The sequence below is a fragment of the Dactylosporangium sp. NPDC005555 genome (genome assembly GCF_040605635.1).
Lineage (GTDB): Bacteria > Actinomycetota > Actinomycetes > Mycobacteriales > Micromonosporaceae > Dactylosporangium.
In genome coordinates this window covers 1-57,671 of record NZ_JBEXDG010000059.1, presented here as the reverse complement: position 1 = coordinate 57,671, position 57,671 = coordinate 1, and the positions used below count along the sequence as shown (strand labels likewise).

Here is a 57,671-nt window from a genome sequence, read left to right as displayed (position 1 = left end):
CGTTAGCCGTGCTCGATGGACACCGCGGTGCCGGCCGGTTCTCCGCCGGCCGGCACCGCGCCGCACGACCGCGCCGCACGACCGCGCCGCTGGTGGAGCTGAGAGATGCCGAGTAGAGCTGAGCTCTACGGGGTTGAGCCGCACCGCAATCGTCCGCGCGGTGCCGAGCCGGACCGGCCGCGGACAGCAGCCGGTCCGGCCGAGCGGCCGGGTTGTTGTGTCAGGACGCGGACTTGGCCGGGGCCGGTTCGGCGGGGGTGGCGGCAGACGCCGGGGTTGCCTCCGGGGCCGTGGCGGGTGCCGGGGCCGGGCCGGGGGCCGCGATCGACGTGAGCGCGCCGACCACCGCGAACGCCGCCCCGACCAGAAACGCGAGGCGGTAGCCGGAGACGACCGCGTCGGCCTGCGCGGTGCCCGCGTCGAGCAGGTGCTGCGCGCGGGTGGCGCCGATCGTGGCGAGGACCGCGAGGCCGAGCGAGCCGCCGACCTGCCGGGTGGTGTTGATGACGCCGGAGGCGAGGCCCGCCTCGTGCCGGGGGATGCCCGACGTGGCGGTGATGGCCAGGGGCGTCATCGCGATGCCGGCGCCGAGGGTCACCAGGATCATCGGCACGAGCAGGTCGGCGGCGTAGGAGCCGCGGACCGGGATCACCGACAGCCAGGCGAGGCCGGCGCCGGACAGCAGCGGCCCGCCGATGAGCAGCGGCCGGACGCCGACGCGCTTGAGCAGGACCGGGCCCGCGTAGGCACCGGCGGTCATCGCGATCGCGCCCGGCAGGAAGGCGAGCCCCGCGGCGAGGGCGTCGTAGGCCAGGACGTTCTGCATGTACAGCGACAGGAAGAAGAAGTGCGCGATGACGGCGCAGCCGAGCCAGAACATGACGAGGTTGGCCACGGTGATGCCGCGTGCGGCGAACAGGCGCAGCGGCACGACCGGCGCCTGGGCGACCTTCGCCTCGTGCAGGACGAACCACGCGAGCAGCACCACGCCGGCGGCGAGCGGACCGTAGGTGACCGGGTCTGCCCAGCCGTGCGCCTGGCTGTTGACGGTGCCGTACACGACGGCGACAAGACCGACCGTGACCAGCAGCGATCCGAGCAGGTCGAGACGGCGTGGACCGGCGGCCGGCTCGGGGCGGCCCAGGGGCAGCACGCGCAGCGCGGCGACGACCGCGGCCAGGCCGATCGGGATGTTGACGAAGAGGATCCAGCGCCAGTTGATGAGATCGGTGAGCACGCCGCCGAGCAGGGATCCGATCGCGGCGCCGCCGCCGGAGACGGCGCTCCAGGCGGCCATCGCCCTGGCCCGCTTCGGCGCCTCCACGAAGGTGGTGGTGAGCAGGGTGAGGGTGGCCGGGGACAGGATGGCCCCGCCGAGGCCCTGCGCGCCGCGGGCGACGATGAGGGTGAGCTCGTCCTGGGCGAGGCCGCCGACGAGGCTCGCGGCGGTGAAGAGGACCAGGCCGGTGATGAACATGCGGCGCCGGCCGAAGAGGTCGGCGGCCCGGCCGCCGAGCAGCAGGAAGCCGGCGAAGGTCAGCGTGTAGGCGTTGACGACCCATTGCAGGCCGGAGTCGCTGAAGCCGAGGTCGGCCCGGATGGCGGGCAGCGCCACGTTGACGATCGACACGTCCAGCACCACCATCACCTGCCCGAGGCAGAGCAGCGACAGCACGGCCCAGTCGGGTCCCCGGCGCCCGGTCTCCCCCGTTGGAGCCTCGGTGCTTGCCATGATCACTCCCTGTGTTCCAGTTTTGGACTTACGAGTCTATTACGTTAGACCTACGGGTCTAGTAGGGCAAGCGCGGGTACAGCGCGGCTCCAGGACACCTGGAGCGGGGCGGTCCAACCTCGGGGCATGACCACCGTCGTGTTCGTCAACACGTTGCGGCTCACCGGCCCGGCCGAGGACCTCGAACGGATCTACGCCGACGTCGCCACGTTCTTCCGCGCCCAGCCGGGCCTGGTCCGCTACCAGCTCGTGCGCTCCACCACCGACCCGGGCGTCTACGTCAACATCGCCGAGTGGCGCGACCTCGCCGCCTTCCGCACCGCGACGTCGCAGGAGGCCTTCCGCACCGCGCTGCGCGTCTCCACCGTCTCGACCGGCGACCCGCACGTCTGCGAGGTCGTGTCCGCCGGCACCGGACCGTCGTGAGCCTGCGTGAGGTCGCGGACGGTGTTCACGCGTACGTGCAGGCAGACGGCGGCTGGTGCGTCAACAACGCCGGGGTCGTCCACGACGGCGGCGCCGCGCTGCTCGTCGACACCGCCGCCACCGAGTCCCGGGCCCTGGCACTGCGCGACGCGGTCCGGCGGCTCACCCCGACGCCGCCGGGCGTCGTCGTCAACACCCACCACCACGGCGACCACACCCTCGGCAACGCCGTCTTCGCCCCGCCCGCCACGGTCGTCGCCCACACCACCACCCGCCACGACATGGCCGCCCGGGGCACCGCGCTACGCCAGGTCTGGCCCGGCGTCGACTGGGGCGGACAACCCCTCGTGCTGCCGGAGCTCACGTTCACCGACCGGCTCACCATCCACATCGGACGGACCGAGGTGCGGCTGTGGCATCCCGGCCCGGCACACACCACCGGCGACGTCGTGGCGTGGCTGCCCGCGCAACGGGTCCTGTTCACCGGCGACGTGGTCATGCCGGGACACACCCCGTTCGTCCTGATGGGCTCCGTGCACGGCAGCCTGCACGCCGTCGCCGCCCTCGCCGCACTGGAGCCCGCGGTGGTCGTCGGCGGGCACGGCCCGGTCGCCGGCCCCGAGGCCCTCCACGCGACCACGGCGTACCTGCGCTGGCTCGACGACCTCGCCGGCCGTGGCCTCGCCGCCGGGCTGACCCCGCTGGAAGCGGCCCTGGAGACCGACCTCGGCGACCACGCCGGGTGGGGCGAGCCGGAGCGCCTCGTCGCCAACCTGCACCGCGCCTACGCCGAGCGGACCGGCGCACCGCCCGGCACCTACCTGCCGTCCGCCCCGGTGTTCACCGAGATGGAGCGCTGGCTGGGCGGCCCGCTGCCCTGCTCCGCCTAGCCAGCAGGATCCACCCGGTCGGCCGTTGACTTGGCGGCGCCGGGGCACAGACAGTCATCTCCTCCACTGTCTGGTGGGTCTCACGGGGGGACACAGCGCCATGACGACGCCTGTTCGCACGGCGATGGCAGCCGCGCTCGCCGGGCTGCTGCTCGCGGTGTCCGGGTGCGCCCTGCGACCCGCCGGCACCGACGCCGACCTGGTCGACGACTGGCGGCCGCTCGCGGCGCCGAAGGTCGAACTGCCCGCCGCCGGCGCATGCTTGACCGCCACGCCGCAGGGGCCGTTCGACCCGGGCTACACCGTGGCCACGCCGATCAGCTGCGACCGGTCCCACACCCTCGAGGTGGTGCTGATCGGCACCGTCGAGGGCAACGCCGCGCAGGCGTCCCAGCCGCCGGCCCCCGGCAGCGAAGCGTTCCAGGCGGCGTACACGGCCTGCGGCAAGGCGGTCACCGAATACGTCGGCGCCGACTGGCACACCGGCATGCTCACCATCGACGTGCGGCAGCCCAACGTCCGGGCGTGGCAGGGCGGACTGCGCTCCTACGTCTGCTCGGTGCTCTCGCTCAGCGACGCCTACGGTGAGACGCAGTACACCACCGGCACCCTGAGGGGAGCGCTCGCCGGCGCCGCGCCGCACGCCATGCGCTGCTTCAAGCTCACCGGCACCGCGGGGGCGGACGGCTGGTGGGACCGGCTCGACGCGCTGCGACCGGCCGACTGCGCCACCCCGCACGAGGGCGAGTTCGCCGGGACCACGCGGATCGATGCCGGCGCCGGCGGCAAACTGCCCGCCGTGGCACTGCTGGACAAGTGGGCCGGCGACCGCTGCTGGACGGTCGTGGCGAAGTTCGTCGGCCTCACCGAGGCCGCGCTCAACCGACGCGACGACATCGCCATGTCCTGGGACATCATGGACACGTTCCAGTGGGACGCCGGCGACCGGCACCTGCGCTGCTTCGCCCTGGTCCGCCCCGGCAAGCAGGTCCGCGCCTCGATGCGCGGCCTCGGCGCGAAGGGACTGCCGGTATGACATCGACCGCCCGGGTGGCGACCACCGCCGTGCTCGCCACCGTGCTCACCGGGGTGCTGCTCGCGGTTTCCGGCTGCACCCTGCGCCCCACCGACACCGACGGCGACCTGGTCGACGACTGGCGGCCGCTCGCGGCACCGGTGTTCGACCTGCCGGCGGTGGGCACCTGCCTGGACGGCACCGCGGCGACGACGACGTTCAACCCGCTGTCGGTGCGTGGCGGCGCCGTCCCGTGCGACCGCGAGCACACGTTCGAGGTGGTCCTGGTCGGCACCGTCGAAGGCAGCGCCGCGCAGCGGCCCGTCGCGCCGGAGGCGGACACCGAGGCGGGCCGCGAGGCGCTCCAGGCCGCGTACAAGACGTGCAGCACCGCCGTCGACGCGTACGTCGGCGCCGACTGGCACACCGGCCTGCTCGGCATCGAGGTGCGGATGCCGGCACGGGGATCGTGGGAGGGCGGCCTGCGCTCCTATCTGTGCACGGTCAACGGGCTCAGCGACCTCTACGGCCGGATCTCGATGACCACCGGGTCGCTCAAGGACTCGCTGGCCGGCGCCGCGCCGAAGGCGATCCGCTGCCTCGACGTCAACGGCGACAAGGGCTCCGACGGCTGGTGGAGCAACCTCAACGCGATGACCGCGATCGACTGCGCACAGCCGCACGAGGCCGAGTTCGTCGGCACCGTCCAGGTCGGCGTGGGCGTCGGCGGCGCCCTTCCCGACGAGGAACAGCTGAGGAAGTGGACGAGCGAGCGCTGCTGGCCCGTGGTGGCGAAGTTCATGGGCCTCACCGACGCCCAGCTGGACTCCCGCAGCGACATCGGCATCGGCTGGGACGGCTTCGACAAGGCGCAGTGGGACACCGGCGACCGCACCCAGCGCTGCGTCGCCCTGTTCTACCCGGGCAAGAAGGTCCGTGCCTCGATCAAGGGCTTGGGCAAGAAGGCCCTGCCGGTCTGATCACAGCCGCCGCGTGAACACCTCGACGGCGGCGAACGTCGTCGCCCACTCGGGCCACAGGCCCGCGGTGCCGTCCGGTTCCGCCCGCCGGCCGCGCAGGAGCTCGGCAAGGACGGCGGCGCGGAGTCCGGCGAGCAGGTCGAGCTGGTGGCGGTCCGTGGTCAGGCCGGCCAGCCGGTCGAGCTCCAACAGCAGCCGGGGTGTGCTGTCGGCGGTCACCCACAAGGGCGGGTCCTCGTCGAGCTCGCCTTCGACGGTGTAGGACACGGCCCGGTCGCCCTGCTCGGTGACCTCGCGCAGGGCCGCGATCCCCAGGCCGACGTCGCCGTCACGTTTCGTGATCGCGATGACAGCGAGCCGGTCGTGCTCCGGATCGACGGCGCCATCGCGGGTGCCGACCGTCGTCCAATACGTGGCGGTCAGTTCGTACCGGAGCCGCAGCGACCGGAGCATTCGCAGTTGTTCGTCGTCGAGCAGGCGCTCGCTCGTCAACGCCTCGATCGTGGTCATCGCGAGCATCGTGCACCACAGATCGGGCCACAGCGTTGCCCTGCCTTGTCGCTGACCGCCGACGTAGCCGTTGGTTTCGATCGGCGGCGCGTCCCGCACCACTCCCCAGGACCAGCCGCACGAATACAGCATGTCAGGGCGCCTGAGATCGTCCCCTGATGTGTTGCCGGAACCGATCGTCAGCTCGTCGAAGCGCTCGACGCCGCGCTGCAGCACCCTCACGATCTCAGGACCGTGCCGCTGACGCATGCGGTGTCCGGGTTCGGAGTCGATGGTGAACGTGTGCACGGTGAAGCTCCGGAGCAGGCCGACGAGCGCGGCGCTGAGCCGATCAGCGGCGAGGCGCTCGACCTGCTCGCACTCCATCTTCAGATCCGGGCGGGTCAGCTGACCGTAGAACACCCGGACGAAGCCGATCGCGGCAACCGCGAGACGGGCCGAGATGGCGAATGCCTCGCTCAGATCAAGGGTGCCCTGCCGACCCGTGAACAGGGGTGTGTCGTCCTCGGACCGGTACGCCAGCAGGTAATCCCGGAGCACCCTCATGAGTAGCTTCGCGGTCTCGACGGAGTCACCGAGGGCGACGAGCGCGTCTTCGGCCTCGCTGGAGGTCGCGCTGGGCCGGCCGAGTGCCAGGTCGGGGATCTCCTCGGCCGGTAGCAGGAGGCAGAGCAGCTGCTGGGCGTCGCTGATCGAGCTGCGCTCCTCCCCCGGACTCCACCGCCACGTACCGTCGCGGAACGATGCCTCGGCCACGGCCCGCCAGGTGCCGAGCAGGTGCTGCCGGGCGGTGCGGCCCAGCTCCGAGGAAGGCCCGTCGGTAACGCCGAGGACAGCGCCGAGGCCGGTGATCGTGTCGAGGACGGCGCGGGCGGTCCCGCCGGTCGGCGAGTCCTCGCCGACGTGCTCGGCCAAGGCGCCGGCGATCGCCTCGACGTCGGCACCGGGGATCAACGCGAGCTCACCGAGGCGGTGCACGGCCGCGGTGCGGGCGTCACCGGCGCCGGACCGCAGGGCATCGAGCGCGTCGTGCACGTCGTCGTCGGCCGCGCGGTCCGCGGGTGCGTGGTCGCCGACACTGCGGCGGACGGCGACGAGCCACTCCCTCGCCAGCAGCGCCGTCCCGGCGGCGATCGAGGCCTCGGCACGGGCGAGCCACCGAGCGGCCTGCGGCGGGTCGATGACGGCGACGGCGGTGAGCCGCTGCGCGTGCAGCAGCTCCGGGCGGTCCTGCCAGGCCGACGCGCGCACCGTGTACTGCTCCAGCAGCGCCGCGACCTGCTGCGGACGGGCCGGGCCGAACCGGCGGGACAGACCCGTCAGCAGCAGCGGACGGAGCGTCGGGTCGATGTCGTACAGGCCGTCGCCGAGCTCCCGGACGAGGGGCGACAGCAGCAGGTCGGCCTCCGCCTCGAACGGCACCGCGGCCGGCGGGTCGAGCAGGAAGTTGACCCGGATGAGGTGCAGCAGCCCGACGTCGACCGCGACCGGCACCGCGGCGTGGCAGGCGAGGTCGATCACCTCCCGGGGCAGGCTTCCGTACGCGGCGACGAGCCTGCGCGCGGCTGGCGGCGAGCCGCGCCACGCCCTCACAGCGGACGCTCCACGACGGGCGGGTGGCCGCGGAGCACGTCAACGGTCTGGTGCATGCCGGCGGCCGTCAGCGGCGCCATCGGTACGTGCCGGGCGACCTGCTCGGCGGTGGTGCCGCCCCACCGGTGCCGCTGGGCGGGGTTGAGCCACGCGACCGTCGCGGCCCGGCGCGTCAGGGTCTTCAGCAGCGCGACCGTGTCGAGGATCCGGGCCGGGCTGAGCGCGCCCCGGACCGCGCCCGCGTCGCTGACGACGGCGACGGCGGTCCGCGGGGTCATCGCCTCGAGGAACTCGGCGTACGGCAGCGGGACGGTGAGGTCCGCGTCGCTGTAGAGGCGGCCGTCGTGCAGCGGCGCGACCCGGTCGAGGACGGCGTCGACGGAAGCGTCGAACGGGTCGGGCAGCTCGGCCAGCAGTCCCGCCGCCCCGGCGTCGCCGGCCGTGTCGTGGAAGTACCCGACGAGCAGCGAGTCGAGGCGGCCTGCCCGGCGGATCGCCGCGACTATGTGGTCGACGTAGTCGTGGAACGGCGCCATCGAGCCACCCCGGTCCAGCAGCAGCACCAGGCTCGCCGTGTTGCGGCGCGGCGGCACCAGCACCGGCGGGGCCGCCAGCCCGGTCGCGGCGTACCGGGCGAGCGTCGCATCCGCGTCGAGCTCGGTCGCGGGGCCTTCGCGGCGGGCCCGGCGCAGCCGCCGCCAGGTCTGCGCGACCTGTCGCTCGGTGACCGGGAACTGCGGCAGCAGCACCAGCGTCGGGTCCCGGCCGGTCAGCAGCGGCAACGGCGGTAGGCCACCACCGCCGGGAGGCGCCGGCGCGGCCGGGCCGGGCAGCGGCTCCAGCCGCAACTCGCCGGGCTCACCCGGGACGCCTGCCTCGCGAGGAAGCGCGGCGGGCGCCGGCACGGCAGCCGGCACGGGCGTGGGGACGGCCGGCGCGAGCGGGACCTCCCACGTCGGCGCGCCGACGCCGGCGAACACGGCCCGGATCACGGTGGCCTCGTCCCGCGACGTGGCCCACAACGCCACACACAGCTCGCGCAGGCTGTCCTGCGACGCCCAGCCGATGCCCGCCGCGAGCGCGTCCCGCAGCGCGTCGCAGTCGTCGACGCCGATCGCCAGCCCGCGCCGCCGCAGCGCGGACAGCAGGTCGTGGACGAAGGCCGGAATCACCGTCGCGCCAGCCAGTCGGCGGCCCTCACCTGGTCGCCGCGTTGCTTGAACAGCGCGCCGCGGTGTGGCAGGTCCGCCACCTCCCGCGCCGTGGTGCCTTCCAGGTGCAGGTAGCCGACCCAGTCCAGCAGCTCGCTCAGCCCCGGCTTCCTGGCCAGGTCGAGCTGGTGCAGCTCGCGCAGCACGCGGATGCTCTCGGCGCGCAGGCTCGCGTCGGCGACGCCGTGCAGCGCCAGGATCTCGTCCAGTTCGCCGGCCGTGCGAGGGAATTCGACGTAATGGAAGATGCAGCGCCGCAGGAACGCCCCGGGCAGCGCCTTCTCCTCGTTGTTGGTGACGATGATGACCGGGCGCAGGTCGGGGCGCTCCGGCGGCACCTCGAAGTGCAGTCCCGGCACCTCGGGCACGTCGAAGGCGAGCTGGTCGAGCTCGCGCAGCAGGTCGTTGGGGAAGTCGAGGTCCGCCTTGTCGATCTCGTCGATGAGCACGACGGACCGGCGGCCCCGCATCGCGCGGGCGACCGCCAGTCCGAGCGGCGCCAGGGTGACGTAGCCGCCCGGCGGGGACGGTTGACTCAGCTGCGCGTCGTACAGGCGGCGGACCGCGTCGTACGTGTAGAGCAGGTCCGTGCCGCGGCTCGTCGACTTCACGTACGCGGCCTCCAGCGGCAGCCCGAGCGCGTAGGCGACGGCGTGCGCGAGGCGGGTCTTGCCGGAGCCCGGGTCGCCCTGCAGGAGCAGCGGCCGGCCGAGGGTGATCGCCAGGTTCACGGCGTCCTGCAGGTCCGCCGACGCCACGTACGGCTCCCGCCGCACCTCGACCGTCAGCGGCGGCGCGGCGTCCGGCGGCACGACTCCGGCCCGTTCGATGATGCGGGTCGCCGGCAGGTCGGCGTGCCGGTCGAAGCGCAGCGACGTGTCCAGGTGGCGGCGGCTCATCGTTCGGACTCCTCCTCGAGGTCGCGGCGCAACGCCGCCGGATCCTGGCGCAGCAGGCGGATCGCGTCCTGCAGCGCCTCGTACGTGAAACGGACGCTCAGCTCGGTCCCGTCGCTGGCCTCGTCGAGCAGCCGGTCGGTCCACACCGCGGCGAGCCGCGCCGGCCACCGCCGTGACGCGCACACGTCCCTGGCCCATGCGGCGATGTCCGCGGGCACGAACCGAGGGGGCGGCAGCGGCACCACGCCGGTCGGGTGCGGCACCTCGCCGGCGTACAGCAGCACCAGCCAGTGCTCGGGGCGCGGATACGCCGCGAGCACCTGCTCGTGGAACCGGGCGACGTGCATCGCCGGCGCGCCGTCGACCCGCACCGGGCACACGACCCCGACCCGGCGCAGCGTCGCCTCGTAGCGGCACGCGGACTTGACCGCCGCGTCGACGGCCGCGCTGACCGGGTCGAGGTTGATCCACTCCTTGCGTTCCAGCTCGCCGAGGTACGGCGGCAGCCAGTCGCACAAGCGGTGCACGACGACGGGGTCGGCGGTGCCCATCGCGAACGCCAGCACCCGGCGCTGGGAAGCGGCGGCTTTCGCCGCGAGGATCCCCGACTTGACCTCGTCGAGGTCGAAGTGCGCGGGATCGAGCAGTTGCCGCGCCGCGGGCGGTCCGGCGGTCGCGGAGTGGACCGGCACGGCGAGCCGGAACCTCCGCACCGCGTGCGCGATCGGCACCGCGTACAGCACGTTCGCCGACCGTGGCGGCCCACCGTTGCCGGCGCCCCGCTCCGGCACCTGTTCGACGAGGATTCCGACGACCGCGCCGTCGACGGTGACCGCGCTGCCGGAGTAGCCGCCGTACTGGCCGGCGTCCTCCCGCACGTGCAGCTGCAGCACCGACATCTCGTGCCCGCCGCTGTTGTCGATGAGGTGGTCCACGGCGGTCACGGTGCCGGTCAGCCGCGGGTCGTTGCCGCGCGGCCGGGCGGTCACGCACCACTCGCTGCTGGGCAGCACCTCGGCGAGCGGGGCGACCACGGGGAGCGACGAGACCAGCCACATCATCGCCACGTCGATCGTCGCGTCGACGTCGATGCGTTCGACCGCGACCGCGTGACCGGCCGCGGTCTCGAACGCGACGTCCTGCGCCGTCCGGCCCCGCACCACGTGCGCGGCGGTCGCCACGATCCGATCGGTGACGCAGAACCCGGCCCCGGCCATACGCCCGCGGACGACGACCCGGCCGTCGCTCATGACACGGAGATCCCTTTCGAAGACTCCGCTCAGCGTAGCCGTTCGATGCCTTTCGGTTGAGCCGACGTTCGGCGGTCCACCCCCTGCCCGTGCGGCCGATGCCGGCCGGGCTCAGGCCGCGTCGTGGGTGATGCGGCGGGTCGCGACGAGCCAGCCACCGTCCGGCGCGGGCACGAGCAGGTCCTCGCCGGTGGTGCTGTTGTGGATGACGGGCCGGCCGCCGAGCGGGGTCTCGACGTTGAACGCGGCGAACCGGGTCCGCAGCCTTTCCGGCACCGGGTCGGCGGTGAGCATGCCCAGCCAGTACCGGCGGACGACGGCGGAACCGGCGCGCTTCGCCACGGCGGCCCGCAGCGCCCCGGCGATCGCGGCCCGGCCGCGGCGCTGCGCCGGTGCCCCGCCCGCGAACGTCCGCCCGGACGGGGCCACCTGGGTGAAGACCGCGTCGCCGGTGAAGGTGGCCGCCCACGCGTCCACCTCACCGGCGTCCAGCAGGTGCAGCTGCCGCACGTAGAAGGACTCCAGCGTCACGGGGTCCAGCCGTCGTGGACGACGTACCGGCGGCGGACCAGGAACGCGTCGCCGGACGGGACGAGGACGTCGTCGACGGCGGTGCTCAGGTGCAGCGCCGACGGGCCGCCCGCGGGCGTCTCGATGACGAGCGCGTAGTACCGCGTCACCACCGTGCCATCGGGCCGCGGGTCGACGGCGAGCATGCCGAGCCAGTGCCGGCGGACCACGCCGCGGGCGGCGAGCGCGTCCGCTGCCTTGCGCAGGCGGCCGCCGATCTCGGCCCGGCCCCGGCGCGGCTCGGGGCGGCGGTCCTGGCCGAACTCGCCGTCCTCGGTGAACGTCGCCGCCCACTCCTGCGCCCGGCCCTCGTCGAGCAGCCGCATCTGCACCGCGTAGAACTGCTGAACCCGCTGGTAGAGCCCGGTGTCGACGGCGGTCGTCACGCGACCACCCCGCCGACGTGGCGAAGGGTCGCGAGGCTGTTGGCGCCGAGGGCCTCGCGCACGAAGGTCCGCGCGTCGGCGACCGTCTTCCCGGCGCCGAGGACCCGCTCGACGGCCTCGGGGCGCAGCACGACCCGGTGCTGGGACGTGGCCTTCACGACGCCGTCGCGCTCCTCGAAGGTCCACCGTCCCGTGTGGACACTCAACAGCGCGGGCGGCTGGGTCTGCTTGTACACGATGCGCAGGTCCGGCAGGCCGACCCGGATCGACTCGGTGGTGTGGCTGGACCCGTCCTTGGCGAGGGTTTCCATCTTGAGACGCTGCACCCCGGCGGGCTCCTCGGACAGCTCGACGCCGACCACGTGCGGCAGCCGCGACGGCCACTCCCGCGCGGCCCAGATGAAGGCGTGCGCGTCCGCGGCGGTACCGGCGAACTCCACGGCATCCTCGAAGGTGAAGTCGAGGTCGGGGTCGGTGCGTTCGGCCCCGGCGCGCAGCGCGGCGAGCTCGGCGCCGCTGTTGCGTTCGATCGCCTCCTCGATCCAGGCCAGCCCCGCCGGGTCGTCGCCGATCGCACTGTACGTGTGGGTGAGCCGCACCCTGCTGTGCCCGACGGCGGTCTCCGAGACGTGCCATTCGCCGCCCATCCCGGCGACCGGCGGCGTCGACACCTCCTGCCGGAACGTGATCCTGCGGGTCTGCGGGTCCAGGGTGCGCAGCGACGTCCACGCCTTCACCGCGCCGTTCGCGGTCGCCCACAGCTGCAGCCGCTCACGATGCGGCGCGACGGCGGAAACCACGGCGTGCACGGTCGGCGGGAAGAGCGCCGGCCACCCGGCGGCGTCGGCGAGCAGCGCGTAGACCCGGTCGGGCGGCGCGGCGACGGTGATCTCGTGTACCGCTTCCTGCGAAGCCATCGTCAGTCCTCGAATCCTAGTAGTTGCCGAGCCCGCCGCAGACATTCAGTGCCTGGGCGGTGATGGGGGCGGCGGCGGGCGTGACGAGGTAGCCGACGAGCGCGGCGACCTCCTCGGGCGTGGAGTACCGGCCGAGCGGGATCTTCGCCTGGAAGCGGTCGAGTACGTCGTCCTCGGTGGTCTGCCACGCGGCGGCGTAGCCGGCCCGGACCCGTTGCGCCATCGGGGTTTCGACGTAGCCGGGGCAGACCGCGTTGACGGTGACGCCGGTGCGGGCCAGCTCCAGGCCGAGGGCCTTGGTGAAGCCGATGACGCCGTGCTTGGACGCGGAGTACGGCGCGCCGAGCACCACGCCCTGCTTCCCACCGGTCGAGGCGATGTTGATGATCCGCCCGCCGGGACGCCCGTCGAGGCCGCCGCCGGTGAGCACCTCCCGGGTCACGTGGAACACGGCGGTGAGGTTGGTGGCGATGACGTCGTCCCACAGCTCGTCGCCGATGGTCGAGGTGACCCCGCCGCCGCTGCGGCCGGCGTTGTTGACGAGCACGTCGAGCGGGCCGAAGCGTTGCACGGCGCCGGCGACCAGGGTGCGGATCTGGCCGGTGTCGCGGACGTCGGCGGCCTGCCCGTCGACCTCCAGGCCCTCGTCGCGCAGCTCCTTCACGGTCAGGGCGACGGCGTCGGCGTCCCTGGCGCACAGGTAGACGGCCAGGCCGGCGCCGGCGAGCGTGCGGGCGACGGCCAGGCCGATCCCGCTGGTGGCCCCGGTGACCAGCGCGTGCCGGGGTGTTTCGGTCATTGCTCCTCCTTCAAGGCTTGCAGTCGGGCGACGAGCCCGGTGTCGTGGGTGCCGGCGCGGAACGACGCGTCGGCAAGGACGTCGCGCAGGAAGCCGGCGGTGGTGTGCACACCCGGCCCGGCGACCCGGAAGTCGGCCAGGGCCCGGCGGCTGCGGGCGATTGCGGTGGCGCGGTCCGGCGCCCACACGATGAGCTTCGCCAGCAGCGAGTCGTACGCCGACGGGACGCTGTAGCCGGGGTAGGCGTGCGTGTCGACCCGCACGAACGGGCCGCCGGGCGCGACGAACTCCTCCAGGCGGCCGGGTGCGGGCGCGAAGTCGCGGGCCGGGTCCTCGGCGTTGACCCGGCACTCGATCGCCACACCGCGCGCGGTGACGTCGGCCTGGGTGTAGCCGAGCGGCTCCCCCACGGCGATCCGCAGCTGCTCGGCGACCAGGTCGAGGCCGGTGACCGCCTCGGTGACCGGGTGCTCGACCTGGATGCGGCAGTTCCGGGCGGGCGCCCGCGTCGGTGGCGAGCAGCAGCACCGTCCGGCGGACCGCTTCCAGTACATCGGCGGACCCCTCGACGATCGTCATGCCGCCACCTGGTCCACGGGTGCGCCGAAGCGGCGGAAGCGGGCGTGCCGGCCGACGATGAGCCGTGGCGCGTTGAGGGGCAGCAGTGCGCGCAGTTCGGCGACGAGCGCGGCGCGCAGCAGCCGGGCCGCCTCGACGTGGTCGGTCGCCGCGCCGCCGGGCGGCTCGGGCACGATCCCGTCGACGACGCCGAGGCGCAGCAGGTCGGCGGCGCGCAGCCGCAGCGACCGGGCCGCCCGCGGCGCCTGGGCCGGGTCGTTCCACAGGATCGCCGCGCACCCCTCGGGGCTGATGACGGAGTAGACGCCGTTGGCCAGGACCAGGACCCGGTTCGCGAGGGCCAGGGCGAGCGCCCCGCCGCTGCCGCCCTCGCCGGTGACGACGGTGACGACGGGCACGGGCAGGCCGGCCATGAGCCGCAGGTTCTCGGCGATCGCGACCGCCTGCCCCTGCTCCTCCGCCTCCGGTCCCGGGTAGGCGCCGGGCGTGTCGACGAGGGTGATCACCGGCAGGCCGAGCTTCGCCGCGAGCCGCATCAGCCGGGCCGCCTTGCGGTATCCGGCGGGCGTCGGCATCCCGTACCGGCTGCGGGCGAGCTCCTTGGCGGTGTGTCCCTTCTGGTGGCCGATGACGACGACGGGGATCCCGTCGAGCCGGGCGAGGGCGCCGACGACGGCCGGGCACTCGCCGGAGATCCGGTCGCCGTGCAGCCGCTCGACGTCGGTGAAGATACGGTCGAGGTAGTCGGCGGTGCTGGGCCGGCCGATGTCGCGGGCGAGGCGCACCGTCTCCCACGCGTCGCGGTCCTCCAGACCGTCGGCGTCGCGGATGATGACGTCCTCGGCGGGCACCGGATGCGGAGCCGCCTCGCGACGGCTGCCGACGGCGACGACCCGGCCGAGCGTGTCCCGCAGCGCCGCCCTGGGCCGGACCGCGTCGACGAGGCCGTGCTCCAGGAGGAACTCGGCGGTCTGGAAGTCGGCGGGCAGCCGCCGCCCGATGGTCTGCTCGATGACCCGCGGCCCGGCGAACCCGAGCCTGGCGCCGGGTTCGGCGATCGTCACGTCGCACAGGGAGGCATAGGAGGCCGCGACGCCGCCGTACGTGGGGTCGGTGATGAGCGCGACGGTGAGGATGCCTGCCTCGTCGAGCTGGCCGATCGCCTGGCTGGTCTTCGCCATCTGCATGAGCGCGACGGCGCCCTCCTGCATCCGCGCCCCGCCGGACGCCGGGACGAGCAGCAGCGGGCAGCGCTGCGCGAGCGCGGCCTCCGCGGCGCGGGTCACGAGCTCACCGACGGCGGAGCCGAGGCTGCCGCCGAGGAACCGGAAGTCCATGACGGCCGCGACGACGGCGACACCGCCGATGCTGCCGCGCACACAGACGACGGCCTCGGCGAGCCCGGTCGCGGCGCGGGCCCGCTCGACCTTCGCGCCGTAGGCGTCGAACTCCAGTGGATCGGTGTCCACTGTGGCCATGTCGAGCGGCCGCACGCTGCCCGGGTCGAGGAGCTGGGCGATCCGCTCGTGGGCGGTCAGCCGGTGGTGGTGCCCGCACTCGGGGCACACGCCCAGATTGCGGGCCAGCCTCGGCTCGTACAGCGGGATCCGGCAGCCGGCGCAGAGGGCGAAACTCACCGCGCACCGGCCCTTGCCTGGTTGACCAGCCCGACGAACTCGTCAGGGGTGCGGGCCTGCACGACGGTGTCGTCGGCGAGCCGGACCCGGTAGTCGCGCTCGACCCGGCCGGCGAGCTCCAGCAGCGCGAGGGAGTCGTAGCCGAGGTCCTCGAACGGCACCGCACCGATGTCGCCGTCGAGGCTGCCGGTCTCGTCCTCACCGGCCACCTCGCGCAGAAGCTGACGGACCCCGTCCACGGTCAGTTCGTTGCTGCTCATGCTGCTGCTCCCTGTCGTTGCGATACGGGTCGGTGGGCTGCGGTCGGGCGGTGCAGGACGACGGCCGCGTTGAAGCCGCCGTAGCCGCGGGCGAGGACCAGGGCCGCGCGCAGGCGGGCCGGCCGGGCCTCGGTGACCAGGTCCAGGTCCGGATTCAGGCCGCCGCCCGGGGTGCCGACGTTGACGGTCGGCGGGACGACGCCGTCGCGCAGCGCCAGGGCCGCAGTGGCCACGTCGAGCGCGGCGCCGCCGGAGGCGAGCCGGCCGGTCATCGTCTTCGGCGCGGTCACCGGGACCCCGCGTGCGCCGAACACGGCGGTGAGCGCGTCCGCCTCGGCGCGGTCCAGGGCGGGCACCCCGGCGGCGTCGGCGAAGACCACGTCGATGTCGGCGGCGTCGGTACCGGCGTCGGCCAGCGCGACGTCGATCGCCCTGCGCAGCGTGCCGGGCCGGTCGGCACCCTGCGGCGGGTCGAACGTCGCGGCGTAGCCGGCGACGACCGCGACCGGCACAGCACCGCGGGCGGCCGCCGCCGCCGGGTCCTCGACGACGAGGATCGCGCCGCCCTCGCCGGGCACGTAGCCGGCGGCGTCGCGGTGGAACGGCCGGTACGCGGTCGCGGGGTCCTCACCGGTGGCGACCCGCCCGTTGGCGACCTGCGCGATCCAGCCCCACGGGCACAGGGCGCTGTCGACGCCGCCGGACAGCACGACCGGGATGCCTTTGCGGATGTGCCGCCGCGCCTGGGCGAGCGCGTCGAGGCCGCCGGCCTGTTCGGTGACGAGGACGCCGCTCGGGCCGCGCAGCCCGTGCCGGATCGAGATCTGCCCGGTGTTCACCGCATAGAACCACGCGAAGGACTGGTAGGCGCTGACGTGCTCGCCGCCCAGGCTCCAAAGCTTCGAAAGCTCCCGCTGGCCGAACTCGAAGCCGCCGGAGGCGCTGGCGGTGACCACGCCGGCCGAGTACGCGGGCAGCGCCGCGGGGTCGAGGCCGGCATCGGCGAGGGCGAGGTCGGCGGCGACGAGCGCGAGGCGGGTCATGTGGTCGGTCTGCGGCAGCAGCCGGCTCGGCAGGTGCCGGCGCGGTTCGAACCCACGGACCTCGCCGGCCAGGCGGGCCGGATACCGTTCGGGGTCGAACCGGGTGATCCGGCCGATGCCGCCGCGGCCTTCGAGGGTGGCCCGCCAGTACTCGTCGGTCCCGAACCCGTTGGGCGCGACGACACCGATCCCCGTGATGACGGCGGTCATGCCGTCGCCTCCGCTGCGCTCCAGCGCCGGCCTGACCCGACACTGCGCTCCAGGGCCCTCATGGTCTCACCAGCACCATGGCGCTCTGGAAGCCGCCGAAGCCGCTGCCGACGGACAGGACGGTGTCGGTGCGCTGTTCCCGTGCGTGCAGCGGCACGTAGTCCAGGTCGCATTCGGGGTCGGGTTCGTGCAGGTTCGCCGTCGGCGGGATGACGCCGTGCTCGATCGCGAGGGCGCTCGCGGCGATCTCGATGGAGCCGATCGCGCCGAGCGAGTGCCCGACCATCGACTTGATCGAGCTGACCGGGGTCCTGTACGCGTGCGCGCCGAGGCTCAGCTTCGCCGCGGCGGTCTCGTGCCGGTCGTTCTGCTTCGTGCCGGAGCCGTGGGCGTTGAGATAGTCCACGGCGGTCGGGTCGAGGCGGGCCTCGTCGAGCGCGACCCGGATCGCCTCGGCCATCTCGACCCCGTCGGGGCGCAGGCCGGTCATGTGGAAGGCGTTGGCGCGCCCGGCGAACCCCGCGATCTCGGCGTAGACCCGGGCGCCGCGGGCCCGTGCGGCGGTGAGCTCCTCCAGGACGAACACCGCCGAACCCTCACCGAGGACGAACCCGTCACGGCTGCGGTCGAACGGCCGCGAGGCGTGCTCGGGGTCGTCGTTGCGGGCGGTGGTTGCCTTGATGGCGTCGAAGCAGGCGACCGTGATCGGCGAGATCGGCGCGTCGGTGGCACCGGCCACGACGACGTCCGCGGACCCCTCGCGGATCAGGTCGGCGGCGTGGCCGAGGGCGTCGAGGCCGGACGTGCAGCCGGTCGACACGACCGCGGCGGGGCCTTCCGCGCCGGCCGCCCAGGCGACCTCGGCTGCGAGGGAGCTCGGCACCAGGTAGTCGTAGAGGTGCGGCACCGCGTAGCGCGGGTCGACGTGCCAGTGCCGGCCGGCGTCGCTGACCACCGCGTATTCGCGCTCCAGGCTGGTGGTCGCGCCGACGGCGCTGCCGATGACGGTCGCGGTCCGGCTCGGGTCGCGGGCGCCGAAGTCGAGGCCGCTGTCGGTGAGCGCCTCGCGGGCCGCGACGACGGCGAACTGCGCCGCCCGGTCCATCCGCCGGATCTCCTGCTGGGTCAGCCCGGCGGCCGCCGGGTCGAAGTCACACTCCGCGGCGACCCTGGAGCGGAACGCGCTCGCGTCGAACGCGGTGATGGTCCGGGTCGCGGTCCGCCCGCTGGTGAGCAGCGCCCAGAACGCCTTCGTGCCGACCCCGCCGGGAGCTACCACCCCGATGCCGGTGATCGCCACCCGGCGCCGGTCTCGCCTCGCATCTGCCATGCCACGACGCTGACAGTGCTCGATGGAGCGTCGCCCACGACCGAGCTGGAGACGGGCTCCAGGTGTTGTGTAGCACCGGTGCGGAGGCTGTCGGCAACGAGCGGCCCGCAGCGCCGCTCGCCGGGATCACAGGCGTCGGATCAGGCCGGCGCCGAAGTGAAGCGGAGGTGGCGGCAACAAGCAGGCCCGCAGCGGAGCGAGGAGCCGCACGTCGGGATCACAGGCGTCGGATCAGGCCAGCGCCGGAGCGAAGCGGAGGTGGCGGCATGAGTCTGGCAGGACGGGTGGCGGTGGTGACCGGGGGGACCCGGGGCCTCGGCAGGACGATCGCGGCGGCGTTGTCCGCGCACGGCGCGACGGTGGTGGTCGCGGCGCGGTCCGCGGAGCCGCCGGACGAGAAGGTGGACGTGACCGACCCGCACTCGGTGCGGGAGCTGTTCGACCGGGTCGAGGCGCGGCTGGGCCGCATCGACGTGGTCGTCGCCAACGCTGGGGTGAGCCGGCCCGGGCCGGTCGCGGGCCTGGCGCCGGACGCGTTCGCGGACGTGCTCACCACGAACGTGGCGGGCACGTTCCACACCGTGCAGGCCGCGGTCCCGGCGCTGCGACGGGCCGGTGGCGGGCGGATCCTGACGCTGTCGTCGGCCCTGGCGACGCGGGCGACGCCGGGAGCGGCGGCCTACAGCGCGTCGAAGGCGGCCGTCGAGGCGCTGACCCGCACGGCGGCGGTGGAGCTGGCGCCGCACGGGATCACGGTCAACTGCCTGTCGCCCGGGATCATCGCCGAGGGCATGGGCGAGCAGCTCATCGGCAACGCGGCGGTGTGGGCGAAGTACGGTCCCCGGCTCGCCTCGGGCCGACCCGGTCGCGGCGAGGAGGTCGCCGCGGTCGCGGTGTTCCTGGCCGGGGCGGCGGCCGGCTACGTCAACGGCAGCGTCGTGGACGTGCACGGCGGTCTGGACTGGTAGCGATCTGGACTGTACCGTCTAGTATGATCGGCGGGACGGGGAGGGTGATGCGCGTGGCTGGCACGACGACGGCGGCGCAGGTCACACTGCCCGAAAGCGCACCGAGAGGGCTGCCCGGCAAGCGCACCGCCATCATGCGGGCGGCGACCCGGATCTTCATCACCGCCGGCTATGAGCGCGCCAATCTCGACACGATCGCGGCCGAGGCGGGCGTGTCGAAGCAGACCATCTACAACCACTTCGGCGACAAGGAGCGGCTGTTCGTCGCGGTGGTCGACGAGGCGCGCACCGGCGCCGACCGGGACACCGAGCTCGACGAGTCGCTGCTGACCGACCCGGCCGCGCTGGAGGAGGACCTGTTGCGGCTCGGCCGGCAGTTCCTCGCCGCGACCCTCGACCCTGAGGTGTCGGCGTTGCGCCGGCTCATCATCGCCGAGGTGTCGCACCATCCGCAGTTGCACCGCTCGTGCGGCGCGGACGAGCCGCAGTCGGGGCCGAAGCTGCTGGGCTGGCTGATCCAGCGGGTCGCCGTGCTGACCGCCCAGGGCGTGCTGAGCGCCGACCGGCCGGACCGCGCGGCGGCGCATTTCGTGTCCCAGCTCACCTACGAGGGACAGCAGCGATCCAAATATGGCACGCTCCAGTTGTCCCCTTGGGAAATCGACGAGATCTGTGCGGACGCCACCGATCTTTTCCTGCGCGCTTATCGCGTTTCTCCTGCTCAATCACGTGCCAAAGGTCGCCGTTAGCGTCCGATTTCCTACCTTGACCGTAGTATTTGCCTGCGATAGTCTTCAATACAAGCGGTAACGCCGAATCAACGACCGCGCCCAATCCTGCAAAGAAGCAAGCGGCGAAGTCGGACCAAAATCCTATTAATCCGATAGGAGACATCGTGAAACTGGGAGTTCTTGGCCCGCTGCTGTTGTGCGCTGACGGAGCGATCCAGGTGCCGACCGCACCGAAACAACGTCAGCTGCTCGCGCTGCTGCTGCTCAATGCCAACCAGGTGGTGCCGGTGAGCCAGTGCATCGAGGAGCTGTGGGAATACAACCCACCCGCGAGCGCCGTGTCGACGCTGCACACGTACATCATGCAGCTGCGCCGCGCGCTGCGCCTCGGCAATGACAGCGAGCCCAAAATCGGCACCGGCTGCGCCGGGCGGCTCGTCACCCGCGACCGCGGTTACCTGTTCGTGTCCCGGCAGGGCGAGCTGGACGTCGACGCGTTCGAGGACCGGCTCCGCGAGAGCCGCCAGGCCCTCAGCGACGGCGACGACCCGGCCGCCGCGATGGCGCTGCGCGACGCCCTCGCGGTGTGGCGCGGCCCGGCGCTCGTCGACGTGCAGCCCGGGCCGGTGCTGCGCACATGGCTGGCCAGCCTCGAGGAGAGTCGCCTGTCCACCATCGAGCGCCGCATCGAGGTCGACCTGCGGCTCGGCCGGCACCAGGAGCTCATCGGCGAGCTCAGCGCGCTGGTCGAGCGGCACCCGGTCCACGAGAACCTGCACGCGCACCTGATGCTGGCGCTCTACCGCTCCGGCCGGCAGGTGCACGCGCTGGAGGTCTTCACCCGCCTGCGGACGGTCCTGTCCGACGAGCTGGGCCTGGAGCCCTCGCCGGCGCTGCGCCGCCTGCACCAGGCCGTGCTCTCCTTCGACCCGGCACTCGAAGCGCCGCCGGTGCACGTGCCGTCACGCTTCTCCATCGACCTCGACCTGGGTCGCATCCGCCGGGTGCTCAGCGAGCCGTGCCGGGTGTGACGACGTCCAGCCGCGGGACGGCCGCGAGCAGCTCCCGGGTATAGGGGTGGACGGGCGCGGCGAACACCGGCCCGACCGGTCCGTGCTCCACGATGACGCCGTCGCGCATGACGGCGACCCGGTCGCAGAGATGATGCACCACCCCGAGATCGTGCGAGATGAACAGCATCGCCACGCCCAGCTCCGCCCGCAGATCGGTCAGCAGATCCAGGACCTGCGCCTGGATCGACACGTCGAGGGCGGACACGGGCTCGTCGCAGACCAGCAGCGCCGGGCCGGGCGCCAGGGCGCGGGCGATCGCGACCCGCTGCCGCTGGCCGCCGGACAGCTCGATCGGCCGCCGGTCGAGCACCGCGGCGCCGAGCCCGACCTGGTCCAGGAGCTGCAGGACGCGGCGGCGCCGGTCGCGGCGCGGGTGGCCGATGACGCCGAGCGGCTCGGCGACGATGCGTTCCACCGGGTGCCGCGGGTCGAAGGAGCTCAGCGGATCCTGGAAGACGACGCCGATCCTGCGCCGCAGCGGCCGGCGGTCGCGCTCCCGCAGGGCGCTCCACGGGCGGCCCTCGAGGAGCACGTCGCCGCCGTCCGGGGCGAGCAGCCCGAGCGCGACCCGGGCGACCGTGCTCTTGCCCGACCCCGACTCGCCGACCAGGCCGAGGATCTCGCCTGGGTGCAACGTGAGCGAGACGTCCCGCACCGCCACGCGGGAGCCGAAGTGTTTCGTGAGGCCACGCGCTTCGAGCACCGGCTGCCGCTGTACCGATGCCGCACGGGCGACCCGAGGGGCCTGACCTCCTGACAGCCGGGTGCCCCGGGGGTGCGCGCCGGGGACCGCGGCGAGCAGCTGGCGGGTGTACGGGTGCTGCGGGTCGCCGAGGACCTGCGCGGTCGGCCCGGCCTCGACGACGACCCCGTCGCGCATCACCGCGGTGCGGTCCGCGAGCCCGGCGACGACGGCCAGGTCGTGGCTGATCAGCAGCAGCGCCGTGCCGGTCGCCTTGCGCTGGGCGAGCAGCGCGAGGATCTGCGCCTGGACGGTGACGTCGAGGGCGGTGGTCGGCTCGTCGGCGATGAGCAGCGACGGCCCGGCCGCGATCGCCGAGGCGATGAGGGCGCGCTGCCGCAGCCCGCCGGACAGCTCGTGCGGATGCTGTCGTGCCCGCTGCTCGGGCTCGGGGACACCGACCTCTGCGAGCAGTTCCAGCACTCTGGCGCGGCGGTCGTCGTGGTCGCCCAGGGCTTCGGCGATCTCGGCACCGACGGTGCGCAGCGGGTCGAGTGAGACGAGGGCGTCCTGCAGCACGAGCCCGATCTGCCGGCCGCGGACCGCCCGCCAGCCGCGGGGCCCGATGGTCAGCAGGTCGCGCCCGGCGAACTCCAGGCGACCGGCCTCGATGTCGCTTCCCGGCCCGGTGAGGCCGACGAGGGTGCGGGCGGTGACGCTCTTGCCGGACCCGGACTCCCCGACGATCGCGAGGCACTCCCCCTTCCCGACGGTGAAGGAGACGCCGCGGACGGCCTCGACCCGCCGCCGTCCACTGTGGAAGGTCACGCGGAGGTCCTCGACCCGCAGCAGTGTCATCGGACTCCTTCGAAACGGCGTTGCCAGCGGCGGCCGAGGACGGTCACGGCGACCACGGTGACGGTGATGGCCAGGCCCGGGAACACGCCGACCCACCAGGCGGTGGACAGGAAGTCGCGGCCGTCGGCGAGCATCGCGCCCCATTCGGGGGTCGGCTGGCGCGGGCCGAGGCCGAGGAAGCTCAGCGACGAGCCGATGATGATGGCGCTGCCGGTGCCGAGCGTCGCGAGGACCAGCACGGGGCCGAGCGAGTTCGGCAGCACGTGCCGCCAGACGAGGCCGGCGGGGCGCACGCCGATCGCGACGGCGCTGGTGACGTAGTCGGCCCGGCGCACCGACAGCGCCTGCCCGCGGATCATCCTGGCGTAGCCGGGGACGGCCGCGAACGCGATCGCGACGAGCTCGCTGACCGGCCCGGGCCCGAGGACCGCGATGACGAGCAGCGCGAGGAGGATCCCCGGCAGGGCGAGGAGCACGTCGACGGCGCGCATGAGGACCTCGTCGACGATCCGCCCGCCGAGCGCGGACAGCAGACCGAGCACCGTGCCCGCGACGACGGCGAGGAGGGTCGCGGCGATGCCGGTGACGAGCGAGATCCGGGCACCGTGCACGATGCGGGTGAACACGTCCCGGCCGAGCTGGTCGGTGCCGAGCCAGTGGGTGCCGTCGGGGGCGCGCAGGGCGATGATCGGGTCGACCTCGTCCGGTCCGGTGCGGGTGAGCAGGCCGGGTGCGAGGACGGCGAGGAGCAGCAGGGCCAGGACGATCCCGGCGGCGACGACCCCGGCGGTCGGCACCCTGGGGACCCGTCTCGTCGTGTCCACGATGGTCACGGCGATGCTCCCCGCAGCCGTGGGTCGATGACGCGGTACAGGCCGTCGACCGCCGTGCTGACGGCGACGAACACCACCGCGACGAACAGCACCATGGCGATGACGACCGGGAAGTCGCGGCTGCTGATCGCGGCCAGGGTGACCCGGCCGAGGCCGGGCCGGGCGAAGACGGTCTCGACGAGCACGGCGCCGCCGAGCAGGTGCCCGACGAGCCACCCGGACAGCGTGACCGCCGGGCTCAGCCCGTGCCGCAGCACGTGCCGGGCCCGCAGCGTGAACTCCGTGACGCCTCTGGCCCGCACCGACACGACGAACGGCTGCCGGAGCGCGCCCTCCATCCCGTCGCGCAGCACCTGGGTGAGGATCGCGCCGACGGGGACGGCGAGGGTCACGGCGGGCAGGATCAGCGCTGCCGGGCCCTGGTCGACGCCGACGGGCACAAGCCGCAGCCGGAACGCGAACACCGACAGCAGCAGCAGCCCGAGCCAGAAGCTCGGCGTGGACACCGCGACCAGCTCGGCCGCCTGCGCGATCCCGCGGGCGGCCCGCCACCGGCCGGCGGTGAGCGTGGCGACGAGCACCGCCCCGGCGAACGCGAGGACCGTCGCGGCGAGCGCGAGCTGCACCGTCGGCCACACCTGCTCGCCGATGATCGTGCTGACCGGCTGCTGCAGCTGGTACGACCGGCCGAGATCCCCGGTGGCGAGCCGGCCCAGGTAGCGCGCGTACCGCACCGGCAGCGGCAGATCGAGGCCCATCTCGTGCCGGATCAGGTCCATCGTCTGCGGCGTGGCCGGCGCGCTGCCCACCAGGGCGCGCGCCGGGTCACCGGGGATGAGCTCCATCGCGAGGAAGGTGACGGTGGCGGCGCCGACGAGCACGCCGATCCCGCCGGCGAGCCGGCGCAGCAGCCACCGCACCTGGCTCACTTCGCGCTCATTTGCTCAGCCAGGCATCGTAGAGCAGCGGGAACGACGCCGGGTCCGACCGCAGGCCGTGCACCTTCGTCGACGCGGCCAGCAGGTACGCGGGCACGTAGACGGGGAACGCGACGGCGTGCTCCTGCACCCACAGCTGGGTCCTGCTGTAGGCGTCCTTGCGCTTGGCGTCGTCGGCGGTCGCGGCGGCACCGTTGACCCACCCGTCGACCTCGGCGTTGTTGACCCACGAGATGTTCTGGCCGGTGAGCGGCTTGCTGGTGGAGGCGTAGAAGATGCGCAGCAGGTCAGGGTCGGCCCGGGTCCAGCTCTCGTCGAAGATGTCGTACTGGGCCTTCGCGACGAGCCCGAACAGCTCCGCGGTCTGCACGCTGGTCCGCACGACCTCGATCCCGATCTTCTTCTCCGCCGCCTGCACCGCCTGGGCGAACGTGCCGCGCTGCTGGACGGCGGCCTGCTGCTGGGTGTACGGCCAGGCCACCGCGAGCCGTTTGCCGTTCTTCGTCCGGTAGCCGTCGGCGTCGCGCGCGGTCCAGCCGGCGTCGTCGAGGAGCTTGTTCGCGGCGGCCTCGTCGTACTTGGTCCTCTGCTCCAGCGACGGCTCGTAGTACTTCGTGTTCGGCGACAGGAAGCTCCACGCCCGCCTGTACTGTCCGAAGTAGACACTCTTGACGAGCGTGTCGACATCGAGGGCCCGCTGGAAGGCGAGGCGGACCTTCTCGTCGTCGAACGGCGCCCGCGACGTGTTCGGGAACAGCGTGTAGACGGCCCCCTGCGCGTCGGTGCGGATCAGCTGCAGGCTCGTGTTCGCCTGGACGGCGGCGACGTTGGGCACCGGCACGGCGCTGATCCCCTGCACCTCACCGCTGGTGAGCGTGCCGAGCCGGGTCGCGCTCTCCGACAGGAACCGGATGACCACCTTCTCCAAGTGCGCGGGCCCGGCGTGCTTCGCGTTCGGCGGCGCCGACGGGTAGCTGGGGCTGCGCGTCAGCGTCACGTTCTGCTGCCGGGTGTGACTGGCGAACACGAACGGCCCCGACCCGACGACGTGCTCACACAACGCGCCCGCGTAGTCGGTGAACGCCTTCGGCGACTGGATCCCGAGGTACGCGGTACTGGCCGCCTGCAGGAACGGCTGGAACGGCGCGCTGAACCTCACCTCGGCCGTGTGCTCGTCGACGACGGTGGTGCCGGTGTACGGCCCGATCAGCGTGCTCGCGTACTGCGACTTGGTCTCCTTGGCCACGATCCGGTCGAAGTTCGCCTTCACCGCGGCCGCGTCGAACTTCGTCCCGTCGTGGAACGTCACGTCGGTGCGCAGGTCGAACGTGTACGTCCTCAGGTCGTCGGACACCTTCCACGACTTCGCCAGCCACGGCTTGAAGCTGCCGTCGGCGTCCTGCACCACGAGCGAGTCCACGACCCCGCGGGTGATGAACGCGGTCGCGTCGGCCAGGCTCACGTGCGGGTCGAGGCAGCTGGGCTCGGAGTCGATCGCGTAGTTGAACGTCCCACCGGCGACCGGCGCCCCTTCGTCCTTCGCCCCTTCCCCGGCCGCGGGCGTCGACCCGCACCCGGCGACGGCTAACAGTGCGAGCGCGGTAGCGGCGGCCGCCATGGTGCGGAGCTGTCTCATATCGGAAGGTCCTGTCGTCGACACCGGCATGGGGGATGTCGCCCAGCGTGATCGAGCCGGGTGGATCTTCCGCACAGTTTCGCTACAGCCTCGCTACAGCCCCGCTGGAGAACGCCGCCAGCCGCGGCCGTACCGGCGCTGCATCGACAACCGTCACGCTGCCTGGCGTGGACATTCTCCGCCGCATCGGCGCCTACCTGCTACGAGCCATCGTCGACCTCGGCTACGACATCAGCCCGGTCCCGCTCCCCCGCCGCGAAGACCGCGACAACGCACCGTGACCGCCGCGCCCGACCGGGCCGCGGCGCCCGTCCCGCCGGGCCACGCCCGGGTGGGCCCGTTCCGCCGGCGGCCGCGGCCGGCCACTCGACGGCCGGACCCTCGAAACGCGCGCCGAACGGGTGTTGACAACGTGCGGGCGCGGCGAAGACAGTCATGATCTCCACTGTTCGGTGGGTACACGGGGAGACTGACGATGATGACGCGGGTCCGGACAGCGGTCGCTGCCGTCCTTGCCGGTGCGGTGCTCGGGGTGTCCGGCTGCGACCGGAACGCCCCCGGCACCGACGGTGACCTGTTCGACGGCTGGCAGCCGCTGGCCGCGCCGGGGGCGGCGGAGCCGGGCACGGCCGTGCCGCGCGCCGGGATGTGCCTGGACAGCCCGACGAGGACACCGTTCGATCCGGGCTTCGTGCAGGCCACCCCGATCGAGTGCGAGCGCGGGCACGCGCTCGAGGTGGTGCTGGTCGGCACCGTCGACGGCAGCGCCGCGCAGGCGGACGAACCGCCGGCGGCGGGCAGCGAGGCGTTCCAGGCCGCGTACGCCGCGTGCAGCACGGCGGTCAGCGACTACGTGGGCGGCGACTGGCACACCGGCATGCTCGGCATCGACGTGCAGGTGCCGAACCGCGACCAGTGGCGGGAGGGCCGCCGGGCCTACGTCTGCACGGTCTTCACGTCGACCAACGCCATGGGCGTGATGTCCCTGACGTCCGCGTCGCTGAAGGGCTCACTGGCCGGGAACGCGCCGCAGGCGATCCGCTGCCTGGCCGTCAACGGCACCAAGGCCGCCGACGGCTGGTGGGACCGGGTCTACGCGCTGGCGCAGATCGACTGCGCGAAGCCGCACGGGGCCGAGTTCGTCGGCACCGTGCAGCTCGCCGCCGGCGGTGCCCTCCCCGCCGAGGAGGTCCTGGAGGACTGGTCGGTCGACCGCTGCAACGCCCTCATCGCCAAGTACCTGGGCATCACCGCCGACCGGTTCGAGGACCGGGCCGACATCGGGGTCTTCTGGGACGTCATGGACCAGAACCGTTGGAACTCCGGCGACCGGCACCGGCGCTGCTTCGCGCTGTTCTACCCGGGCAAGAACGTCCGCGCCTCCATCAAGGGGCTCGGCACCAAGGCTCTGCCGGTCTGACGGAGTGCCCCGGCGCCCGAGGAGGGCGCCGGGGCGACGACCGTCAGGAAGCGGGCTCGCCCGACGGGACGGCGATCTGCGCGCCGAGGGCGACCGGGACACCGAAGTTGGGGGTGCCGTCGGCGTTCCAGGTGAACTTCTGGGCGCGGGTGCTGCGGTTCATGTCGCAGCCGCCGCTGGCAGAGCTGTTGGCGTGGTAGACGATCCAGTCCTCGGTGCCGTCGGGCGACTTGAAGAAGCCGTTGTGGCCGGGGGCGTAGACCGAGTTGGCGTTGGAGCGCTGGAACACCGGGTTCGGGGACTTCACCCACGACGAGGAGCTCAGCGGGTCGCCGCCGTTGTAGGTGAGCATGCCGAGCTTGTAGTCCGGGGTCGAGCAGTGGCTGGCGGAGTAGACGATGAAGGTCTTGCCGTTGCGGGTGAGGACCTCGGCGCCCTCGTTGACGGCGCCGCCGACCGTCTCCCAGCTGTAGGTGGGCGTGGACAGGATGCGGCGGGTGCCGCTGGCCGTCCACGGGTTGCTCAGCGGGCGGATGAACATCGGCTGCGAGCCGTTGTAGAACGTGCCGAGCAGGTACAGCTGACCGTTGAGCTGCAGGATGCTCGGGTCGAGCTCCCACGTGTTGTCAGAAGCCGGGTCGAGCAGGTCGGCCTTGAACGTGTAGGGGCCCATCGGGTCGAGCCCGGCGCTTTCCAGCACGTGGATGCGCTGGGTGCCCAGGTTGTACGGCTCGGCGCCGGCCGTGTAGTAGAAGTACCACCGCTGACCGTTCGGGCCGTTGAGCAGGTGGAACTCGGGCGCCCACATGGTGCCCGCGCCGTTGGGCCGGGTCAGGTTGAAGATGACCGTCTCGGGCGCGGTGGCCAGGCCGCCGAGGGTGCGGCTCTTGCGCATCGTGATGGTGCGGTTCCACGTCGTGGATGCCAGGTAGTAGTAGCCGCTGTAGTAGGTGAGCCACGGGTCGGGGCCCTGCGGGTCGAGCGGGTTGGCGAACGTCCTGGTCGTCGTCGTGCCACCGTTGTACGACGGCAGCCGCCACACCTGGTTGGCCGCCGAGGAGCACGTCAGCTGGACCAGACCGGCGGACGCCGGGGTGACGCATTTGCCGGACTCGACGGCGACGATGTTGAACGTGTTCGTGACGCCGGAGACGGTGACCGTCTGCAGCCGGAACTGCTGGTTGGTCTGGCTGTTACAGGTGTACTGGATGATCGTCGCGTTGTCCGCGGTGGACCGCCCGGTCACGTCGACGCACGAGCCGGAGGTCAACGTGCTGATGGTGTAGGTGCCGGTCACGTTCGCCACCGGGACGAACGTGAAGTTCTGGCTCGTGGCGCCGTTGCAGCCGGCCAGGACGAGCTGCAGGACGTTGGTCGGCGCGCCGTTCGGGATGTTGGCGCACTGGCCGGTGGGCTGGCTGACGACGGTGCTGGTGAACGTGACCGGCGCGGCGGCGGCCGCCGTCGGCCAGTTCAGAATGGGAATGGTCACCGCGGCGAGCACGGCGAGCACAGTGGACCGGTGCAGCATGAGCGCTCCTTTCGGGGTCAAGGTCAGGTGCCGCTGGACGCGAAGCCGGCCACCTCGGCGGCCGTGAGGGCGCGGCTGTAGAGGCGGAGGCTGTCGACGGCGCCGGTGAGGTACGGGTCGGCGTACTGCGACCGCCCGACCCAGTTCTGCGTGGTGGAGCCGAGGCTGGCGGGGCTGAGCGTCATCCCGGTGTTGCGGGCGACCTCCGCGCCGTTGACGTAGAGCACGCCGAGACTGCCGTCGCGGGTGACCGCGACGTGTGTCCACGCCCCGGCCGGCAGCGCGGCGGGTGCGTCGATGCGCTGCTCGCCGCCGGCACCGGTCGCGGTGATGGCGAACCGGGCCGTGCCGGAGCCGGATCGGGCCACCAGGAACATGTTGACGCCGGTGCCGCTGCCGAAGTCGAAGACGCGGGCCCAGTTGGTGAGCGCGTCGACCCGCACCCACAGCGCGATCGAGAAGTTCGTGGCGCCGGCCAGGATTCCCGACGGCAGCGCCACGTATCCGCTGGTGCCGTTGAGGTTCACGGCGCTGCCGGTGCGGCCCGTCACGTAGGTGCCGTTGACGACCGTGGCGGTGCGCCCGCCGCCGGTGGCGTCGTTGCCGTTGCCGTCGAACAGGTAATGCGCGACGAACTGCGGCAGCGGCGGGTTGGTGTTGACCGACCAGTAGACGCTGTAGCGCTGGCCGTGCACCTTGTAGAACGGCTGGAGGGTGACCCCGCCCGCGGTGTACTGCAACGGGGTCGCCGTCGCGGTCAGCGTGGCGGGGTTGAGCACCGGCAGCGCCGAGAGGTTGTTCGTGCCGAACAGTCCGCCGAGGACGATCGGGCCGACCTTCACCGCCTGGACGCTGCTGTTGTCGTTCGTGGCCTCACGGTTCAGCGCCATCGGCAGGCTCACCTCGACGACGTCGCCGGACGCCCAGGTGCGGCTGATCGTGGCGAACGAACCCGGCGCGGGCGCGGCCTGCGCCGTCCCGTTGACCCGGACCGTCGCACCGCTGGCCCACGAAGGGATGCGGACCTTCATGGTGAACGTGCCGGAGCCGGTCACCGTCAGCCGGGTCGACGGCGTCTCCGGGAAGCCGGTCTCCTGGCGGACCGTGACGCCCCGCGCCGACCACGTCAGCACCGACGGGATGAACAGGCTCACGTACAGCGTGCTCGCACCGTCGTGGAAGTAGATGCTGTCGCCGAACTTGGTGCTGCTCTCCATGCCGGTGCCGTGGCAGCAGACGAAACTGTTGTAGTCGTTGCTGTAGGTCTTGATCCCACCGGCACGCAGCGGCACGTAGTAGCACTGGAAGCCGTGCGCGGAGTTCGGGTCCTGCGACGCCAGGATGTGGTTGTAGAGGGCCTTCTCGTAGTAGTCGAGGTAGTCCACTCTGGACGGGTCGGTGAAGAACAGCTGCCGGGTCAGCTTCAGCATGTTGTGCGTGTTGCAGCACTCGGCGGTCGTGTCGGACAGCTCGCTGGCGATGCGGTCCGGTGCCTTGAAGTATTCGCCGTTGGAGTTGCCGCCGATCGCGTAGCTGTGCCGGCGGGTCACGATGTCCCAGAAGTTGACCGCGATCGTGCGGTAGCGAACGGTCCCGGTCGCGTGGTATTCGCGGATCGCGCCGATGACCTTCGGGATCTGGGTGTTGGCGTGGTAGTTGTTCAGGGCGTCGGTGCCGGCGGCGAGGGGGTCGAAGACCTCGGCGTGGTCGAACTGCTGCGCCGCGGCGAGGTGCGCGGCGTTGCCGGTCAGCTGGTAGAGGTTGGTGAGGACCTCGTTCATGCCGCCGAACTCGGTGTCCAGCATGTTCTGGCGTTGAGTCTGGGTCAGCCGGTCGTTGCGGAACTTGACCCACGCCGCCATGCCGGTGAGGACGGTCAGCGCCTGGGCGTTGCCGGCCAGCAGGTGCATGTCCAGCAGCCCGGCGAAGAGCTTGTGCAGCGTGTAGTAGGGCGCCCACACGGCCTGCCGCGCCTCGACCCGGTCGATGAAACTTTCCGGGAACGCGCTGAGGTAGCCGGTGTTGTAGCCGGCGGTGACGGCGCGGGACTGGCACTGGGCGAGGACGGTGACGAGCTGGTCGCCCTTGGTCTTGAACGCGGTGTTGCCGGTGCTGGCGTACGCCTGGGCGAGCGCGGACAGGATGTGGCCGGTGGAGTGCCCGCGCAGCTCGGTGGTCGGTGACTCCCAGCCGCCGCACGGGGTGGCGGACGAGGCGAGGCCCACGTTGAGGCGGAACGTGTGCAGCAGCCGGTCGTTGTCCAGGAACAGCAGGTAGGACTGGATGCGGCCGGCGGCGGCGGTGAACGGGCTGGTGAGCAGCTGCACGGCGGTGAGCGGGAACGCGTAGGCCGAGACGCCGGTGTCGGGCCTTGCCGCGGCGGCTTCACCGGACAGCAGCAGCGGTGCGACGGCGGTGGCGGCGCCGGCGACGACGGTGGTCCGCAGCACGCTGCGGCGGCTCACCGGTGGTGAGGACATGGATTCCTCCCGAGGGTATGGGGTGTCGGCGGACCGTCCCTGGTGGACGGTCCGCTCATGTGAAGCCGTGCGTTATCCGCGCAGCGCGCCGGACATGAAGCCCTGGACGTAGCTGCGTTGCAGGACGAGGAAGAGCAGCAGGCAGGGCACCGCCATGAACGTGACGCCGGCCTCCAGGGCGGCGTAGTCGATGGCGCCGAACGAGGCGGTGCGCATGTTGACCACGGCGAGCATGACGGTGAACTTGCTCGTGGAGTTGAGCAGGATGAGCGGGGCGAAGAACTCGCTCCACGAGGTGAGGAACGCGAACAGCCCGACGGTGATCAGGCCGGGCCGCACCGCGTGGAGCATGATGCGGGTGAGCGCGCCGAAGCTGGTACACCCGTCGATGAGCGCGGACTCCTCCAGCTCTTTCGGGATCGCCTCGAACGCGTTGCGCATCATGAAGATCGAGAACGGCAGCTGGAACATGATGAGCACCAGGCTCAGCCCGATCAGGGAGTCCTGCAGGCCGATCCACTCCAGCAGCACGTACAGGGCGATGAGGATCGTCGCGTACGGCACCATCAGGATCGCGAGGGTGAGCAGGAACAACGCGTTCTTGCCGGGGAACGTGAACCGGCCGAAGGCGTAGCCGCCGAGGGTCGCCACCAGCAGCGTTCCGCCGACGGTGAGCGCACACACGGTGAGGCTGTTGACGACGTGTTCGACGCGGATGCCGTTGTCGGACGTGAAGAGCCGGCGGTAGTTCTCCAGCCCGAAGCCGGTCGGGGTGCGCACCGACGCCCAGGCGCTCCACAACAGCGGGAAGAGGAACAGGACGGCGAGCGCGGCGGCGCTGATCTTGCGCGACATCAGGACGGCTCCTACTACGATCGGCGGCGCAGCACGCCGAGCTGGATGGCGTTGAACACGATGAGCACGCCGAGCAGGGCCACCGAGATCGCCGCGGCCGAGCCGAGGTCCAGCTCGATGAACGCCTCCCGGTAGATGACCATGACCAGCGACGTGGTGCTGTTGTCGGGGCCGCCGCGGGTGAGGATCCAGAACTGGTCGAAGGCCAGCAACGAGCCGGTGATCATGAGCGTCAGCACCAGCGCGATGGTCGGCCGCATCAGCGGGACGGTGATCCGCCGGAAGATCTGGAAGCGGGTCGCGCCGTCCAGCCGGGCCGCCTCGTAGACGTCGAGCGGGATCGCCTGCAGGCCGGTGAGCAGGATGAGCATGTTGAACCCGGCGAAGCGCCACAGCACCAGCACGACCGCGGAGCCGAGCGCGGTGTTGGCGCTGCCGCTGGTCCAGGACACGTAGCCGTCGAGCAGCCCGACGCTTTCCAGGATCCTGTTCACCGGGCCGATCTCGTCGCTGAGCAGGCCGAGGAACAGCAGCGACGCGCTGGCGAAGCCGACCGCGGCGGGCAGGAAGAACGCGGTGCGCAGCAGCCCCACCCCGCGCCGGCGGTGCTGCACCATGAGGGCCAGGCCGAACGACAGCACGAACAGCAGGACGGTGACGACGACCGTGTACTTCAGGGTGAACCAGACGGCGCTGCGCAGCAGCTCGTCGTCGGCGAGGCCGGCGTAGTTCTCCGGGGCGTTGATCGTGGGCGCGCCGAGCAGCGGCCAGTGGTGCAGGGACATCCACACGACCAGCCCGAGCGGCACGACGAAGAACATGCCCACCACGAACGCGGTCGGCGCGGCATACAGGGCGCCGATCCACTGCTTGTTGCGTTTCCTTCGCGGCGGCGTCGACGGCAGGACCGTCGGTCGCGCTGGCGCCAGCAACGTCATCATCTTCTCCGGGACGGGGTGCCCGCCCTCTCGCGAAGGCGGGCCCGGTGAAAAAGCTACTTCTTCAGGGACGCGGTAAGGGCGGTGGCACCGTCACCGAGGGACTTCTGCGCGTCGCCGAACAGCGCGCCGCGGTACGCGGTGTTCCACGGGCTCTGCGGGTCGTTGTACGTGGCGTTGAAGTTCTTCGCGTACGGCGTCTTGCCCTTGCCCATCAGGTTGTTGATGGCGACGATCCGCGGATCGGCCGAGGAGTACTTGTTCGAGGCCAGGTCGGTGCGGGTCGGCACGCCCTTGCCCTTCGCCACGACCTCGACCTGCGCCTCGTCGCCGAGGGTCCAGGCCAGGAAGTCCCAGGCCTGGGCGGCGTTCTTGCTGGTGGCACCGATGCCGATCGAGTCGCCGCCGACGAACGTCGACTCGCCCCCGTTGATGCCGCTGATCGGCGCGATGCCGACCTTGAAGGTCGCCTTCTCCTCGATGATGCCGAGCCACGCGGACGGCGCCGGCGCGATGCCGATCTTGCCGCTCTGCAGCGCGCCGAGCCAGGTCGGGCCGGCCTCGTCCTTGGACGCGGGCGCGGCGACGCCCTCGTCGTAGAGCTTGCGGTAGAGGGCGAAGACGTCCGCCATCTCCTTGGAGTCGATGGTCGAGGCGGTGCCCTCGGCGTTCATCACGTCGCCGCCCGCGGCCCACACCGACGGCCACAGGGTGAAGACGTTGCAGCCGCCGCAGTTGCCGCCGAAGTAGGTGCCGTTGATGTCCCCGCCGAGCTTGTCGACGGCACGGGCGGCCGCGGCGAACTCGGTCAGCGACGTCGGCGGCTTCTCCGGGTCGAGGCCGGCCTTCGTGAACAGGTCCTTGTTGTACAGCATGACGGACATGTCGATGGTGTGCGGGACCGCGTAGTTCTTGCCCTTCCAGGTGCCGTTGCGCACGTGCGCGGGGGCGACCTTGTCCTTCATCGGCAGGGCGTTGAACTTGTCGGTGATGTCCAGCCACAGCCCCTGCGAGGCGTACTGCGGCGCGAACACCACGTCGGAGGCGAACAGGTCCGGCAGCGCCTTGGCACCGGCGGCCGAGGCGAGCTTCGCCGGGTACTCCTCGTTCGGGTACGCGGTGACCTCGACCTGGTTCTTGTGGGTGGCGTTGTATGCGGCGGCATATGCCTTCGACACGGACTCGGTGGCGGCGCGGGTCCACAGGGTGAGTTTGGCCCCGCTGTCCGCGGTCGCCGGCTCACCGGAGGCCGCCTTGTCATCGCCGCAGGCGGCGAGCGCCAGCAGCAGGGTGGCGGCGACGGTGCCGCTCAATAAACGCTTCAAGGTCGTTCCCTTCCTGGACACATTGTTTGTGAGCGCTATCAAATAGCAAGAGCGGAAGTGCTGTCGCGCACGACGAGGTCGGGGGCGGACCGGTGCTGACCGGTCTGCCGCACGCCCGCCGCGATCTGGGTGACGAGCAGGTGCATGCTGCGCCTGCCGAGCTCGGCGAAGTCCTGCCGGACGGTGGTGAGCGGAGGCTGCAGGTAGGGCGCCTCCGGCATGTCGTCGAACCCGACGATGCTGACCTCGCCCGGGACGGCGCGGCCGGTCTCGTGCATGGCGCGCAGCACGCCGATCGCCATCTGGTCGTTGCCGCAGAACACCGCGGTCACCGACGGGTCGGCGGCGAGCGCCCGGCCGGCCGCGTAGCCGGACCGGGCGCTCCAGTCGCCTGGTAGCGGGGTGGGCACCGGGAGCCCGGCGTCGGTGAGGGCGGCCTGCCAGCCGGCGAGCCGCTCGCGGGCCTCCGGCCATTCGGGTGGGCCGGCCACGTGATGGACGGTGCGGTGGCCGAGCGCGATCAGGTGCCGGGTGGCGAGGCCGGCACCCGCGGCGTTGTCGACGGCGACCATCGGCACCTCCGGCATGGCGTGCACGTCGATGCCCATGCCGACGATCGGCACGTGCGCCGGGACGTCGAGCAGGGAGCGGCCCAGGGCCGTCCACGCCGCGGCGACGGGAGCGAGGGTGATGATCCCCTCGACCGCCTGTTCCCGCAGCCGGCGGATCGCTTCGGAGACGGAGGGCACGTTGAGCTCCCGGGCGCTGGCGATGCTGACGAAGTAGCCCGCTTCCCGGGCCGCGCGTTCGATGGCGTGGACCATGAACGACGGCCCGAACAGCGTGGTGTCGAAGGTGACCAGGCCGACGGTCTGGGACCGGTTGGTGGCCAGGGTCCTGGCCGCGACATTGGGCTGGTAGTCCAGCGCCCGCATCGCGGCGAGGACCCTGGCACGGGTCTCGGACCGGACGCTCGGGTGGTCGTTGACCACCCGGGACACGGTCTGGTGGGACACCCCGGCGAGGTGGGCGACGTCCCGCATCGCCGGGGGCCTTCGAGCGGTGTGCATGTGCTACGGACCGAATGCTTTGACTTCGAGAAGCCCGACCGATCCGGCGCCGCTCTGCAGCAGCACCCGTAGCCTCGTGGTGCTCACCGGGGTGAACGTCACGTGGTTGTACTGGTTGAGCCCGACCGGATATCCGGAGGCCCCGGCGACGTCCACGTAGGCCGTGCCGTTCCAGTACTGCAGCTTCCACGAGGCAGGCACCCGCACCCCGCCGTTGTCGTCGAAGAAGTAGACGTCAGCCGAGTTCAGCGTCTGCGCACCCGACCAGGTCAGCAGGCCCCACTGTTCGCCGGTGTTGGGCCAGGTGCCCCAGCGCGGGTTGACGGTGTCGTTGGAGCTCGGTGGGTCGATGCCGTCGTTGAGCGCGGCGACGCTCTCCCAGGCCGAGGTGTACGACGCGGTCGGCGTGGCGCTGGTGGCGAGGTTGCCGCCGGTCGGTGGTGGCACCGTGCCGCCCCGGTTGTAGACCTTCACCTCGGTCAGGCCGGTCTTGAAGCCCGACGCGTGGGTGACCTGCACCCGCAGCCTCGTGGTGCTGACTCCGGTGAAGTTGACGACGTTGTAGTTCGCCCGTGGCGTGCCCGGCGTCTTCACCGCTCCCGCCACGTTCACCCAGGCGCTGCCGTTGTAGTACTGGATCTGGTACGAGCTGGGCTGCCGGTACCGGTTGGTGGCCCGGTCGTTGCGGAACCACAGCCGCACCTCGTCGACGGAGCGTGCCTGCCCGAGGTTGAGCTCCAGCCAGTCCGTGGCGTTCGGCGAGCCGTAGGTGCCCCACAGCGGTTCGTTGATGGGGAAGCCGTCGACCGCGTTCGCGCCGGCCGTGCCGCTCGCCGTGTACGACGCGGAGGTCGCCACGCCCTGGGCGTAGTTGGGCAGGGTCGAGGTCAGGTCGACGCCGGCCTTGTTGAACATGTCGACCAGCTGGGTGCTGCTCTGGCTCACCTGGGCCGGCGACTGCAGGCCCGAGTACGCCGCGCTGAAGTTGACGGTCGCGCCGCCGCCGGCCGGGAAGGTGACCGCGCCGGTGCTCGGGTTCCAGACCAGGCGGACCAGCTTGTCCACGGTCGCCACGCGGGTGCCGTTGACGAAGATGGAGTAGCCCTGCGGGATGCCGCTGTACTTGACGACGCCGTCGGCCGGGTCGTCCCACACGACACTGAGGTCGGCGTTGCGGTAGCGCAGGTTGTTGGCCGCGAAGTTGGGCCAGCCGATGTTCAGCGGGCTCAGCTCGACCTGGTTGTCGTTGCGCGGCCGCAGGCCCATCACGTCCTCGATGACGGTCCAGTTGCTGCTGCCGAGGATGTTGTGGTGGATCCAGGACCGGTAGTCGATGTTCTTGGTCGAGGCGTTCCAGTCGGCCCAGAACTCGTTGGCGTCCGGCCACTGCGTGTTGCCGCCGATGTACTGCGCCCAGGCGTTCCAGTACAGCAGCTTCTTGTAGTCATCGGTGGACATCCACTGGTTCGGGTAGTTGCGCAGCACCGAGGAGTACAGGCGGAACTGCACCGTGGAGTTGATGGTGGAGAAGTTGTTGCTGCCCGGCTGGCCCGCCGCGGCGGCGGCCGCCTTGTCCTTCTGGTTGGCCGTGAAGAACGGGAAGACCGGGTATTCGGCGGGGTCGGCGAACAGCCGCAGCGCCTGCTTGTACTCGTCCGTGTTCGGCATCGCGCCCACCGAGTACGGGTAGTAGTTGTTGATCTCCTTCCACGGCACGAGGGTGTTGGTGGCGACGTGCCGGTGCTCGATGAGCTTGTTGGTGGAGTCCCACAGCGTCGAGACGATCGCGTTGCGGATGCGGTCGGCGATCGCCTGCATCTCCGCGGCCTTCGTGGTGTTGCCGATCGCCGTGTACGCCTGGACCGCGGCGAGCGCTCCACTGTAGACGTACGCGGACTCGGCCCGGTCCATGTTGCCGGAGCGCCAGTGGAAGGACACCGCGTCGGCGTCGTTGCCGGTGAGCGCGCCCCAGTCGTATTCGATGAGGCCGTTGTTGTTGTGGTCGTAGAAGGACAGCTGGCCCTTCACGTCGCCCTCGGCGTACTTCGCGAGGTTGCCGGCGATCGCGGGCTGCCCGCCGTGGATCTGGTAGCTGCGCCAGGCGGCCTCGGCGATGTACTGCGTGTAGCTGTTGGACCAGTTCTCCGGGTCGCCGGGGTTGTCCATGAACCGGCCGCCCTTGGACGTCTGTCCCACCGACAGCCACGGGCCGTAGGAGAAGGCGGCGTTGCGCAGATACTTGAGGTCGTCGATGTGCATCGGCTGGGTCAGCGCGATCGCGTTGTTGTAGCCCAGCGCGCCCTCGACCGACACCGGGAACTGGAAGTCCTGCCCGGGGATGTCGACGTCGAGGTAGTTGAAGCGCATCAGCCACCAGCGGTAGTAGATGTTCTTCTTGATGGCCGGCTCGGGGACGTCCAGGTAGGGCACGTTCACGGCCCACCAGCGGTTGTACTCCCGCACGTGGGTGGAGAACGCGGTCGTCGCACTGTAGCCCTTGTAGGCGTTGTACTCCGTCAGCGAGTCCGGGATCTCGTTGGCGACGAAGCCGAGCAGCACCTTCGTCGTGACGGTGGCGCCGGCCGCGATGGTCACCGACCGGTTGAGCCCGCCGCTGGTGGCGGTGAACCCGTCGGCGGACAGCCGCGGGTAGAGGGTGGTGAGCGCGTTCTTCACGCCCACCTGGCCGGTGAGCTCGTCGCCGCTGCCGGAGGTGGCGTACGGCGAGGTCACCCGGAGCGCGATCGTCTGCGAGGCGGTGCCGGTGTTGGTGATGGCGAGGTTGTCGACCGCGACGTTGTTCTGGGTGATGAACTTCGTCTGGTTGATCCGCAGGGATCCGTTGGTGTGCACGCTCTTCCAGTGGCTCGGCGCCTGCCACCGCTGCGCGACCTGCTCGCTCCAGGTGCCGGTGCCGGCCGTGACGGTGAACGCGCCCTGGCCGTTGATGCTCTCCCAGTACGCGACGTCACCGCCGAACCCGAGGGTGGACGGGGTGTGCGTCTTCATGAACACGCCCCGGCCGCGGGTCATCAGCCAGGTGCCGGCGGGGTCGTTGCCGGGCCGTGCGAGGAGCCGGTCCATCCAGTAGTCGGTGCCGCCGCTCTCCGCGTCGAAGATGGCCTGCATCGTGTTGCCGGTGCTCATCGCGACCGGCGGCGCGGGCACGGCCGGCCCGCCGAACGTGGGGTAGCCGATGGTCTGTGCCGCGGACGCCGGTAGGGCGGCCAGGGTCGCGGCACCGACGGAGCCGGTCAGGACGGTCGTCAACGCGAGTGCCAGCCTGAATTTCCAGCGGGGGTGTGGCATCGCGTCACCTCCTTCTTCGGGTGGTGGGTGGTGGTGGGTTCACGCAGTTGCGACGGGCAGCCAGATCCGCATCGTGGACGGGCCGCGCCGGGCCCAGCGGTGGTAGGGCACGAGCGGGACCACGATCGGATCGGAACCTTGTGGGGTGTCGGAGCGGCTCTGGAACGGCCAGTCGTGCTCGACGGGCCGGATCACCCGCCCCTTCACGGCGGTGGCCTCGGGCGCGACGGACGTGTCGACCTGCAGGTCGTCGAGGGTGACGCCGTCCTCCTGGTCGACGGACTCGACGCACATGACGACCGGGCCGACCTCGACGGCGGCGCAGCCGCGGACCGCGTCGACGCGCGGGTCGGGGAACGTCCAGCGGGGCTTCACCGGCAGCTCCAGCCGCGCCGGCGCGTCCGAGGTCCGGGTCCTTTCGGTGTCGTGCGCCCAGGCGGGCACCCGCACCGTCACGGTGCACGGCCGCTCGGCGGTGACCACGACGGCGCCGCCGGCGGGGTAGTCGGTGTCGACCGTCAGCGTCTGCCCGGCCGCCTCGACGGTCATCGGCATGTACTGGTGCAGCTGGACCCCCCTGTCGTCCTCGGCGACCAGGTAGGTGCCGAGGGACGCCACGAGCCGGGCGACGTTGTTGAGGCAGCAGGACACCTCGAACCACGGCGCCCTGGGACCACCGCCGAAGCGCAGCTGCTCGCGGTCCGCCGGCACCGCCTCGGTGAGGGTCCGCTGGTGCAGGGTGTTGGCGTAGAAGAAGGCCTGCCCGTCGTCGGCGACCGCGGTGGCGATCACGTTGTGCAGCACCCGGTCGACGATGTCGCCGTACCGCAGGTCGCCGGTGGCCAGCAGCAGCCGGTGGGCGAGCATGACGGTGGCGACGCCGGCGCACGTCTCGGAGTAGGCGCGGTCCGGCGGCAGCACGAAGTCGTCGCCGAACGACTCGTCGAGGTGCCTCGATCCCATGCCGCCGGTGATGTACGTGCGGCGGGCGAGGGTCCGGTCGAACTGCCGGACGATGGTGGCGAGCAGTGCGTCGTCCCCGGTCTCGACGGCCACGTCGGTGGCGCCGGCGGCGAGGTACAGCGCACGGACCGCGTGCCCGTGGAAGACCTCGCCGTCCCGCACGGGCACGGCGTCCTGGAAGTACCGCCACCCGAACTCGTGCTCGGGCAGGCTGCGGTGCCCGCGCCGCTGCACGAAGCGGGCGGCCTGGTCGAGGTAGCGCTGCTCGCCGGTGACCCGGAACAGCTCGACCAGCGCCGTTTCGATCTCCGGGTGGCCGCATACCCCCGCGTCCGTCTCCGCGAAGGCGGTGCAGACGTGGTCGGCGGCGCGGCGGGCCACGTCCAGCAGCCCCGGGGCCCGGCCGGTCCGGGCCGCGGCGACGCCCGCCTGGATGAGGTGGCCGGCGCAGTACAGCTCGTGGCCGAAGTTCAGATCGCTGTAACGCTCCGGCTGACCGGGCCGCCCGAACGCGGTGTGCAGGTAGCCGTCGGGCGCCTGCGTCTTCGCGATGCGCTCGGTGAGCTCGGCCAGCTGTGCGTCGTAGTTCGTGCCGCCGGGACGCGCGGACTCCCAGCACATCGCCTCGACGTGCTTGTACACCTCGGAGTCGGAGAACTCCCGGCCCCGGCGGCGCACCGTCCCGGTGCCGGTGGTGGCGAAGTTCTCCGTCCAGCCGAGGCGGTCCAGCCAGGTGCGGCAGTGCTGGATCGTCGCGGTGCCGTTCACCGCCTGCCGCTGCGCCCAGAACCCGCCGGTGATGCGGACCCGCCGCGGGTCGACCGGCCGCAGCGCCCCACGGGAAGGGAGCACCGGCCCTCCACTGGCCACCGTCACGTGGCACCGCCTTCCTCTCGAAAACCTTTTCGGAAGGATGGCAGCACTGCACCGCCGTGTCAACGGTCGATTTGTGTGCGCTCACTTCAGGATCCGACCTGCATGTGACCTTGTGACAGTTGTGACACGCAACTGAGCATGTGTATGCTCGCCGAAAAGTTTTCGGTATCTTTCAGAAAGGCCGCTGGTGAGCAGGAAACGCGCGCAGGTCACCCTCACGGATGTCGCCAAGCTCGCCGGCGTCTCGGTCGCGACCGCCTCCAAGGCGCTCAACGCCCGCGACGAGGTGGCGCCCGCGACGCGGCGCCGGGTGCAGCAGGCCGCGGAGGAGCTGTCCTTCCAGCCCAACGTCCTCGCCCGCGGCCTGATCTCGGGCAACACCCGCACCATCGGCCTGCTCACCGACGAGCTGTCGGCCGCCCGCTTCGCGATCCCGGTCCTCCTCGGCGCGGAGAACGCGCTGGGCAACGAGCAGATGAGCGTCCTGCTCTGCGACGCCCGCGGCGACTCGATCCGCCGCCAGCACTACATCCGCACCCTGCTCGCCCGCCAGGTCGACGGCTTCATCATCCTCGGCGACGCCAACGACCTGCGCCCGTCGCTGACCCGCAGCATCCCGGTGCCGGTGGTGTACGCCTACTGCGAGTCCGACGATCCCGCCGACCTGTCCGTGGTGGCCGACGACGCCGGCGGCGCGCACCTGGCTGCGGAGCACCTCGTGTCGCTGGGCCGGCGGCGCATCGCCCACATCACCGGCGACCACGGATACCGCGCCGCCCGCGACCGCGCCCTCGCCTTCGCCGCGGGGCTGTCGTCGGCGGGCCTCGGACTGGTCGGCGAGCCACTGTTCGGACAGTGGTCCCAGCGCTGGGGCCGGCACGCGACGACCCGCCTGCTCGCCTCCCACCCCGACATCGACGCCATCTTCTGCGGCAACGACCAGATCGCCTCCGGCGTCACCGAGGCGCTGCGCGACCTGGGCCGCACCTGCCCCGACGACGTGGCCGTGGTCGGCTACGACAACTGGGAGGTCTTCGCCACCGAGTGCCGCCCGCCACTGACCACAGTGGACCTCAACCTCGAGCAGCTCGGCGCGACCGCCGTCCGCCATCTGTTCGCCGCCCTCGACGGCGACCAGCACTCGGGCGTCGTCCGCCAGCCCGGCCGCCTCGTCGTCCGCGAGTCCACCGGCGTCGCCCCGGCGAGCCGTTAGCCTTCCGGTTGACGGCCGGCAGGGGCGTCAGCCCCTCCGGTTGACGGCCGCCTCGACGATGCTCAGGGCCTCCCCCGCCCCGATGCCGAGGCTCGCGACCACGGCCGCGTAGTCCTCGGCGGCACGGCGGGCCCGTTCGCGGGTCTGCTCGCCGGCCGCCGACACGAACGACCCGGCCCGGCCACGCGTCTCGATCAGCCCCGCCTCCTCCAGCTCCCGGTAGGTCCTGGCGACCGTGTTCGCGGCGAGGCCGAGCTCCGTGGCCAGGCCGCGGATCGTCGGCAGCTTCAGGCCCACCGGCATCGTCCGGTCCCGGATCCGCTCCGCGAACTGGACCCGCAGCTGCTCGAACGGCGGCACGGACGAGGTCGCGTCGATGACGAACATCCCCCGATCATCGCCGGTGCCGCCGCCGGGACGAGCGCCGGGGGGCCGCCGGAGGTTGCCCGCCACGGCGGTGAGACTCATCTCAGCGTCACGATCGCCGCCGGGGCAGTTGCACGGCGGTCCGGTTGGGTAGCGTCACGAAGCGATGAGGCAGCGGCTGGTGGATGCGGTTTCGCGCGTCCCGCCGCACTGGCGGTATGCGCTGCTGGTGTTCGCGGTGGCGAGAGTCGTGCTCAGCCTGCTCGGCGTCCTGGTGCGGCGGGCGCTGGAAGGTGCCGGGGCCGGGCCGCCGGAGGCCGAGCGGCAGATGCTGCAGGACCAGGCGGCGGTGTCGGAGCACGTCTGGTATTCGATGTGGTTCGCCTGGGACGCGTTCCAGTACCACAACCTCGCCGAGCTGCCGTGGCTCAGCTGGGCGCACACCGGCTTCCCGCTGCTGTACCCGGTGCTGGGCAAGGCGGTCGCGACCGTCACCGGCGGCGACACCCCACTGGCGATGACGCTGGTCAGCTCGGCGGCCTACGTCGTCCTGCTGTCCTATGTGTACAGATGGACCCTGGTCATCGGCAAGGACCCCGAGGACCACGGGACCGCCCGGCGGGCCTGCCGCTTCCTGGCGCTGATGCCGGCCGCGTTCCTCTTCCAGGCACCGCTGACCGAGTCGCTGTTCCTGTGCCTGACCGTGGCGGCGTTCTACCACGCGGAGCGCGGGCAGTGGCTGCTGGCGAGCGGCATCGGCTACTTCGCCGCGATGAGCCGGTCCGTCGGCTTCCTGATCGTCATCCCACTGGCGATGCTGGCGTTGCGGGACCGGAAGCCGAGGTCGCTGGCGCTGCTGCTGGTGCCCGCCGGCTGGCTGACGTTCATGGCCTACAGCTACTGGAAGGTCGGCGACTGGTTCGACTATCAGAACGAGCAGCGCCGCGGCTGGCAGATCGAGCCGCAGAACCCGCTGCACACCGTCTGGCAGACCCTGAACGACGTCGAGGCGCCGCTGATCGACCGGACGCGGCTGTGGATCGCCCTCGCCGTGGTGGCGCTCACCCTCGTCGGCGTGGCCGGCCCGTGGCGGCTGCATCCGGCGTACGCCGTCTACACCGTGCTGCTCGTCCTCGCCTCGATGACGATCGGCGAGGTGGTGTACCGGAGTCTGCTGCGCTACCTCCTCATCGCGTTTCCGCTCGCCGTCCTGCTGGCCAGATGGACCGCGCGCCGGGAGGCCGAGACGGCCGTCGCGCCCGCGCTCGCGTGCGCCCAGGGCGTCCTGTTCGCGCTGTGGATCATGTACTGGACGCACACCATCATCTGAGGATCACGCCCGGGGAGTCACCCGACGAACGGCCGCACCCGTGGATGACGGTTCAGCTGTTGAAAGCCCCGAATGTGCCGACCTTCTGCGCGAAGAGGGCCGTCACGATGAGGGCGGTCTCGTCGTACCCGAGGATGAGCACGGCATCGGGGACACCGGTCCGGACACGGGTGGCGAGGCCGCTGAAGTCCTCGACCGTGGTCTGGTAGGTCACGAGGTCGACGCCGCTCTCCGGCATCCCGGCCGCGATCAGGTTCGCCTTCACGTTCTTCTGCAGGCCCAGCCCGTAGGCGTCCTCGCGGGCGAGGATCATCACCTTGTGCGGGCCGTCGCGCATGATCACGTCGGTGAGGGCGCGGGCCTGCAGGTGGTCGGGCGGTGCGGTGCGGAAGAACAGGCCGTTGTCCGCGACGGCGCTGAGTTCGTCCGATGTGGACGACGGGGAGATGAGGATCCGGCCGGCGGCGGCGATCTTCGGGATGACCGACTTCGTCACGCTGGAGGAGGACGCGCCGATGATGACCTGCACGCCCAGGCCGATGAACCGGTCCACGGTCGCGGCGGCGATGGTGGCGTCGGTGCCGTCGTCGCCGTCGACCCACTCGACGGGCTGCCCCAGCACGCCGCCGGCGGCGTTGACGTCCGCGACGGCGAGCTTGGCGGCGGCGAAGCGGGGCGGGCTGCGGTACGCGAGCCGCCCGGTGTGCGGCATGAGCCCGCCGATCTTCAGCGCGGGCGGCTTCTTCGCGCCGCCGGTGAAGTTGGGGTAGGCGGTGAACGGCGGGGCGGGCGCGGTGGAGGCGAGCGACTCGTCGCCGGCGCCGATGTACTCCGTCATGTTGCTGTTGATCATGTTGTCGCGGTCGAAGTGCAGCGTGCCGTAGGACGCCGAGGAGGGCTCACCGGTGTCGCTGAGACCGCTGCGGCGCATCGACACGCCGCGATACGCGAAGTCCTTGCCGGCCTTGGCCAGGTTCAGGCAGGCGGCGGGGGTGTCGCAGATCGTACCGGAGGTCGAGGCGCCCACGATGTACTTCGCCACCGTCAGCGGCTGGGTGGTGCGTGCCGACTCGGCGGCGAGGGCGGCGAGCATGACCGCGTCGTACGCCTCGGCGGCGTAGCCGTAGTCCACCAGCGACGGGTCCACCCCGCGCAGCCGCTGCTGGAACGACTCGGGCAGCGCGAGCAGCGGCGTGGTGCCGACCATCCCGGCCAGCAGCCCGGGGGACCCGGCGAGCTTGTCCTTGAGCGAGTTGGTCATGTTGGCGTCGGACCCGTAGAGGTGCACGACGAGCGGCTTGCCCGGGTCGAGGGCGGGGCTCGTGCCGCAACCGGCCATGAGGGCTGTCACACCGATCAATGCCACGACCATCGAGGTCCTGGATCCCACGACATCTGCCTCTCGTCCACCTACGGGCCCCGCAGACCATAAGCAGCCGGCGCCGCCCGCCCGAGCCCCCGGAAGGGACCTTGAGGAAAACTTGCGGTGGGCGGGCAGCGCATTACCAGAGACTGATTAGTCGTATTACTAAGGCCCTTCGGGCACCGTCATCCGGCGGGCGCGTAGTGCTGCACGCCGAACGCGACGCCCGCGGCGATGTCGTCGTCGCCGAGTCCCCAGGCCTGCTGGATCGCCGCGCCCCAGGCATGGCAGGCCCGGGTGGCGAAGTCCTTCACCTCGGGCGCGGCCTCCCAGGTGGCCGGGTCGAAGCCGGTGCCGTGCAGGAACAGGTCCAGGCCGAGCAGCGCGAGGTCCCAGCCGCCGCCGATGCCGATGGTGCCGCCCGGCCCGTACGCGCGGACGAGCTCGTCAACGACCTCGGCGGGCGAGGAGTGCTCCAGCTCCAGCACGGTGCCGTCGCCGTCGGGCGTGAGCCGCAGCTCGACCTCGGTCACCATGTCGCCGCCGAAGGACCAGGTCACCTTGAGCAGCCGCGGCTCCTCGCAGCGCAGGACCTCCCCACCGGCGTTGTCCTTGAGCTGGAACGTGCCGCCCAGCCGCAGGTCACCGTCGACCTGCCCGAGCCACCGGCCGAGGCGCTCGCGGTCCGTGCAGGCGTCCCACACGTCTTCGATCGCCGCGTCGTACGCGCGGCGCAGCAGCAGCGACCGTCCCTCCCCCGCGGCGACCGGGTGACTGCCGATCTCGCGATGCGTGGCGTTGATCTGCTTGACGATGTCGATCACTGGTCAGGCCCTTCCCTCGAAGTCCGCCGTCGTCTCCCGCGTGCAAGCTCGGTGCCGAGCGCGTCCAGGCGCTGGTCCCAGAACCCGCGGAAGCGCTCCAGCCAGGCGTCGACCTCCCGCAGCGGTCCGGCGTCGACGGCATACAGCCGCCGGGTGCCGTCGGCACGCACGGTCGCGAAGCCCGACTCCCGCAGCACCTTCAGGTGCTGCGACACCGCGGGCTGCGAGATCCCGAACTCCTCCCGGACGACCTCACTGACGGCTCCCGCGGTCAGCTCGCCCTCGGCGAGCAGCTCCAGGATCCGCCGCCGCACCGGATCCCCCAGCACGTCAAACGCATGCACAGGCAGACAATGTCATCCGTGACTTATATAAGTCAAGACTGAAATTTAGGCGCGCTGTGGATGGTGGCCTCGCCTGCGGCGGTCACGCTCACGTCGAGTTCGCCACCGGCGACGCGCAGGCCCTGGACGCGGTACGCGCCGACCGGGGACGGGGCGATGGGGTTCAGCGTGAGCCGGCCGGCGGTGGCGTCGACGTCCAGGCCCAGCAGGGCGGTGAGCACGGCGGGGCCGGTCGCCGCGGCCCAGGCCTGGGGGCGGCAGGAGGCCGGGTACGGGGTCGGGGAGTCGTCGCCGCCGAAGAGTTCCGGGAGGCGGGCGTCGAAGCGTTCCGAGGCGTTCAGCAGCGCCCGGATGACCGCTGCCGCCTCCTCGCGGTGGCCGTCGCGGACCAGGCCGAGCAGGGCGATCGCGGTGTCGTGCGGCCAGACCGAGCCGAGGTGGTAGGACAGGAAGTTGTACCCGCCCGACGACGGCGCGACGGTCCGGATGCCGAACGGGGACCGCAGCCCGGCGAGCTGGCCGGCGACCCGCGCGCTCTCCTGCGGTGCGAGCAGGCCGGTGCCGAGCAGGTGGCCGATGTTGGAGGTGACGCTGTCGACCTGGGCGCCGGCGCCGTCGAGGGCGACCGCGGGATGGCCGGCGGGGCACCAGAACGCGGCGCGGAACCGCTCGGCGAGGTCGGCGGCCCAGCCGCGCCAGTGGTCCGCCGACGGGCGGTCGAACGCATCGAGGAGCCAGGCGCCGTCCAGGGCGGCACGGTAGGCGTACGCCTGGACCTCACACAGCGCGAGCGGCCCCTTGGCGATGCGCCCGTCGGCGAACTGGATGCCGTCGCCGGAGTCCTTCCAGCCGTGGTTGGCGAGGCCCTTCGCGCTGGACCGGTAGGCGATGAAGCCGTCGTGCCCGGCGAGCCAGTCCAGGGCCCGCTCCACGTTCGGCACCAACGAGCGCACCTCGTCGGCGGGCAGCCCCCAGCGGTAGGCGTCGGCGGCGGTACTGATGAACAGCGCGGTGGCGTCGACGGTGCCGTAGTAGACCGGCGGCAGCCAGTGGGCGGCATCGGCGGGACGGACCTCGTGCAGGATCTTGCCGGGCTCCTCGTCGGTGTCCGGGTCGTGCCTGACGCCCTGCCGCGCGGCGAGCGCGCGCAGCGTGCCGGCGGCGGCGTCGGTGCCGAGCGGCAGGGCGAGGCGGGCCGCCCACAGGGAGTCGCGGCCGAAGAGCGTGAGATACCAGGGGCTGCCCGCGGTGTAGTAGCCGTCGGCGTGCCGCAACGCGTCGAGGTCCTCGACACCGGCCCGCACGAGCGCGTCGAGCCGCCGGTCGTCGGCGGTCACCCGCAGCGGACTCGGTGCGGCCGCACGGGCGGCCGGCGCGGCGTCGGTGCGGGTGAAGCGCAGCGTGGCGGTCCAGCTCGCGCGCGGCGCGACGGTGACCCGCCAGCCCAGGGGGCCCGCGTCGGGCAACGGCGACGGGACGACCTCGACACCGTCCGGGAAGTCCACTGTGGACGGAGGGACGTTCCCGTCCTTCACCGCGCCCATGGTGGCCCAGTCGGTGGCCGCCTCGACCGCGACCGACACGTCCAGCGTGACGTGGGACAGGTTGGTCAGGGTGATGGTCTCGGTGCCGCCGCGGGGATCGGTGCGCCGGTCGCGGGTGAGCGAGACGGTCGGGTCCGGGCCGTCGTCGCCGAGCGCCGGCAGCACCGCCGTGAAGCGGGCCGACGACGCGCCGGTGCGGCGCACCTGGACCGGGACCGGTTCGGCGCCGTCGACGGTGACGACCAGCCTGGACAGGACCCTGCGGTCGTCGACGTAGAGGCCGTCGGCGCCGCCGCGCAACTGCCCGGACGGGCCGGAGAGCCAGGTCGCCGGTGCGGCGACACACGTCACGTGCTCGTGGAGGTACGGCTGCGCCATTTCGGTCCCTTGACAACGTCGGTAGCGGGTGAGATTGTCCGATCATCCATGTTGAACGTTCAAACGGACGCCCGCAAGACCTGATTTGAACGTTCAACACCACAAAGTGAGGAGGACGCGTGAACCCGCCAACCGTCGAGGACGTCGCACGGGCCGCCGGTGTTTCCCGGCAGACCGTGTCCAACGTGCTCAACGCGCCGCAGCGGGTGCGTCCGGAGACCCGGCAGCGGGTCGAGGCGGCGATCGAGCAGCTCGGCTACAGGCCCAACCGGGTCGCGCAGTCGCTGCGGGCCGCCACCTCACGCATGATCGGCTACCGGATCGAGCCGATGCACCCGCACGCGCTGGGCAGCATGCACGACCGCCTCCTGCACGCCCTCGCCGAGGCCGGTCGCGCCGCCGACCACCACCTGCTCCTGTTCACCGCCGACGACCCCGACGACGAGGTCACCAACGTCGACGCCCTGCACCGCGCCGGCGCGATCGACGGCGTCATGATCTACGGCATCCAGTCCGACGATCCCCGGCCCCCCGCCCTGCGGCAGCTGCGGATCCCGTTCGCCGCGTTCGGCCGCACCGGCGCGGACGCACATGCGTGGGTCGACATCGACAACGCCGCCGGCACGGCCGCCGCCGTCGAGCACCTGGTCACCCGCGGGCACCGGCGCATCGCGTTCCTCGGCTACCCGGAGGGCGTCGCGGTCGGCGACCGGCGCGCCGAAGGGTGGCGCACCACGTTGGACAAGCACGGCCTGCTCGACGGCTCCCGCCACCTCGACCTGCGCGGCGAGGACTCCCTCGCCAACGGCGCGCGCCTGGCGGAGGCGCTGCTCGAGCATCCCACCCCACCGACCGCCGTCGTCGCCGCCACCGACACGCTCGCCGCGGGCGTGCTTCGCACGGTGCGGCAGCGGCACGCCCGGCTCGCCGTCGTCGGCTTCGACGACACCCCGACCGCCGGCGCGCTCGACCTGTCCAGCGTCCGGCAGCCGATCGAGGCCGTCGGACACGCGATGATCCGCGCCCTGCTGGGCCCGGCCGTGAGCGTGGCGCAGGACGAGCCGGCCGGGCAACTGCTGGCACCCGAGCTGATCGTCCGGGCCTCCAGCGCCCTGCACTGAGTTCTCCGACCCCCCTGGGAGCAACCGACATGTTACGAACACCCCGCATCCTGACCGCCCTCGTCGCCGCCGTGCTGCTGACCGCCGCGTGCGGCGACGACGGCAGCAGCTCCGGCACCGAGGGCAACGCCACCGGCGCCAAGCTCACGATGTACGCGTTCTCCTCCTCCCCCGCCGAGGACGCCGTGCTGCGCAAGGCCGTCGACGACTACAACAAGCAGGGCCGCAACACCGTCGACCTGAAGGTCCTGCCCGAATACGACACGGCGCTGACCACCGCGCTCGCCGGCGGTGAACCGCCGGACGTGTTCTACGTCAACGACAACAAGCTGCCCGACTTCGGCAAGAACGGCGTCCTCGAGCCGATCGGCGACAAGGTCGACAACCCGGGCGACTTCTACGACACGCTCAAGCAGTCCTTCACCTACAAGGGCACCTACTACTGCGCGCCGAAGGACTTCTCGACGCTGCAACTGGTGTACAACACCGCCGACTTCACCGCCGCCGGGCTGCAGCCACCGAAGACATGGGACGAGCTGACAGCGGCGGCGAAGGCGCTCACCAAGCCCGGCCACCCCGGCCTGGTGATCGCCCCGGAGTTCTACCGGTGGGGCGCGTTCCTGGCCCAGGCCGGCGCCTGGCCGACGAACGACGACGTCACCAAGATGACGATGGACACCCCCGAGATGCGCGCCGCGCTGCAGTACGTCACCGACAACCACAAGGCGGGCTGGTTCGGCACCCCCGCGTCGGTCGGCGCGGGCTGGGGCGGCGAGGCGTTCGGCAAGGCGAGCACCTCGATGACCATCGAGGGCAACTGGATCGTCGGCGCGATGAAGAACGACTTCCCGAACACGAAGTACGCCGTCGCCGAGCTGCCCGCCGGCCCCAAGGGCAAGGGCACGATGTCGTTCTCCGTCTGCTACGGCGTCGCCAAGGCGGCGAAGAACAAGGCCGCCGCGCTCGACTTCGTCAAGTTCCTCACCTCCCCCGACGAGCAGTTCGCCGTCACCAAGGAGTTCCCGGTCATGCCGTCGCGCAAGTCCCTCGCGGACAAGTGGCTCGCCGACAAGCCGGAGCTCAAGGCGTTCGTCGCCGGCGGTGACTACGCGAAGAAGTCGGTGTTCGTGCCGGGCTTCAGCACCGCGATCGAGACGTTCAACGACGGGATCCAGGGCCTCGCCAAGGGCAACAAGCAGGTCGGCGACGTCGTCACCAGCACCCAGAAGGCCGGGACCGACGTCCTCGGCTGACCCTTTGACCGGGGGCCGCCGCTTCCCCTCGTCGCGGCGGCCCCCGCATCCCTGGAGCCCGCATGTCACGCATCCGGTCACGCATTCATGGACGGCAGGGGCTGGCCGGCTGGCTCTTCATGTCGCCCGCCCTCATCGGCCTCAGCGCGTTCATGGTCGCGCCGATCATCCTCGCCCTCTGGGTCAGCTTCCGCGACTGGAGCGGCCTCACCCCGCTCGGCACGTCCGAGCCCGCCGGCGCCGCCAACTACGCCGACCTGCTGACCGACCCGGGGATCGTCCGCGGCGACTTCGCCAAGAGCCTGCGCAACAACCTCTACTACGTCCTCGGCGTCGTCCCCGCACAGACGATCCTCGCGTTCCTGCTCGCGATCGTCGTCAACGCCCGGCTGCTCAAGGGACGTACCTTCTTCCGGACCGCGTTCTACTTCCCGTCGGTGACGAGCTCGATCGCGGTCGCGTTCATCTTCATCTTCCTGTTCAGCCCGTCCGGCGTCGTCAACACCGTGCTGTCCGCGCTCCTGCCGGGCAAGGTCGACCTGGTCTGGCTCGACGACTCCGACGGGCTGCTGCACCTGCTGCTGCGCGCGGCCGGCGTCGACAGCCCACCGGGCGCGCTGCGCGGCGAGTTCATGGACCTGTCGTGGTGGGACTGGCTGTCCGGGCCGAGCGTCGCGCTCAGCTCGGTGATGATCCTCGCCACCTGGACGACCACCGGCACGTTCATGCTGATGTTCCTCGCCGGGCTGCAGAACGTCCCGGAGGAGCTCGAAGAGGCGGCCAGCATCGACGGCGCGTCACCCCGGCAGCGGTTCTTCCGCATCACGCTGCCGCTGCTCAAACCGACGCTGTTCCTGGTGCTGACCCTCGGCGTGATCGGCACCTGGCAGGTCTTCGACCAGGTCTACGCGATGACGTCGGGCGGGCCGCAGAAGACCACGCTCACCCCCGCGTACCTGATCTACCGCGAAGGCTTCCAGAACAGCGCGATGGGCCGCGCCGCCGCGATCGCGTTCATCGTGCTCGTCATCATCCTCGTCTTCACCGCCGTGCAGCGCCTGGTGCTGCGCAAGGAGCGCTGACATGAAACGGCTGCTCCGGTACGGGCTGCTGATCCTCTTCGCCGTCATCTTCATCTACCCGTTCGTGCTGTCGCTCGGCACGTCGTTCAAGTCGCGCCCCGAGGTCGCCACGAACTCGGCGTCACCGTGGCCGCGCTCCTTCGACCTGCGTGCGTGGTCCGACGTCCTGCTGCACAGCGACTTTCCACTGTGGACGTTCAACTCGATGCTCGTCACCGTCGTCGCGACCCTCGGCCGGGTCTTCATCGACTCCCTCGCCGGCTACGCCCTGGCGCGGCTGAACTTCCGCGGCCGCGGCGTCGTGTTCGCCGGGATCATCGCCGTCCTGGCGGTGCCACCGATCGTCCTGACCGTGCCGCGCTTCCTGGTGCTCAAGGAGATGAGCCTGCTCAACTCGTACAGCGGACTCATCCTGCCCCTGGCGGTCGACGCGATGGGGATCTTCCTCATGCGCCAGTTCTTCGTCGAGCTGCCCAGGGAGCTGGAGGAGGCCGCCCGCCTCGACGGCGCGTCCATCTTCCAGGCCTACTGGCACGTGGTGCTGCCCCTGGCCCGGCCGGCGCTGCTGACCCTGACGATCCTGTCGTTCCAGGGCGTGTGGAACGAGTTCCTGATGCCGCTCATCGTGGTGCGCGCCAGCCCGTCGCACTGGACGCTGCCCTTCGGCCTGTCGACGCTGGGCCGCGGCGGCGCCGGCGGGCAGTCCTTCGACTATCCGGTGATGATGGCCGGCTCGATCCTGACCATCATCCCGGTGGCGATCGTGTTCATCGTCTTCCAGCGGTACTTCGTGCGGGGCGTCGCCAGCAGCGGCGTGAAGGGCTGAGTCACAGCAGACCGAGGGCGGACGTGACCGGGTCGACGTCCGCCGGGAGCGCCGGGCCGATCGCGCAGCAGGTCGCCGTGCCCGAGGCGACCTGCGTGCGGCCCGCGTCGCGGATGACCCGCACCGGCAGGCCCGCCTCGGCCGCCTGCGCGCACAGCGCCGCGAGACCGTCCTCGTCGGCGATCTTCAGCACCACCTTCGGCTGGCCCGCGCCCAGCCACGACTCGAACACCGGGCCGTGCGGCCCGGCAAGCACCGCGGCGACCGCGGCGTGCGCGACCTGCGCAGCGATCTTGCCCTTCCCCATGCCGAGGTCGGTCCGCACCACCAGCACCATCTTCGGCTCACTCTGCACTCCTGGATGCTATCCAGTACTCCTGGCGGCGGCGGTTGCGTCGACCGGCCCCATCCAGCGCGCTACCGGTTGAACTGGAACCAGTTGAGGTTGACGAAGTCGGCGCCCGCGGTGCCGGTGAACGTGAGGTACACCGTGTGGACGCCGGTGGCCGCGCCGGACAGGTTGGTGGTGGTGCTGGTCCAGGCCTGCCAGCCGCCGGTGGAGGTGACCGGGACGCTGGCGATGACCGGGCCGGTGGTGGAGTCCAGCCGGTACTGGATGGTGCCGCCACCCGCGCCGGAGGCCAGCCGCGTGGTCACCGATGCCGCGGTCGGGGTGCCGAAGTCCACGCCTGCGTAGCCGAGCCAGTCGCCGGGCGTGACGTAGCCGACGTTCTGGCCGCCGCCGGTGTCGGTGGTGGTCTCGGTCTGGGTGCCGGACTGGCTGCTGAAGCTCTCCGCCTGCCGCACGCTGTACGCGTTGGGCAGTCCGCCGCCGGCGTTGAACTGCAGCCAGTTGAGGTTGACGAAGTCGGTGCCCGCGGTGCCGGTGAAGGTGAGGTACACCCGGTGCACGCCGGTGGCCGCGCCGGTCAGGTTGGTGGTGGTGCTGGTCCACGCCTGCCAGCCGCCGGTGGAGGTGACCGGGACGCTGGCGATGACCGGGCCGGTCGTGGAGTCCAGGCGGTACTGGATGGTGCCGCTGGACGCGCCGGAGGCCACCCGGGTGGTGACCGAGGCCGGCGACGCCGCGCCGAAGTCGAGGTCGTAGGCGAGCGAGTCGCCGGGCGTGATGTAGCCGACGCTCTGGCCGCCGCCGGTGTCGGTGGTGGTCTCGGTCTGCGTACCGGACTGCGCGCTGTAGCTCTCGGCCTGGATCTGGGTGTACGCGCTGCGCGTCGGCTGCGACGTGCCCCACGGGACCTGCGGCGAGGCGTAGAAGTTGATCCCCTGCACCGTCCACCGTGGACCCTGCGCGCCGAGCCGCACCTTGAACGTGTCCCAGTTGCGCGCCGACTGCGGCGACCACGCCAGCTCGGCGAGCGCCGGCAGCCGTGGGAACGCCATGAACTCGATGTCGGCCTGCGTGGTGATCGTCTCGGTCCACAGCGGCGCCTCGACGCCGATGATCGCACTGGCCGGCACGCCGGACAGGTAGGCGCCCGGGTCCCAGTTGTACGCGGTCTGCACCTCGATCAGGCCGGCCCACGTGTTGCCGATCGGGGTCGAGCTGGTGTACTTCATGTCGATGTACGCCTTGTTCGCCGGCGACAGCAGGATCTTGTCGCCCTTGCTGACCGCCGCGCTCAGGTCGGCGTCCGATGTGGACGTTCCCCAGTACTGCGCGACCCGGTTCGCGGTGTGGTTGGCCTGCCCGATCTGGTGCCAGCCGATGACGGTCTTGCCGGCCGCGCCGACGAAGGGCTGCACGCGGTTCATGAACGTGGCGTAGTCCGCCGCCGGCGTGCTCGACGCCTCGTCGCCGCCGATGTGCAGGTACGGCCCGGGGGTGATGGCGGCGAGCTCGTTGAGCACCTGCTGCACGAAGGTGTACGTGACCTCCTTGCTGACGCACAGCGAGCTGAAGCCGACGTTGGTGCCCGTGTACAGCGGCGGGGCCGTGTTGTTGCAGTTGAGCTGCGCGTAGGAGGCGAGCGCGGCGTTGGTGTGCCCGGGCATGTCGATCTCGGGAACGATGGTGATCTGCCGCGACGCCGCGTAGGAGACCAGGTCGGAGTACTGCGCCTTGGTGTAGTAGCCGCCCGCGCCGCCGCCCACCTGGGTGCTGCCGCCGATGGTCGTCAGCTGCGGCCAGGCGTCGATGACGATGCGCCAGCCCTGGTCGTCGGAGAGGTGCAGGTGCAAGGTATTGATCTTGTACTGCGCGATGTCGTCGATGTACCGCTTCACCACGGCGGGGGCGAAGAAGTGCCGCGACACGTCGAGCATCGCGCCGCGGTACGCGTACCGCGGGTAGTCGACGATCCGGCCGCCGGTGACCGTCCACGGTCCACTCTGGACCGTCCGGGCCTCGACCGCCACGGGCAGCAACTGCCGCAGCGTCTGCACCCCGTGGAACAGCCCGGCCGCGGTCTGCGCGCGGAGCGTGACGACCGCGGCGGTCACGTCGAGCTGGTAGCCCTCGGCACCCACGCTCGGGTCGGCGCCGGACAGCAGCAGTGCGATGCCGCTCGCCGGCGTGCCGGTCGTGGTGGAGACCGGCAGCGCGTAGCCGGTCGACGGGCGGAGGATGCCGGCGAGGTAGTTGCCGGCGTCGGTGGCACCGGCCGCGGTCTGGATCGCGGCGTTCGACGGCAGCGTGTAGGTCACGCCGGCCGCGGGCTGCGCCGACACCGGCGCGGGCACCACATCGGAGAGGCTCACCGCGGCGCCGGCCGGGGAGGCCATCAGCACGCCGGCAACGCCGGCGGCGACGGCCGCGACGGCCACGGCGGAGGCGAGCAGGCTGCGCGGCGTGCGGTACACGGCATCCTCCAGCGAAACTGTTAAGTTCCCTGCTAATTTGACGGCACGCTATGTCCCACGCGGGACACTGTCAAGAACACGTTAACTGTTGACAAACCTTACTGATTGACGTTCCCTGATGAAAAGGTCGACGCCGGTGGGCGGACCGGTCGTCAACAGATGGCTCTCGCCTGCCGAAGGAGCGACATGACCCTCCGAAGAAGACTGGCGGTTCTGGCCGCAGCACTCCTCACCGCCCCACTGCTCACCGTGATCGTCACGGCCTCACCGGCCAGCGCTCACGGCTGGATCACGAGTCCACCGAGCCGCCAGGACCAGTGCGCCACCGGTGTCGTCGCGAACTGCGGCTCCATCCAGTACGAGCCGCAGAGCGTCGAGGCGCCCAAGGGCTCCCGCAACTGCAGCGGCGGCAGCAGCTTCACGGTGCTCGACCAGGAGAACAAGGGCTGGCGCGTCACGAACATCAGCAGCTCGACGACGTTCTCGTGGCGCAACACCGCCATGCACCGCACGCTCAACTGGCAGTACTACGTCGACGGCAACCTGCACCAGACGTTCACCAACGGCAACGCGCAACCGCCGCAGGTCGTCAACCACAACGTCACCGGACTGCCCAGCGGGCGGCACAAGGTCCTCGCCGTCTGGAACATCTACGACACCCCGATGGCGTTCTACGCGTGCGTCGACGTCAACGTGGGCGGCGGTGGCGGCGGCAACCCCACCACCCCGCCGCCGACCGGTGGTTGCGGCGCGGCGTGGAGCGCCTCGGCCGTCTACACCGGGGGCATGACGGTCTCGCACAAGAGCCGCAAGTACACCGCGCGCTACTGGACCCAGGGCGAGGAGCCCGGCACCACCGGGGAATGGGGCGCCTGGCAGGACAACGGCGCCTGCTGATCCGGCGGACCTGATCAGGAACGCGGTCGTCCGGCTCGGGCATCCCGGGCCGGACGACCGGCGAGCATTCGATCGAGCGGAGCCCGCGCCGATGAACCTGCGCAGTTTGAGCGTCGTGACCGGGCGCCGACCGACCGTCGTGGCCGCTGTCGCGGTGGCCCTCGCGGTGGCCGTCGCCGGTCTCGGTCCGGCCGCGTGCTCCGGCACGTCGCCCGGTCCCGGACCGGCGACCGTCGCGGCGCAGACCTCCGCCGGCCACGACCACCAGCACCCCGCCGGTGGACCGGTCGGGTCCGGCGCGCCGGGCGGGACGATCGTCGTGCACGCCGCCGACGAGCTGCGCGCCACGTTGACCCAGCTCGTGCCGAAGTTCGAGGAGGCGTTCCCGGGTGTCCGGGTCGCGGTGGAGTACGGCGGCGCCGCCGAGCACGCCGGGCACATCCTCGCCGGCGCACCGGTCGACGTGTTCGTGTCCGCGGACGCGGTCGCCACCGGCCGAGTCACGGCCGGACACGTCCGCGGCGCGCCCGCTGTCGTCGCCCGCAACCCGATCGTCATCGCCGTCCCGCCCGGCACCGGGATCGCCGGCGTCGCCGACCTTCCCGGCACCCGGGTGGCGCTGTGCGCCGAGACCACCCCGTGCGGCCGGATGAGCCGCACCGCGCTCACCGCCGCCGCGGTCGACGTGCGCCCCGTTTCCGTCGAGCCGGACCCGGCCACCACGCTGGCCCGGGTCCGCACGGGTGCCGCCGACGCCGCCCTCGTCTACCGCACCGACGTCGTCGCCTCCGGCACCGACCTGCGCGCCCTCGACTTCTCCCAGGCGCTGCTCATCGCCGACCAGTACACCGCCCTCAAGGTCTCGACCGGCCGCAACACGGTCGGCGCCGACGCGCTCGTGGCGTTCCTCGGCTCCGCCCTGGCCCGGCACATCTTCGCCGACGCCGGCCTGTCACCCACCTGAACCGATCCATCGACGACGAGGAGTCACATGAGATCTGCACGTCGAAAGTTCGCACTGGCACTGGGCGTGGCCCTGACCGTCGTGACGGCGACGGTCCTCGTGCCCACGATCCAGGCCCAGGCCGGCAGCGCCGCCGTCCAGGCCGCCTGCACCGCACCGGTCTGGGCGGAAGGCAACACGTACACGGTGGGCACCCAGGTCACGTACCAGGGCCACACGTACCGGGCGCTGCAGACACACACCGCCTATCCCGGGACCGGCTGGACCCCGTCCACCACGCCGTCGCTGTGGACGGATCTCGGCACGTGCACCGGAGGCGGCGGCCCGACCACACCCCCGCCGACGACGCCGGCCGGCACGCCGGGTGTCCCGGGCAACTTCCGGGTCACCGCGACCACCAACACCAGCTTCTCCCTGGCATGGAACGCCTCGACGGGCACCGTCACCGGCTACCGCGTCTACGAGGGCAGCACCGTCCGCGCGACCGTCACCGGCACCACCGCCACGGTGTCCGGCCTGACCGCCGGCTCCACCCACACGTACACCGTGAAGGCCTACAACACCGTCGGCGAGTCCGGCGCGTCCGGCAGCGTCACCGCCACCACCACCGGCGGCACCAC

50 protein-coding genes and 1 pseudogene (1 of these 51 running past the window's edge) are annotated in these 57,671 nt (G+C 71.8%); 18 read left to right on the top strand and 33 right to left on the bottom strand.

All coding sequences use genetic code 11. From position 1 onward, the window contains the following. Positions 1-6: the end of an NAD(P)H-binding protein gene (locus ABZS58_RS41290; RefSeq protein ID WP_354789266.1), read on the top strand. It extends 840 nt beyond the left edge of the window; the window shows 6 of its 846 coding nt (coding positions 841-846); its start codon lies beyond the left edge, outside the window; it ends in the stop codon at positions 4-6. Between the two features lie 214 nt (positions 7-220). On the opposite strand, the gene ABZS58_RS41285 is transcribed toward ABZS58_RS41290, so the two are convergent. After that, a complete protein-coding gene (locus ABZS58_RS41285) occupies positions 221-1,732 on the bottom strand; it encodes an MFS transporter (protein WP_354789264.1) in 1,512 nt (503 codons plus the stop codon). Positions 1,733-1,858: 126 nt separating this feature from the next. Between ABZS58_RS41285 and ABZS58_RS41280 the strand changes: the two genes are divergently transcribed. The 4 genes from ABZS58_RS41280 to ABZS58_RS41265 all read left to right on the top strand — a co-directional run bounded on the left by ABZS58_RS41280 (position 1,859) and on the right by ABZS58_RS41265 (position 5,043). Continuing rightward, entirely contained in the window at positions 1,859-2,158 is a 300-nt protein-coding gene (locus ABZS58_RS41280; RefSeq protein WP_354789262.1) for an antibiotic biosynthesis monooxygenase family protein, read from the top strand. Next, positions 2,155-3,048: an MBL fold metallo-hydrolase gene (locus ABZS58_RS41275; RefSeq protein ID WP_354789260.1), complete on the top strand. Its 894-nt coding sequence runs from the start codon at positions 2,155-2,157 to the stop codon at positions 3,046-3,048. The genes ABZS58_RS41280 and ABZS58_RS41275 overlap by 4 nt, the downstream gene beginning before the upstream one ends. 100 nt (positions 3,049-3,148) lie before the next feature. Then, complete coding sequence (locus tag ABZS58_RS41270) at positions 3,149-4,084, top strand: septum formation family protein (RefSeq protein WP_354789258.1); 936 nt, start codon at positions 3,149-3,151, stop codon at positions 4,082-4,084. Continuing rightward, on the top strand, positions 4,081-5,043 hold the full coding sequence (locus tag ABZS58_RS41265) for a septum formation family protein (protein WP_354789257.1): 963 nt from the start codon (positions 4,081-4,083) through the stop codon (positions 5,041-5,043). Before ABZS58_RS41270 ends, ABZS58_RS41265 begins: the two co-directional genes overlap by 4 nt. On the opposite strand, the gene ABZS58_RS41260 is transcribed toward ABZS58_RS41265, so the two are convergent. The 13 genes and pseudogenes from ABZS58_RS41260 to ABZS58_RS41200 form a co-directional block, all read right to left on the bottom strand. After that, complete coding sequence (locus ABZS58_RS41260) at positions 5,044-7,146, bottom strand: hypothetical protein (RefSeq protein ID WP_354789255.1); 2,103 nt, start codon at positions 7,144-7,146, stop codon at positions 5,044-5,046. After that, positions 7,143-8,318, bottom strand: coding sequence for a VWA domain-containing protein (locus ABZS58_RS41255; protein ID WP_354789254.1), 1,176 nt, complete (start codon positions 8,316-8,318; stop codon positions 7,143-7,145). The genes ABZS58_RS41260 and ABZS58_RS41255 overlap by 4 nt, the downstream gene beginning before the upstream one ends. Continuing rightward, the gene (locus ABZS58_RS41250) at positions 8,315-9,256 is read right to left on the bottom strand and encodes a MoxR family ATPase (RefSeq protein WP_354789252.1); all 942 of its coding nucleotides are present in this window, start codon (positions 9,254-9,256) and stop codon (positions 8,315-8,317) included. Before ABZS58_RS41250 ends, ABZS58_RS41255 begins: the two co-directional genes overlap by 4 nt. Then, on the bottom strand, positions 9,253-10,506 hold the full coding sequence (locus ABZS58_RS41245) for a serine protease (RefSeq protein WP_354789250.1): 1,254 nt from the start codon (positions 10,504-10,506) through the stop codon (positions 9,253-9,255). Before ABZS58_RS41245 ends, ABZS58_RS41250 begins: the two co-directional genes overlap by 4 nt. A gap of 111 nt (positions 10,507-10,617) precedes the next feature. Then, entirely contained in the window at positions 10,618-11,037 is a 420-nt protein-coding gene (locus ABZS58_RS41240; RefSeq protein ID WP_354789249.1) for a nuclear transport factor 2 family protein, read from the bottom strand. After that, positions 11,034-11,462 (bottom strand): nuclear transport factor 2 family protein, encoded by a 429-nt coding sequence (locus ABZS58_RS41235; protein ID WP_354789248.1) that lies wholly within the window; start codon positions 11,460-11,462, stop codon positions 11,034-11,036. The genes ABZS58_RS41240 and ABZS58_RS41235 overlap by 4 nt, the downstream gene beginning before the upstream one ends. After that, positions 11,459-12,379, bottom strand: coding sequence for an aromatase/cyclase (locus ABZS58_RS41230; RefSeq protein ID WP_354789247.1), 921 nt, complete (start codon positions 12,377-12,379; stop codon positions 11,459-11,461). Before ABZS58_RS41230 ends, ABZS58_RS41235 begins: the two co-directional genes overlap by 4 nt. Positions 12,380-12,395: 16 nt before the next feature. Continuing rightward, on the bottom strand, positions 12,396-13,124 hold the full coding sequence (locus ABZS58_RS41225) for an SDR family NAD(P)-dependent oxidoreductase (RefSeq protein WP_354789281.1): 729 nt from the start codon (positions 13,122-13,124) through the stop codon (positions 12,396-12,398). After that, positions 13,046-13,669 (bottom strand): annotated as a pseudogene (locus ABZS58_RS41220) (acetyl-CoA carboxylase biotin carboxylase subunit); the annotation flags it as partial. The gene ABZS58_RS41225 and the pseudogene ABZS58_RS41220, both read right to left, overlap by 79 nt. Before the next feature lie 84 nt (positions 13,670-13,753). Then, a complete protein-coding gene (gene accA / locus ABZS58_RS41215; RefSeq protein ID WP_354789245.1) occupies positions 13,754-15,394 on the bottom strand; it encodes an acetyl-CoA carboxylase carboxyl transferase subunit alpha in 1,641 nt (546 codons plus the stop codon). Beyond that, positions 15,391-15,654 (bottom strand): acyl carrier protein, encoded by a 264-nt coding sequence (locus tag ABZS58_RS41210; RefSeq protein ID WP_354789244.1) that lies wholly within the window; start codon positions 15,652-15,654, stop codon positions 15,391-15,393. The genes accA and ABZS58_RS41210 overlap by 4 nt, the downstream gene beginning before the upstream one ends. Beyond that, the gene (locus tag ABZS58_RS41205) at positions 15,651-16,907 is read right to left on the bottom strand and encodes a ketosynthase chain-length factor (RefSeq protein ID WP_354789242.1); all 1,257 of its coding nucleotides are present in this window, start codon (positions 16,905-16,907) and stop codon (positions 15,651-15,653) included. Before ABZS58_RS41205 ends, ABZS58_RS41210 begins: the two co-directional genes overlap by 4 nt. 58 nt (positions 16,908-16,965) lie before the next feature. Continuing rightward, on the bottom strand, positions 16,966-18,237 hold the full coding sequence (locus tag ABZS58_RS41200; protein ID WP_354789240.1) for a beta-ketoacyl-[acyl-carrier-protein] synthase family protein: 1,272 nt from the start codon (positions 18,235-18,237) through the stop codon (positions 16,966-16,968). Positions 18,238-18,503: 266 nt separating this feature from the next. Between ABZS58_RS41200 and ABZS58_RS41195 the strand changes: the two genes are divergently transcribed. The 3 genes from ABZS58_RS41195 (at position 18,504) to ABZS58_RS41185 (ending at position 20,967) form a co-directional block, all read left to right on the top strand. Next, positions 18,504-19,205 (top strand): SDR family NAD(P)-dependent oxidoreductase, encoded by a 702-nt coding sequence (locus ABZS58_RS41195; protein WP_354789239.1) that lies wholly within the window; start codon positions 18,504-18,506, stop codon positions 19,203-19,205. A gap of 53 nt (positions 19,206-19,258) precedes the next feature. After that, positions 19,259-19,954 (top strand): TetR/AcrR family transcriptional regulator, encoded by a 696-nt coding sequence (locus tag ABZS58_RS41190; protein ID WP_354789238.1) that lies wholly within the window; start codon positions 19,259-19,261, stop codon positions 19,952-19,954. 146 nt (positions 19,955-20,100) lie between these two features. Beyond that, entirely contained in the window at positions 20,101-20,967 is an 867-nt protein-coding gene (locus tag ABZS58_RS41185) for an AfsR/SARP family transcriptional regulator (RefSeq protein WP_354789236.1), read from the top strand. On the opposite strand, the gene ABZS58_RS41180 is transcribed toward ABZS58_RS41185, so the two are convergent. From ABZS58_RS41180 to ABZS58_RS41165, 4 genes are read right to left on the bottom strand one after another with little or no spacing between them, the layout of a single operon-like run. Further along, positions 20,945-22,549 (bottom strand): ABC transporter ATP-binding protein, encoded by a 1,605-nt coding sequence (locus tag ABZS58_RS41180; protein ID WP_354789234.1) that lies wholly within the window; start codon positions 22,547-22,549, stop codon positions 20,945-20,947. The genes ABZS58_RS41185 and ABZS58_RS41180 overlap by 23 nt on opposite strands. Next, on the bottom strand, positions 22,546-23,382 hold the full coding sequence (locus tag ABZS58_RS41175; RefSeq protein ID WP_354789232.1) for an ABC transporter permease: 837 nt from the start codon (positions 23,380-23,382) through the stop codon (positions 22,546-22,548). The genes ABZS58_RS41180 and ABZS58_RS41175 overlap by 4 nt, the downstream gene beginning before the upstream one ends. Further along, positions 23,379-24,311: an ABC transporter permease gene (locus ABZS58_RS41170; protein ID WP_354789231.1), complete on the bottom strand. Its 933-nt coding sequence runs from the start codon at positions 24,309-24,311 to the stop codon at positions 23,379-23,381. The genes ABZS58_RS41175 and ABZS58_RS41170 overlap by 4 nt, the downstream gene beginning before the upstream one ends. Positions 24,312-24,318: 7 nt before the next feature. Then, positions 24,319-25,956, bottom strand: coding sequence for an ABC transporter substrate-binding protein (locus ABZS58_RS41165; protein WP_354789229.1), 1,638 nt, complete (start codon positions 25,954-25,956; stop codon positions 24,319-24,321). Positions 25,957-26,431: 475 nt separating this feature from the next. Between ABZS58_RS41165 and ABZS58_RS41160 the strand changes: the two genes are divergently transcribed. Further along, positions 26,432-27,376, top strand: coding sequence for a septum formation family protein (locus tag ABZS58_RS41160; RefSeq protein WP_354789228.1), 945 nt, complete (start codon positions 26,432-26,434; stop codon positions 27,374-27,376). Between the two features lie 43 nt (positions 27,377-27,419). Here ABZS58_RS41160 and ABZS58_RS41155 read toward each other — a convergent pair whose 3' ends face one another. The 8 genes from ABZS58_RS41155 to ABZS58_RS41120 all read right to left on the bottom strand — a co-directional run bounded on the left by ABZS58_RS41155 (position 27,420) and on the right by ABZS58_RS41120 (position 40,699). Further along, positions 27,420-28,907 (bottom strand): family 43 glycosylhydrolase, encoded by a 1,488-nt coding sequence (locus tag ABZS58_RS41155; RefSeq protein WP_354789226.1) that lies wholly within the window; start codon positions 28,905-28,907, stop codon positions 27,420-27,422. A gap of 23 nt (positions 28,908-28,930) precedes the next feature. Continuing rightward, positions 28,931-31,387: a beta-L-arabinofuranosidase domain-containing protein gene (locus ABZS58_RS41150; RefSeq protein WP_354789225.1), complete on the bottom strand. Its 2,457-nt coding sequence runs from the start codon at positions 31,385-31,387 to the stop codon at positions 28,931-28,933. Between the two features lie 72 nt (positions 31,388-31,459). Continuing rightward, positions 31,460-32,242, bottom strand: coding sequence for a carbohydrate ABC transporter permease (locus ABZS58_RS41145; protein WP_354789224.1), 783 nt, complete (start codon positions 32,240-32,242; stop codon positions 31,460-31,462). 14 nt (positions 32,243-32,256) lie between these two features. After that, positions 32,257-33,180, bottom strand: a complete 924-nt coding sequence (locus ABZS58_RS41140) for a sugar ABC transporter permease (protein WP_354789223.1) — start codon at positions 33,178-33,180, stop codon at positions 32,257-32,259. A 56-nt stretch (positions 33,181-33,236) separates the two neighbouring features. Beyond that, positions 33,237-34,505 (bottom strand): sugar ABC transporter substrate-binding protein, encoded by a 1,269-nt coding sequence (locus ABZS58_RS41135; protein WP_354789222.1) that lies wholly within the window; start codon positions 34,503-34,505, stop codon positions 33,237-33,239. A 38-nt stretch (positions 34,506-34,543) separates the two neighbouring features. Next, positions 34,544-35,548, bottom strand: coding sequence for a LacI family DNA-binding transcriptional regulator (locus ABZS58_RS41130; RefSeq protein WP_354789220.1), 1,005 nt, complete (start codon positions 35,546-35,548; stop codon positions 34,544-34,546). A gap of 30 nt (positions 35,549-35,578) precedes the next feature. Then, the gene (locus ABZS58_RS41125; RefSeq protein ID WP_354789218.1) at positions 35,579-38,884 is read right to left on the bottom strand and encodes a discoidin domain-containing protein; all 3,306 of its coding nucleotides are present in this window, start codon (positions 38,882-38,884) and stop codon (positions 35,579-35,581) included. A 39-nt stretch (positions 38,885-38,923) separates the two neighbouring features. Then, the gene (locus ABZS58_RS41120) at positions 38,924-40,699 is read right to left on the bottom strand and encodes a beta-L-arabinofuranosidase domain-containing protein (protein ID WP_354789216.1); all 1,776 of its coding nucleotides are present in this window, start codon (positions 40,697-40,699) and stop codon (positions 38,924-38,926) included. A 211-nt stretch (positions 40,700-40,910) separates the two neighbouring features. Between ABZS58_RS41120 and ABZS58_RS41115 the strand changes: the two genes are divergently transcribed. Further along, positions 40,911-41,936, top strand: coding sequence for a LacI family DNA-binding transcriptional regulator (locus tag ABZS58_RS41115; RefSeq protein ID WP_354789214.1), 1,026 nt, complete (start codon positions 40,911-40,913; stop codon positions 41,934-41,936). A 27-nt stretch (positions 41,937-41,963) separates the two neighbouring features. On the opposite strand, the gene ABZS58_RS41110 is transcribed toward ABZS58_RS41115, so the two are convergent. After that, complete coding sequence (locus ABZS58_RS41110; RefSeq protein WP_354789212.1) at positions 41,964-42,404, bottom strand: GntR family transcriptional regulator; 441 nt, start codon at positions 42,402-42,404, stop codon at positions 41,964-41,966. A 79-nt stretch (positions 42,405-42,483) separates the two neighbouring features. Here ABZS58_RS41110 and ABZS58_RS41105 point away from each other — a divergent pair, with 79 nt between their 5' ends. Beyond that, positions 42,484-43,632, top strand: coding sequence for a hypothetical protein (locus tag ABZS58_RS41105; protein WP_354789210.1), 1,149 nt, complete (start codon positions 42,484-42,486; stop codon positions 43,630-43,632). Positions 43,633-43,684: 52 nt separating this feature from the next. On the opposite strand, the gene ABZS58_RS41100 is transcribed toward ABZS58_RS41105, so the two are convergent. The 4 genes from ABZS58_RS41100 to ABZS58_RS41085 all read right to left on the bottom strand — a co-directional run bounded on the left by ABZS58_RS41100 (position 43,685) and on the right by ABZS58_RS41085 (position 48,085). Continuing rightward, positions 43,685-45,022 carry an ABC transporter substrate-binding protein gene (locus ABZS58_RS41100; RefSeq protein ID WP_354789209.1) on the bottom strand — a complete coding sequence of 446 codons (1,338 nt, stop codon included), beginning with the start codon at positions 45,020-45,022 and terminating at the stop codon, positions 43,685-43,687. 158 nt (positions 45,023-45,180) lie between these two features. Next, complete coding sequence (locus ABZS58_RS41095) at positions 45,181-45,819, bottom strand: SRPBCC family protein (RefSeq protein ID WP_354789208.1); 639 nt, start codon at positions 45,817-45,819, stop codon at positions 45,181-45,183. Beyond that, positions 45,816-46,163 (bottom strand): metalloregulator ArsR/SmtB family transcription factor, encoded by a 348-nt coding sequence (locus tag ABZS58_RS41090; protein ID WP_354789206.1) that lies wholly within the window; start codon positions 46,161-46,163, stop codon positions 45,816-45,818. Before ABZS58_RS41090 ends, ABZS58_RS41095 begins: the two co-directional genes overlap by 4 nt. A 32-nt stretch (positions 46,164-46,195) precedes the next feature. Continuing rightward, entirely contained in the window at positions 46,196-48,085 is a 1,890-nt protein-coding gene (locus ABZS58_RS41085; RefSeq protein WP_354789205.1) for a glycogen debranching N-terminal domain-containing protein, read from the bottom strand. 119 nt (positions 48,086-48,204) lie between these two features. Between ABZS58_RS41085 and ABZS58_RS41080 the strand changes: the two genes are divergently transcribed. The 4 genes from ABZS58_RS41080 (at position 48,205) to ABZS58_RS41065 (ending at position 52,367) form a co-directional block, all read left to right on the top strand. After that, a complete protein-coding gene (locus ABZS58_RS41080; protein WP_354789204.1) occupies positions 48,205-49,206 on the top strand; it encodes a LacI family DNA-binding transcriptional regulator in 1,002 nt (333 codons plus the stop codon). 29 nt (positions 49,207-49,235) lie between these two features. After that, a complete protein-coding gene (locus ABZS58_RS41075) occupies positions 49,236-50,459 on the top strand; it encodes an extracellular solute-binding protein (protein WP_354789202.1) in 1,224 nt (407 codons plus the stop codon). A 62-nt stretch (positions 50,460-50,521) separates the two neighbouring features. Beyond that, on the top strand, positions 50,522-51,541 hold the full coding sequence (locus ABZS58_RS41070) for a sugar ABC transporter permease (RefSeq protein ID WP_354789200.1): 1,020 nt from the start codon (positions 50,522-50,524) through the stop codon (positions 51,539-51,541). Between the two features lies 1 nt (position 51,542). Next, entirely contained in the window at positions 51,543-52,367 is an 825-nt protein-coding gene (locus ABZS58_RS41065; protein ID WP_354789198.1) for a carbohydrate ABC transporter permease, read from the top strand. A 1-nt stretch (position 52,368) separates the two neighbouring features. Here ABZS58_RS41065 and pth2 read toward each other — a convergent pair whose 3' ends face one another. Then, entirely contained in the window at positions 52,369-52,722 is a 354-nt protein-coding gene (gene pth2, locus ABZS58_RS41060; protein ID WP_354789196.1) for a peptidyl-tRNA hydrolase Pth2, read from the bottom strand. 62 nt (positions 52,723-52,784) lie between these two features. Then, positions 52,785-55,190, bottom strand: a complete 2,406-nt coding sequence (locus ABZS58_RS41055; protein WP_354789195.1) for a family 20 glycosylhydrolase — start codon at positions 55,188-55,190, stop codon at positions 52,785-52,787. A gap of 186 nt (positions 55,191-55,376) precedes the next feature. Here ABZS58_RS41055 and ABZS58_RS41050 point away from each other — a divergent pair, with 186 nt between their 5' ends. The 3 genes from ABZS58_RS41050 to ABZS58_RS41040 all read left to right on the top strand — a co-directional run. Next, positions 55,377-56,087, top strand: a complete 711-nt coding sequence (locus ABZS58_RS41050; RefSeq protein ID WP_354789194.1) for a lytic polysaccharide monooxygenase — start codon at positions 55,377-55,379, stop codon at positions 56,085-56,087. A gap of 91 nt (positions 56,088-56,178) precedes the next feature. Next, the gene (gene modA / locus ABZS58_RS41045) at positions 56,179-57,051 is read left to right on the top strand and encodes a molybdate ABC transporter substrate-binding protein (protein ID WP_354789193.1); all 873 of its coding nucleotides are present in this window, start codon (positions 56,179-56,181) and stop codon (positions 57,049-57,051) included. Positions 57,052-57,078: 27 nt separating this feature from the next. After that, positions 57,079-57,671 (top strand): carbohydrate-binding protein (locus ABZS58_RS41040; protein ID WP_354789191.1); only part of this gene is annotated, 593 nt, incomplete at its 3' end.

What these genes read in the sequence shown, in the direction of transcription:
- ABZS58_RS41205 (WP_354789242.1), bottom strand. Translation starts at nt 16,907, where the DNA reads ATGACCGCCGTCATCACGGGGATCGGTGTCGTCGCGCCCAACGGGTTC.
- ABZS58_RS41270 (WP_354789258.1), top strand. Translation starts at nt 3,149, where the DNA reads ATGACGACGCCTGTTCGCACGGCGATGGCAGCCGCGCTCGCCGGGCTG.
- ABZS58_RS41180 (WP_354789234.1), bottom strand. Translation starts at nt 22,549, where the DNA reads ATGACACTGCTGCGGGTCGAGGACCTCCGCGTGACCTTCCACAGTGGA.
- ABZS58_RS41075 (WP_354789202.1), top strand. Translation starts at nt 49,236, where the DNA reads ATGTTACGAACACCCCGCATCCTGACCGCCCTCGTCGCCGCCGTGCTG.
- ABZS58_RS41085 (WP_354789205.1), bottom strand. Translation starts at nt 48,085, where the DNA reads ATGGCGCAGCCGTACCTCCACGAGCACGTGACGTGTGTCGCCGCACCG.
- ABZS58_RS41210 (WP_354789244.1), bottom strand. Translation starts at nt 15,654, where the DNA reads ATGAGCAGCAACGAACTGACCGTGGACGGGGTCCGTCAGCTTCTGCGC.
- ABZS58_RS41155 (WP_354789226.1), bottom strand. Translation starts at nt 28,907, where the DNA reads ATGCTGCACCGGTCCACTGTGCTCGCCGTGCTCGCCGCGGTGACCATT.
- ABZS58_RS41280 (WP_354789262.1), top strand. Translation starts at nt 1,859, where the DNA reads ATGACCACCGTCGTGTTCGTCAACACGTTGCGGCTCACCGGCCCGGCC.
- ABZS58_RS41245 (WP_354789250.1), bottom strand. Translation starts at nt 10,506, where the DNA reads ATGAGCGACGGCCGGGTCGTCGTCCGCGGGCGTATGGCCGGGGCCGGG.
- ABZS58_RS41110 (WP_354789212.1), bottom strand. Translation starts at nt 42,404, where the DNA reads ATGAGTCTCACCGCCGTGGCGGGCAACCTCCGGCGGCCCCCCGGCGCT.
- ABZS58_RS41195 (WP_354789239.1), top strand. Translation starts at nt 18,504, where the DNA reads ATGAGTCTGGCAGGACGGGTGGCGGTGGTGACCGGGGGGACCCGGGGC.
- ABZS58_RS41200 (WP_354789240.1), bottom strand. Translation starts at nt 18,237, where the DNA reads ATGGCAGATGCGAGGCGAGACCGGCGCCGGGTGGCGATCACCGGCATC.
- ABZS58_RS41160 (WP_354789228.1), top strand. Translation starts at nt 26,432, where the DNA reads ATGATGACGCGGGTCCGGACAGCGGTCGCTGCCGTCCTTGCCGGTGCG.
- ABZS58_RS41150 (WP_354789225.1), bottom strand. Translation starts at nt 31,387, where the DNA reads ATGTCCTCACCACCGGTGAGCCGCCGCAGCGTGCTGCGGACCACCGTC.
- ABZS58_RS41230 (WP_354789247.1), bottom strand. Translation starts at nt 12,379, where the DNA reads ATGGCTTCGCAGGAAGCGGTACACGAGATCACCGTCGCCGCGCCGCCC.
- ABZS58_RS41145 (WP_354789224.1), bottom strand. Translation starts at nt 32,242, where the DNA reads ATGTCGCGCAAGATCAGCGCCGCCGCGCTCGCCGTCCTGTTCCTCTTC.
- ABZS58_RS41070 (WP_354789200.1), top strand. Translation starts at nt 50,522, where the DNA reads ATGTCACGCATCCGGTCACGCATTCATGGACGGCAGGGGCTGGCCGGC.
- ABZS58_RS41285 (WP_354789264.1), bottom strand. Translation starts at nt 1,732, where the DNA reads ATGGCAAGCACCGAGGCTCCAACGGGGGAGACCGGGCGCCGGGGACCC.
- ABZS58_RS41140 (WP_354789223.1), bottom strand. Translation starts at nt 33,180, where the DNA reads ATGACGTTGCTGGCGCCAGCGCGACCGACGGTCCTGCCGTCGACGCCG.
- ABZS58_RS41250 (WP_354789252.1), bottom strand. Translation starts at nt 9,256, where the DNA reads ATGAGCCGCCGCCACCTGGACACGTCGCTGCGCTTCGACCGGCACGCC.
- ABZS58_RS41065 (WP_354789198.1), top strand. Translation starts at nt 51,543, where the DNA reads ATGAAACGGCTGCTCCGGTACGGGCTGCTGATCCTCTTCGCCGTCATC.
- ABZS58_RS41050 (WP_354789194.1), top strand. Translation starts at nt 55,377, where the DNA reads ATGACCCTCCGAAGAAGACTGGCGGTTCTGGCCGCAGCACTCCTCACC.
- ABZS58_RS41165 (WP_354789229.1), bottom strand. Translation starts at nt 25,956, where the DNA reads ATGAGACAGCTCCGCACCATGGCGGCCGCCGCTACCGCGCTCGCACTG.
- ABZS58_RS41125 (WP_354789218.1), bottom strand. Translation starts at nt 38,884, where the DNA reads ATGCCACACCCCCGCTGGAAATTCAGGCTGGCACTCGCGTTGACGACC.
- ABZS58_RS41130 (WP_354789220.1), bottom strand. Translation starts at nt 35,548, where the DNA reads ATGCGGGACGTCGCCCACCTCGCCGGGGTGTCCCACCAGACCGTGTCC.
- modA (WP_354789193.1), top strand. Translation starts at nt 56,179, where the DNA reads ATGAACCTGCGCAGTTTGAGCGTCGTGACCGGGCGCCGACCGACCGTC.
- ABZS58_RS41265 (WP_354789257.1), top strand. Translation starts at nt 4,081, where the DNA reads ATGACATCGACCGCCCGGGTGGCGACCACCGCCGTGCTCGCCACCGTG.